57 protein-coding genes, 8 tRNA genes and 2 pseudogenes (2 of these 67 only partly in view) are annotated in these 57,671 nt (G+C 29.1%); 49 read left to right on the forward strand and 18 right to left on the reverse strand.

Annotation, left to right across the window (positions count from 1 at the left end; translation table 11 throughout):
• Window positions 1-806, reverse strand: partial view of a tRNA (N6-isopentenyl adenosine(37)-C2)-methylthiotransferase MiaB gene (miaB, locus tag CMOL_RS01180; RefSeq protein WP_239820422.1) — the 5' portion only. 496 nt of this gene lie to the left of the window's left edge; only the first 806 of its 1,302 coding nucleotides appear in the window; it begins with the start codon at window positions 804-806; the stop codon falls past the left edge of the window.
• The gene (locus tag CMOL_RS01185; RefSeq protein WP_200280001.1) at window positions 803-1,045 is read right to left on the reverse strand and encodes an HP0268 family nuclease; all 243 of its coding nucleotides are present in this window, start codon (window positions 1,043-1,045) and stop codon (window positions 803-805) included. The genes miaB and CMOL_RS01185 overlap by 4 nt, the downstream gene beginning before the upstream one ends.
• 127 nt (window positions 1,046-1,172) lie before the next feature.
• On the opposite strand from CMOL_RS01185, the gene nusA reads away from it, so the two are divergent.
• Window positions 1,173-2,249 carry a transcription termination factor NusA gene (gene nusA / locus CMOL_RS01190; RefSeq protein ID WP_200280004.1) on the forward strand — a complete coding sequence of 359 codons (1,077 nt, stop codon included), beginning with the start codon at window positions 1,173-1,175 and terminating at the stop codon, window positions 2,247-2,249.
• 28 nt (window positions 2,250-2,277) lie between these two features.
• On the opposite strand, the gene CMOL_RS01195 is transcribed toward nusA, so the two are convergent.
• Window positions 2,278-3,465 carry an MFS transporter gene (locus CMOL_RS01195; RefSeq protein WP_239820423.1) on the reverse strand — a complete coding sequence of 396 codons (1,188 nt, stop codon included), beginning with the start codon at window positions 3,463-3,465 and terminating at the stop codon, window positions 2,278-2,280.
• A gap of 76 nt (window positions 3,466-3,541) precedes the next feature.
• Between CMOL_RS01195 and CMOL_RS01200 the strand changes: the two genes are divergently transcribed.
• The 3 genes from CMOL_RS01200 to recG are packed head-to-tail and all read left to right on the forward strand — an operon-like array spanning window position 3,542 to window position 7,624.
• Window positions 3,542-4,588: a dehypoxanthine futalosine cyclase gene (locus CMOL_RS01200; protein WP_239820424.1), complete on the forward strand. Its 1,047-nt coding sequence runs from the start codon at window positions 3,542-3,544 to the stop codon at window positions 4,586-4,588.
• On the forward strand, window positions 4,588-5,808 hold the full coding sequence (locus CMOL_RS01205) for a M16 family metallopeptidase (RefSeq protein WP_239820425.1): 1,221 nt from the start codon (window positions 4,588-4,590) through the stop codon (window positions 5,806-5,808). Before CMOL_RS01200 ends, CMOL_RS01205 begins: the two co-directional genes overlap by 1 nt.
• Window positions 5,798-7,624 (forward strand): ATP-dependent DNA helicase RecG, encoded by a 1,827-nt coding sequence (gene recG / locus CMOL_RS01210; protein ID WP_239820426.1) that lies wholly within the window; start codon window positions 5,798-5,800, stop codon window positions 7,622-7,624. The genes CMOL_RS01205 and recG overlap by 11 nt, the downstream gene beginning before the upstream one ends.
• On the opposite strand, the gene CMOL_RS01215 is transcribed toward recG, so the two are convergent.
• Window positions 7,621-8,007: a group III truncated hemoglobin gene (locus CMOL_RS01215; protein WP_239820427.1), complete on the reverse strand. Its 387-nt coding sequence runs from the start codon at window positions 8,005-8,007 to the stop codon at window positions 7,621-7,623. The genes recG and CMOL_RS01215 overlap by 4 nt on opposite strands.
• A gap of 78 nt (window positions 8,008-8,085) precedes the next feature.
• Here CMOL_RS01215 and CMOL_RS01220 point away from each other — a divergent pair, with 78 nt between their 5' ends.
• The 19 genes from CMOL_RS01220 to rpoC all read left to right on the forward strand — a co-directional run bounded on the left by CMOL_RS01220 (window position 8,086) and on the right by rpoC (window position 24,718).
• Window positions 8,086-8,694: a Crp/Fnr family transcriptional regulator gene (locus tag CMOL_RS01220; protein WP_239820428.1), complete on the forward strand. Its 609-nt coding sequence runs from the start codon at window positions 8,086-8,088 to the stop codon at window positions 8,692-8,694.
• Window positions 8,695-8,707: 13 nt separating this feature from the next.
• Complete coding sequence (locus CMOL_RS01225; protein ID WP_200280026.1) at window positions 8,708-9,409, forward strand: amino acid ABC transporter permease; 702 nt, start codon at window positions 8,708-8,710, stop codon at window positions 9,407-9,409.
• Window positions 9,402-10,058, forward strand: a complete 657-nt coding sequence (locus CMOL_RS01230; protein ID WP_239820429.1) for an amino acid ABC transporter permease — start codon at window positions 9,402-9,404, stop codon at window positions 10,056-10,058. The genes CMOL_RS01225 and CMOL_RS01230 overlap by 8 nt, the downstream gene beginning before the upstream one ends.
• A gap of 1 nt (window position 10,059) precedes the next feature.
• Window positions 10,060-10,797, forward strand: a complete 738-nt coding sequence (locus tag CMOL_RS01235) for an amino acid ABC transporter ATP-binding protein (protein WP_239820430.1) — start codon at window positions 10,060-10,062, stop codon at window positions 10,795-10,797.
• Window positions 10,798-10,928: 131 nt separating this feature from the next.
• Window positions 10,929-11,004: transfer RNA gene (locus CMOL_RS01240), tRNA-Thr, on the forward strand.
• A gap of 48 nt (window positions 11,005-11,052) precedes the next feature.
• Window positions 11,053-11,138: transfer RNA gene (locus tag CMOL_RS01245), tRNA-Tyr, on the forward strand.
• A 6-nt stretch (window positions 11,139-11,144) separates the two neighbouring features.
• Window positions 11,145-11,221, forward strand: a tRNA-Gly gene (locus tag CMOL_RS01250).
• A gap of 88 nt (window positions 11,222-11,309) precedes the next feature.
• A tRNA-Thr gene (locus CMOL_RS01255) sits at window positions 11,310-11,384 on the forward strand.
• A 71-nt stretch (window positions 11,385-11,455) separates the two neighbouring features.
• Entirely contained in the window at window positions 11,456-12,655 is a 1,200-nt protein-coding gene (gene tuf, locus CMOL_RS01260; RefSeq protein ID WP_137622495.1) for an elongation factor Tu, read from the forward strand.
• Window positions 12,656-12,710: 55 nt separating this feature from the next.
• Window positions 12,711-12,869, forward strand: coding sequence for a 50S ribosomal protein L33 (rpmG, locus tag CMOL_RS01265; protein WP_137620925.1), 159 nt, complete (start codon window positions 12,711-12,713; stop codon window positions 12,867-12,869).
• Window positions 12,870-12,875: 6 nt separating this feature from the next.
• Window positions 12,876-12,951 (forward strand) — tRNA-Trp (locus tag CMOL_RS01270).
• Window positions 12,952-12,968: 17 nt separating this feature from the next.
• On the forward strand, window positions 12,969-13,148 hold the full coding sequence (gene secE, locus CMOL_RS01275) for a preprotein translocase subunit SecE (RefSeq protein WP_200280049.1): 180 nt from the start codon (window positions 12,969-12,971) through the stop codon (window positions 13,146-13,148).
• 12 nt (window positions 13,149-13,160) lie between these two features.
• Entirely contained in the window at window positions 13,161-13,694 is a 534-nt protein-coding gene (gene nusG / locus CMOL_RS01280; RefSeq protein WP_200280052.1) for a transcription termination/antitermination protein NusG, read from the forward strand.
• 21 nt (window positions 13,695-13,715) lie between these two features.
• On the forward strand, window positions 13,716-14,141 hold the full coding sequence (gene rplK, locus CMOL_RS01285; RefSeq protein ID WP_066777288.1) for a 50S ribosomal protein L11: 426 nt from the start codon (window positions 13,716-13,718) through the stop codon (window positions 14,139-14,141).
• Window positions 14,142-14,199: 58 nt separating this feature from the next.
• The gene (rplA, locus tag CMOL_RS01290) at window positions 14,200-14,901 is read left to right on the forward strand and encodes a 50S ribosomal protein L1 (RefSeq protein WP_239820431.1); all 702 of its coding nucleotides are present in this window, start codon (window positions 14,200-14,202) and stop codon (window positions 14,899-14,901) included.
• Window positions 14,902-15,053: 152 nt separating this feature from the next.
• Window positions 15,054-15,533, forward strand: a complete 480-nt coding sequence (gene rplJ / locus CMOL_RS01295) for a 50S ribosomal protein L10 (RefSeq protein ID WP_239820432.1) — start codon at window positions 15,054-15,056, stop codon at window positions 15,531-15,533.
• A gap of 12 nt (window positions 15,534-15,545) precedes the next feature.
• A complete protein-coding gene (gene rplL / locus CMOL_RS01300; protein ID WP_239820433.1) occupies window positions 15,546-15,923 on the forward strand; it encodes a 50S ribosomal protein L7/L12 in 378 nt (125 codons plus the stop codon).
• A gap of 121 nt (window positions 15,924-16,044) precedes the next feature.
• Window positions 16,045-20,172, forward strand: coding sequence for a DNA-directed RNA polymerase subunit beta (gene rpoB / locus CMOL_RS01305; RefSeq protein WP_239820434.1), 4,128 nt, complete (start codon window positions 16,045-16,047; stop codon window positions 20,170-20,172).
• Entirely contained in the window at window positions 20,165-24,718 is a 4,554-nt protein-coding gene (gene rpoC, locus CMOL_RS01310) for a DNA-directed RNA polymerase subunit beta' (protein WP_239820435.1), read from the forward strand. Before rpoB ends, rpoC begins: the two co-directional genes overlap by 8 nt.
• A gap of 20 nt (window positions 24,719-24,738) precedes the next feature.
• Here rpoC and CMOL_RS01315 read toward each other — a convergent pair whose 3' ends face one another.
• Window positions 24,739-25,506 carry an IclR family transcriptional regulator gene (locus tag CMOL_RS01315; RefSeq protein WP_239820436.1) on the reverse strand — a complete coding sequence of 256 codons (768 nt, stop codon included), beginning with the start codon at window positions 25,504-25,506 and terminating at the stop codon, window positions 24,739-24,741.
• A gap of 226 nt (window positions 25,507-25,732) precedes the next feature.
• Between CMOL_RS01315 and CMOL_RS01320 the strand changes: the two genes are divergently transcribed.
• The 7 genes and pseudogenes from CMOL_RS01320 to CMOL_RS01350 all read left to right on the forward strand — a co-directional run bounded on the left by CMOL_RS01320 (window position 25,733) and on the right by CMOL_RS01350 (window position 31,031).
• Window positions 25,733-26,641 (forward strand): dihydrodipicolinate synthase family protein, encoded by a 909-nt coding sequence (locus CMOL_RS01320; protein WP_239820437.1) that lies wholly within the window; start codon window positions 25,733-25,735, stop codon window positions 26,639-26,641.
• A gap of 174 nt (window positions 26,642-26,815) precedes the next feature.
• On the forward strand, window positions 26,816-27,004 hold the full coding sequence (locus CMOL_RS01325) for a hypothetical protein (RefSeq protein WP_239820438.1): 189 nt from the start codon (window positions 26,816-26,818) through the stop codon (window positions 27,002-27,004).
• A 61-nt stretch (window positions 27,005-27,065) separates the two neighbouring features.
• Window positions 27,066-27,698 (forward strand): annotated as a pseudogene (locus CMOL_RS01330) (aldehyde dehydrogenase family protein); the annotation flags it as partial.
• 207 nt (window positions 27,699-27,905) lie between these two features.
• Window positions 27,906-28,292, forward strand: a complete 387-nt coding sequence (rpsL, locus tag CMOL_RS01335; RefSeq protein ID WP_002782934.1) for a 30S ribosomal protein S12 — start codon at window positions 27,906-27,908, stop codon at window positions 28,290-28,292.
• Between the two features lie 69 nt (window positions 28,293-28,361).
• Window positions 28,362-28,832: a 30S ribosomal protein S7 gene (gene rpsG / locus CMOL_RS01340; RefSeq protein WP_137623925.1), complete on the forward strand. Its 471-nt coding sequence runs from the start codon at window positions 28,362-28,364 to the stop codon at window positions 28,830-28,832.
• Between the two features lie 15 nt (window positions 28,833-28,847).
• On the forward strand, window positions 28,848-30,923 hold the full coding sequence (gene fusA / locus CMOL_RS01345; protein ID WP_239820439.1) for an elongation factor G: 2,076 nt from the start codon (window positions 28,848-28,850) through the stop codon (window positions 30,921-30,923).
• Window positions 30,924-30,954: 31 nt separating this feature from the next.
• Window positions 30,955-31,031 (forward strand) — tRNA-Arg (locus CMOL_RS01350).
• Between the two features lie 70 nt (window positions 31,032-31,101).
• Here CMOL_RS01350 and CMOL_RS01355 read toward each other — a convergent pair.
• Together CMOL_RS01355 and CMOL_RS01360 are read right to left on the reverse strand one after the other, a co-directional pair.
• Window positions 31,102-31,177: transfer RNA gene (locus CMOL_RS01355), tRNA-Met, on the reverse strand.
• Window positions 31,178-31,189: 12 nt separating this feature from the next.
• Window positions 31,190-31,264, reverse strand: a tRNA-Gln gene (locus CMOL_RS01360).
• Between the two features lie 121 nt (window positions 31,265-31,385).
• Between CMOL_RS01360 and CMOL_RS01365 the strand changes: the two genes are divergently transcribed.
• The 3 genes from CMOL_RS01365 (at window position 31,386) to lpxD (ending at window position 34,026) form a co-directional block, all read left to right on the forward strand.
• Complete coding sequence (locus CMOL_RS01365) at window positions 31,386-32,405, forward strand: bifunctional 3,4-dihydroxy-2-butanone 4-phosphate synthase/GTP cyclohydrolase II (RefSeq protein WP_239820440.1); 1,020 nt, start codon at window positions 31,386-31,388, stop codon at window positions 32,403-32,405.
• A 10-nt stretch (window positions 32,406-32,415) separates the two neighbouring features.
• On the forward strand, window positions 32,416-32,859 hold the full coding sequence (locus tag CMOL_RS01370; protein ID WP_200280082.1) for a GatB/YqeY domain-containing protein: 444 nt from the start codon (window positions 32,416-32,418) through the stop codon (window positions 32,857-32,859).
• A gap of 213 nt (window positions 32,860-33,072) precedes the next feature.
• Window positions 33,073-34,026: a UDP-3-O-(3-hydroxymyristoyl)glucosamine N-acyltransferase gene (gene lpxD, locus CMOL_RS01375; RefSeq protein WP_200280085.1), complete on the forward strand. Its 954-nt coding sequence runs from the start codon at window positions 33,073-33,075 to the stop codon at window positions 34,024-34,026.
• Here the strand turns inward: lpxD and queA are convergent, their stop codons facing one another.
• From queA to hemW, 4 genes are all read right to left on the reverse strand, one after another.
• Complete coding sequence (queA, locus tag CMOL_RS01380) at window positions 34,027-35,055, reverse strand: tRNA preQ1(34) S-adenosylmethionine ribosyltransferase-isomerase QueA (RefSeq protein ID WP_200280295.1); 1,029 nt, start codon at window positions 35,053-35,055, stop codon at window positions 34,027-34,029.
• A complete protein-coding gene (tatC, locus tag CMOL_RS01385; RefSeq protein ID WP_200280088.1) occupies window positions 35,055-35,786 on the reverse strand; it encodes a twin-arginine translocase subunit TatC in 732 nt (243 codons plus the stop codon). Before tatC ends, queA begins: the two co-directional genes overlap by 1 nt.
• Before the next feature lies 1 nt (window position 35,787).
• Window positions 35,788-36,189 (reverse strand): Sec-independent protein translocase protein TatB, encoded by a 402-nt coding sequence (tatB, locus tag CMOL_RS01390; RefSeq protein WP_239820441.1) that lies wholly within the window; start codon window positions 36,187-36,189, stop codon window positions 35,788-35,790.
• Window positions 36,190-36,400: 211 nt separating this feature from the next.
• Window positions 36,401-37,462, reverse strand: a complete 1,062-nt coding sequence (hemW, locus tag CMOL_RS01395) for a radical SAM family heme chaperone HemW (protein WP_239820442.1) — start codon at window positions 37,460-37,462, stop codon at window positions 36,401-36,403.
• 103 nt (window positions 37,463-37,565) lie between these two features.
• Between hemW and CMOL_RS01400 the strand changes: the two genes are divergently transcribed.
• Genes CMOL_RS01400 through cmoA form a run of 10 tightly spaced genes read left to right on the forward strand, consistent with a single transcriptional unit; the run spans window position 37,566 to window position 46,695 of the window.
• Entirely contained in the window at window positions 37,566-38,036 is a 471-nt protein-coding gene (locus tag CMOL_RS01400) for an RNA pyrophosphohydrolase (protein WP_200280096.1), read from the forward strand.
• Window positions 38,036-39,238 carry an aspartate kinase gene (locus CMOL_RS01405; RefSeq protein ID WP_200280099.1) on the forward strand — a complete coding sequence of 401 codons (1,203 nt, stop codon included), beginning with the start codon at window positions 38,036-38,038 and terminating at the stop codon, window positions 39,236-39,238. Before CMOL_RS01400 ends, CMOL_RS01405 begins: the two co-directional genes overlap by 1 nt.
• Entirely contained in the window at window positions 39,235-39,771 is a 537-nt protein-coding gene (locus CMOL_RS01410; RefSeq protein ID WP_239820443.1) for a HobA family DNA replication regulator, read from the forward strand. The genes CMOL_RS01405 and CMOL_RS01410 overlap by 4 nt, the downstream gene beginning before the upstream one ends.
• Window positions 39,772-39,774: 3 nt before the next feature.
• The gene (locus tag CMOL_RS01415) at window positions 39,775-40,380 is read left to right on the forward strand and encodes a DNA polymerase III subunit delta' (RefSeq protein WP_239820444.1); all 606 of its coding nucleotides are present in this window, start codon (window positions 39,775-39,777) and stop codon (window positions 40,378-40,380) included.
• 1 nt (window position 40,381) lies between these two features.
• Entirely contained in the window at window positions 40,382-41,524 is a 1,143-nt protein-coding gene (folP, locus tag CMOL_RS01420; RefSeq protein ID WP_200280108.1) for a dihydropteroate synthase, read from the forward strand.
• 1 nt (window position 41,525) lies between these two features.
• Window positions 41,526-43,466: an NAD-dependent DNA ligase LigA gene (gene ligA / locus CMOL_RS01425; protein ID WP_200280112.1), complete on the forward strand. Its 1,941-nt coding sequence runs from the start codon at window positions 41,526-41,528 to the stop codon at window positions 43,464-43,466.
• Window positions 43,463-44,437 carry a hypothetical protein gene (locus CMOL_RS01430; protein ID WP_239820445.1) on the forward strand — a complete coding sequence of 325 codons (975 nt, stop codon included), beginning with the start codon at window positions 43,463-43,465 and terminating at the stop codon, window positions 44,435-44,437. The genes ligA and CMOL_RS01430 overlap by 4 nt, the downstream gene beginning before the upstream one ends.
• Entirely contained in the window at window positions 44,434-45,180 is a 747-nt protein-coding gene (gene tlyA, locus CMOL_RS01435) for a 23S rRNA (cytidine-2'-O)-methyltransferase TlyA (RefSeq protein ID WP_200280118.1), read from the forward strand. Before CMOL_RS01430 ends, tlyA begins: the two co-directional genes overlap by 4 nt.
• Window positions 45,149-45,994, forward strand: a complete 846-nt coding sequence (locus CMOL_RS01440) for a bifunctional riboflavin kinase/FAD synthetase (RefSeq protein WP_239820446.1) — start codon at window positions 45,149-45,151, stop codon at window positions 45,992-45,994. Before tlyA ends, CMOL_RS01440 begins: the two co-directional genes overlap by 32 nt.
• The gene (cmoA, locus tag CMOL_RS01445; protein ID WP_200280124.1) at window positions 45,991-46,695 is read left to right on the forward strand and encodes a carboxy-S-adenosyl-L-methionine synthase CmoA; all 705 of its coding nucleotides are present in this window, start codon (window positions 45,991-45,993) and stop codon (window positions 46,693-46,695) included. Before CMOL_RS01440 ends, cmoA begins: the two co-directional genes overlap by 4 nt.
• Before the next feature lie 2 nt (window positions 46,696-46,697).
• On the opposite strand, the gene CMOL_RS01450 is transcribed toward cmoA, so the two are convergent.
• From CMOL_RS01450 to nth, 4 genes are all read right to left on the reverse strand, one after another.
• Complete coding sequence (locus tag CMOL_RS01450) at window positions 46,698-46,904, reverse strand: EexN family lipoprotein (RefSeq protein ID WP_200280298.1); 207 nt, start codon at window positions 46,902-46,904, stop codon at window positions 46,698-46,700.
• 66 nt (window positions 46,905-46,970) lie between these two features.
• Complete coding sequence (locus CMOL_RS01455) at window positions 46,971-47,612, reverse strand: trimeric intracellular cation channel family protein (protein WP_200280127.1); 642 nt, start codon at window positions 47,610-47,612, stop codon at window positions 46,971-46,973.
• A gap of 9 nt (window positions 47,613-47,621) precedes the next feature.
• Window positions 47,622-48,272, reverse strand: coding sequence for a DNA/RNA non-specific endonuclease (locus tag CMOL_RS01460; RefSeq protein WP_200280130.1), 651 nt, complete (start codon window positions 48,270-48,272; stop codon window positions 47,622-47,624).
• Window positions 48,272-48,895, reverse strand: coding sequence for an endonuclease III (gene nth / locus CMOL_RS01465; protein ID WP_200280133.1), 624 nt, complete (start codon window positions 48,893-48,895; stop codon window positions 48,272-48,274). The genes CMOL_RS01460 and nth overlap by 1 nt, the downstream gene beginning before the upstream one ends.
• 81 nt (window positions 48,896-48,976) lie before the next feature.
• On the opposite strand from nth, the gene CMOL_RS01470 reads away from it, so the two are divergent.
• The 5 genes from CMOL_RS01470 (at window position 48,977) to CMOL_RS01490 (ending at window position 54,191) form a co-directional block, all read left to right on the forward strand.
• Window positions 48,977-49,798 (forward strand): peptidylprolyl isomerase, encoded by an 822-nt coding sequence (locus CMOL_RS01470; RefSeq protein ID WP_200280136.1) that lies wholly within the window; start codon window positions 48,977-48,979, stop codon window positions 49,796-49,798.
• 1 nt (window position 49,799) lies between these two features.
• Window positions 49,800-50,864 (forward strand): class II fructose-bisphosphate aldolase, encoded by a 1,065-nt coding sequence (fbaA, locus tag CMOL_RS01475; RefSeq protein WP_239820741.1) that lies wholly within the window; start codon window positions 49,800-49,802, stop codon window positions 50,862-50,864.
• Between the two features lie 89 nt (window positions 50,865-50,953).
• Complete coding sequence (locus CMOL_RS01480; RefSeq protein ID WP_239820447.1) at window positions 50,954-52,372, forward strand: MotA/TolQ/ExbB proton channel family protein; 1,419 nt, start codon at window positions 50,954-50,956, stop codon at window positions 52,370-52,372.
• Window positions 52,369-53,322 carry an OmpA family protein gene (locus tag CMOL_RS01485; RefSeq protein WP_200280142.1) on the forward strand — a complete coding sequence of 318 codons (954 nt, stop codon included), beginning with the start codon at window positions 52,369-52,371 and terminating at the stop codon, window positions 53,320-53,322. The genes CMOL_RS01480 and CMOL_RS01485 overlap by 4 nt, the downstream gene beginning before the upstream one ends.
• Window positions 53,323-53,333: 11 nt before the next feature.
• On the forward strand, window positions 53,334-54,191 hold the full coding sequence (locus CMOL_RS01490) for a 1-aminocyclopropane-1-carboxylate deaminase/D-cysteine desulfhydrase (protein ID WP_239820448.1): 858 nt from the start codon (window positions 53,334-53,336) through the stop codon (window positions 54,189-54,191).
• 1 nt (window position 54,192) lies between these two features.
• On the opposite strand, the pseudogene CMOL_RS01495 reads toward CMOL_RS01490, so the two are convergent.
• A pseudogene (locus CMOL_RS01495) lies at window positions 54,193-54,647 on the reverse strand (low molecular weight protein-tyrosine-phosphatase).
• Window positions 54,648-54,701: 54 nt separating this feature from the next.
• Here CMOL_RS01495 and CMOL_RS01500 point away from each other — a divergent pair.
• Entirely contained in the window at window positions 54,702-55,865 is a 1,164-nt protein-coding gene (locus tag CMOL_RS01500; RefSeq protein ID WP_239820449.1) for an MFS transporter, read from the forward strand.
• Here CMOL_RS01500 and CMOL_RS01505 read toward each other — a convergent pair.
• Entirely contained in the window at window positions 55,862-56,347 is a 486-nt protein-coding gene (locus CMOL_RS01505; RefSeq protein WP_200280154.1) for a DNA-deoxyinosine glycosylase, read from the reverse strand. The genes CMOL_RS01500 and CMOL_RS01505 overlap by 4 nt on opposite strands.
• Window positions 56,344-57,671 carry the 3' portion of a polyribonucleotide nucleotidyltransferase gene (locus CMOL_RS01510; RefSeq protein ID WP_239820450.1) on the reverse strand. Its footprint extends 790 nt past the window's final position, so the window shows 1,328 of its 2,118 coding nt (coding positions 791-2,118); the start codon falls outside the window, past its right edge; it ends in the stop codon at window positions 56,344-56,346. The genes CMOL_RS01505 and CMOL_RS01510 overlap by 4 nt, the downstream gene beginning before the upstream one ends.

Here is a 57,671-nt window from a genome sequence, read left to right on the forward strand (position 1 = left end):
AGAATTTCAGTAGAACCGCTTTGTAAAGGCATATGCATAGATTTGCAAATTTTAGGATTTTTTGAAAAAACTTCTAAAAATTTATCGTCCATATGCAATGGATGAGGACTAGTAAAACGAATTCGTTCCAAACCTTCTATAGTGCTAAGTTCTTCTAATAGATCTGAAAAATCCATTTTTTTATGATTATTTCGAAATCTTTTACCGTAATTATTTACATTTTGTCCAAGCAAAAAAATTTCTTTCGCTCCTTTTTTGACAGCTTTAATTGCCTCATTATATATAATTTCAAAAGGTATGGAAATTTCATCACCTCTAGTGTGAGGAACTATGCAATAAGTGCAATGTTTATCACATCCTATGGAGATATTAATATAAGATTTGTAAATACTATTTCTAAAATCAGCAAAAGCAAATTCACTTTCATCATAGTCAATATCAACGCTAATAAACTTTGGAGTATTAATAGCTTGAGTAATTTTAGAAATATTTCTTGCACCTAAAACAAAATCAACATAAGGAGCACGACGAAAAATTTCATTACCTAAATGAGAAGCGGTACAGCCACATACTCCTATTTTAGCATTTTTCTTTTTTATTTTTTCAAATCCTCCTACCTCAGAAAAAAGCTTATGTACCGGCTTTTCTCGAACAGAGCAAGTGTTAATAAGTATTAAATCTGCTTCTTTTATATCTTGCGTTAGAGAGTAATTTTCTTTTTGTGTAAGTTCTGCGATCATATGTTCAGAATCTCTGACATTCATCGCACAACCTAAAGTTTGAATAAAAAGTTTTTTAGCGCTCAAAGAATATGCACCTCATACATAAAATCATTATCATCTAAACCATATTTAATAGTTCTATGATAAACACTTAAACCTTTTTTTTCAAAATACTCTACTAGGGCAATAAGATCTTTGTGAGAATTCTCCTTGTCAAAATAGAAAAACTTTTGTCCATCTTTTATTACAGCCTCTTCAATTTTGCCAAGGCTTATATTTTTTGGTTTTTCATCAATTAAATTTCTTGCTAATTTTAAATCCATGTTATATCCTTAAAGCATCTTTTAAATTTATAATTTTATCAAATTTTACTTTTAATTAAACTTATTAAAGGTATACTTTTAATCTACTTTTTAAATTTAAAATCCCAAAATTAAGGTATTAATAATAATGGAAAAAATCGCAGATATTATAGAAAGCATTGCGAATGAAAAAAACTTAGAATTAGAAAGTGTTAAGGAAAAGGTTATTTTAGCCTTGACAAATACTGCTAAAAGAATCTATGGTCAACAATATGATTTTTTTGTAGATAGAAAAAAATTAAATCTTTATCAAAAAATTACTGTTGTGGCAGATAATGATCCAAGATTGGAGGAAAGTAAAGAGAGTTTTATTGCTCTTAGCAAAGCAAAAGCTGAAGCTCCTGATGTTGAAATTGGAGATGAGCTTACTTATGAATGTTCTTTAGAAAATTTAGGGAGAACAGCGGTTAATATATTACATAAAGAATTAGAATATCATATCCAAAAATTATTAGAACAAACTATTTTTGAAAAATATAAAAACAAAATTGGAAAAATAGTATTTGGTAATGTTGTTCGTATTGATAATGATGAAAATACTTTTATAGAAATTGATGAATTAAGAGCTTTTTTGCCAAGAAAAAATCGTATTAAGGGTGAAAAATTTAAGATAGGAGATGTTGTTAAAGCAGTTATAAAGCGTGTTTATACTGATAAAGGTATTAAGATGGAATTAAGTCGAACAAGTCCTAAATTTTTAGAATGTTTGTTAGAGGCTGAAGTTCCAGAAATTAAAGATGGATATGTTCATATTGTTGGATGTGCGAGAATTCCAGGAGAAAGGGCGAAGATTATACTTAAATCTAATGGTATAAATATAGATCCGGTTGGAGCTACAGTTGGAGTTAAAGGAGTTAGAATTAATGCAGTAAGTAAGGAATTGCACAATGAAAATATTGATTGTATTGAATTTAGCAACGAACCTGAGATTTTAATCGCAAGAACTTTAGCGCCTGCTATAGTAAATTCTGTCAAGATTGAAGATAAAAAAGCTATTGTAAGTTTAAATAGTGAGCAAAAAAGTAAAGCTATAGGAAAAAGTGGCATTAATATACGCCTTGCAAGTATGTTAAGTGGTTATGAAATTGAGCTTTGTGAATTAAAAAATCATTCTTTAAGCAATGAAGAAGCTTTAAAGAATTTGCAAGATTTATTTAAAATTTAAAGCAAATTAATCTGTAAATTTTTTAAATTTACAGATATTTTTTTTCAAACCATTTCCAATAAAAAGCTGCAAAAATAAATAAAGTTCCAAGAAGAAAAGTAATCACTTTTAAACTTAAACTTAATTCAAATAAAAATCCCATAAGTTGAGAAATAATGGCGCTAAAACTAAGATAGACCATATCAGTATAAGCGATCACTCTTCCATAATAAGATTTATCACAGTTTTTTTGTATCATGGTATAAGTATAAGCCCAAAGTGAAGAAGTAAAGAAACCTGCAGCAATTAGTCCTAAAAAAGAGATATAAAAATTAAATTGAGTTAAAGCCCATAGTATAATTCCACATCCTTGGCCTAAGTATAAAAAAAATAAAGTTTTATTATTTACTAATTTACTTAAAATAATAGGCCCTAATGTTAAAGAGCAAGCACGCACAGCATTTAAAAAACCAATTACCAAAGCAGTAGATAAAACTTCTTTATATTCATGTTGAGCAAGCAAGGTTACTAAAGTTTCATAAGCTGTAAAACCTATAAAAGAGTGAAATAATATCAGATGGATAATTATTTTATTTTTTAAAATATAATTAAATCCTTCTTTAATCATCAAATAAAAATTACTTTGAATTTTTTGTTTAATATTTGGAATCTTTAAGTGAGTTAAAAATGAAAAGCCAATTATGATAAGAAAACAATCAAATAAAAAAGCTGTTTTAATTCCAAAAATATCAATAAAAATACCAGAAGTAGCCATTCCTGCTGTATAAGAAACTGCCCAAATAATACTATGCATTTCATTGGCAAGTTTTAATTCTTGAGTATTTAAAATTTTTGCAAGAAGACTCATTTCGGTTTGAAAGTAAATAGAAGCAACGCATAATCTAATAAAAATTAGAATAAATAAAAGCCAAAGCATGCTAAGATTTGTTATGAAGCTGAGGCAAAAAATAGAAATAAATTCAATACTTATCATGCTTAATAAAAGTTTTTTAGGTTTATTTCTTTCAATTATAACTCCGCTAATAGGAGCGAGTAAAACCCCAGGTAGAAAGGCAAGCATAGCGCTTGTTGAGGTTGCCCAAGTGGGAGCATTAAGATTCACTAGCAGCGTAAAAACACCTGTTTGTGCAAACCAAGCACCAAAATAAACTATAAACTGAACCGAAGCCAGAATTCTAATCGTCTTATTGTTTTTTAATAAATCAAAGTAATTCATAAATGAAATTATAGCACAATTTATATTTTAAATGCTATAATATTTTCAAAAAATAATGTATGCAAGGATAAATAATTTGAAAAGACTAAATAAAATAGAAGCTTTAGATATATTAAAAAATGCTAGTTTGGTTGAGATTGGAGAAATGGCTTATCAAAAAAAAATAGAACTTCATCCTGAAAAAATTACTACTTTTGTTGTTGATAGAAATATAAATTATACTAATGTTTGCTGTATTGATTGTTCTTTTTGTGCATTTTATCGTCATCATAAAGAAGATGATGCTTATATTTTAAGTTTTGAAGAAATTGGTAAAAAAATAGAAGAATTAGAGGCTATAGGTGGAACTCAAATTCTTTTTCAAGGTGGAGTGCATCCAAAACTTAAAATTGAATGGTATGAGGAACTTGTTTCTTGGATTAAAGAGCATTATCCTAATATAACAATTCATGGCTTTTCTGCGGTTGAAATTGCTTATATTGCTAAAGCATCTAAAATTTCTATAGCAGAGGTTTTGCAAAGATTACAGCAAAAGGGTTTGTTTTCCATACCTGGTGCAGGTGCTGAGGTTTTAAGCGATAGGGTGCGTGATATTATAGCGCCAAATAAATGCGATACTAAAACTTGGCTAGAGGTGCATCGCCAAGCTCATAAAATTGGCATGAAAAGCACAGCTACTATGATGTTTGGAACAGTTGAAAATGATGAGGAAATTATAGATCATTTAGATCACTTAAGAACGCTTCAAGATAAAACGGATGGATTTCGAGCTTTTATTTTATGGAGTTTTCAAAGTGAAAATACACTTTTAATTCAAAAACATCCTGAAATTATGAAGCAAAGTTCTAATAAATATCTTAGACTTCTAGCTCTTTCAAGACTTTATTTAGATAATTTTAAAAATTTGCAAAGTTCTTGGGTGACGCAAGGTTCTTTAATAGGACAACTTGCCTTAAAATTTGGTGCTAATGATTTGGGATCAACTATGATGGAAGAAAATGTAGTAAGTGCTGCGGGTGCAAGCTATAGGATGAATCAAGATGAAATGATACGATTGATTAGAAGTTTAGGTGAAAACCCTGCAAAACGTAATACAGCTTATGAAATTTTGGAGAAATTTTAATGCAATATTTAGAGAATCAAGGAATAAAAATTCCTTTTATTTTTGAAAAAAATCAAGATTTACCTATCGTTGTTTTAAAACTTGTTTTTCAAAATTGTGGACGAAGTTATGATGAAATTGCTGGACTTGCAAAAATGTTTTCTCGTATTTTAAACGAGGGAGTTGATGATCAATTTTTTAAAGAATTAGAATTTAGAGCCATTAGTTTAGAGGCAAGTAGTGGTTTTGAAAGTTTAGAAATTAATCTTTCTTGTTTAAATGAACATTTTAAATTTGCCATGCATCAAATTGAGCGATTATTGTTAAAACCTAGGATAGAAGAGAAAATTTTAAAAAAAATAAAAATTAATACTTTAGGTGAATTGGCAAGTAAAAAAAGTGACTTTGATTATTTAGCAAAAAATTTACTCAATTCTGAAGTTTTTGAATATTTAGAATTTCAAAGTCCTAACGATGGAGATGAAAAAAGCATAGAAAGTATTACTTTAGAATCATTACATCATTACTATAAAAAAAATATTCATTTAAATAATTTAGTGTGTGTTATAGGTGGAAATATTGAAGAAAAAGAAGCGAAAGATTTTTTAAATAGTCTACTTGAAAAGCTTCATAAAGGAGAAGTAAATAAAAATAAGAAATATGAGTTTTGTAAAAAAAATAAAGATAAAGTTTTAGTTCGAAAAGAAAGTGAACAAGCTTATATTTATTTTGCTACTCCGTTGCATTTGAGTTTTAATGATAAAGATATTCATCTAGCTAAAATCGCTTTATTTGTTTTGGGGCAAGGTGGATTTGGATCAAGAATTATGGAGGAAATTCGCGTAAAAAGAGGATTGGCTTATTCAGCTTATGCTATGCTAGATATAAGATTATCTTTTTCGAGAATTTTTGGATATTTGCAAACTAAGAATGAAAGCGCTACCGAGGCAAAAAAAATTATTAAAAAGCTCTTTGATAATTTTTTGCAATATGGCATTAATGAAAATGAACTTATTCAAGCTAAAAATTTTCTTATAGGTTCCTCTCCTTTGCGTTATGAAAGTCTTTCTAAACGCTTAGCTATAGCCTTTAATGAGTATTATCAAGGATTAGAGCAAGGGTATTATAAAAAAGAATTAAATTTGATACAAGAAGTAAAACTTGATGAAATTAATGCTTATATTAAGAAGCATAAAGAGATATTAAATATCAGTTTTGCTAGTATTCAAAATGAAAATTAAAGAAAATGATTTTGAACTTTTTAAAAAGTTAAGAATAAAAAGTGCTATTGATTTAGCACTTATTTTGCCCAAAAAGATTGAAAATTTAAATCCAAGTAAATTTCCTAGAGAAAATGAAATTTGTACTCAAAAAATTGTTTTAAAAAGTATAAATTATAATAAAAATCAACTTTTTGGCACAGGATTTTGCAAAGAATGGAATAAAAACATTTCTTTTGTTTTTTTTCATCCAAGACCTTGGCATCATAAAGTTTTAAAAATAGGTAAAGAAATTATTTTTAATGCTAAACTGACCTTTTTTAATCATTTTTGGCAATTTAATAATCCTAAAATTTTAAATTCTTTTGAAAATTTTGTTCCAAAATATCAAATTCAAGGTATTAGAGATTCAAAAATTCAAGAATTTATGAAAAAATATCTTACTTTTGAAAATTTAAAAGAAAGTGGAATAGATGATAAATATATAAATTTTATTTTAAATTTACACGCTTATGATGAAAGAAGTTTTGCTATGTTTCAAAATTTAAATCTTTTTTTAAATGATTTAAAATATATTGAAATTTTTAATTTTCTAAGACGATTAAAGGCAAAAAAAACCCATTATAAATCTTATAAAATTGATATTTTCAATATCAATAATTGGCTCAATCAGCTCCCTTTTTTACCTACTCAAGATCAACTTAAAGCTTTAAAGGATATAGAGCAAGACTTAAATTCAAGCGAAGCTAAAAGACGGGTTATCATGGGTGATGTTGGATGCGGAAAAACCTTGATTTTATTAGGGGCTGCTCTAATGGTTTATCCAAAACAAGCAATTTTGATGGCGCCAACTAGTATACTTGCAAATCAGCTTTATGAAGAGGCAAAGAAACTTTTGCCCGATTTTGTTAATATTTTATTTATTAAAGGGGGTAAAAAGGAAAAAGATTTAGCTCAAAAATTACAAAGAGCTAATTTGATTATAGGCACTCACGCTTTAATACATTTGGAAAATCATGAAGCTGTTTTAGTGATGATTGATGAGCAACATCGTTTCGGTTCAGCCCAAAGGCAAAAAATTTATACTTTAAATAAAAAAGATTTTGCACCACACTTTATACAATTTTCAGCAACACCTATTCCAAGAACTTTAAGCATGATACAATCAGAATTTTTACAATTTAGTTTTGTTAAGCAAATGCCTTTTAAAAAAGATATTTCTACTTTTTGCATACAAAATGAAGATTTTTCACGATTAAATGAAAAGATAAAAGAAGAGATTGCGCAAAATCATCAAATTATCATCATTTATCCTTTGGTTAATCCAAGTGATAAAATTCCTTATCTTTCCTTGGAGCAAGCTAGTGAATATTGGCAAAGCCATTATGAAAAAGTTTTTATAACTCATGGAAAAGATAAACAAAAGGATGAAATTTTAAAGCGTTTTCGAGATGAAGGAAATATTTTACTAAGTACTACTGTTGTAGAGGTTGGAATTTCTTTGCCAAGATTAAGTACTATTATAATAGTTGGAGCGGAACGCTTAGGACTAGCTACTTTGCATCAGCTTCGAGGAAGAGTTGGAAGAATTGGAATTAAAAGTACGTGTTATCTTTATACAAAACTTAAAGAAATTCCTATGCGCTTGAAAGAATTTGCAAATACTTTAGATGGTTTTAAAATCGCAGAACTTGATCTTAAAAATCGCTTAAGCGGAGATTTGCTAGATGGTTTGTTTCAGCATGGAAATGAGTTTATTTTTTTTGATTTTTCAAAAGATGAAGAGATTTTAAAACAGGCAAAAGAGGATTTAAAAAATAAGAATATCATTGATTAACAAGATTCCTTATTTCGATAAAGTATGTTTTTAAAATGAGAAGCTATCATTTGCGCACGTTGTAAAATTATACTTTTTATTTCTTCATTATAGATTTTGCTTAAACTTTCCTCAAAAAGTTTTAACCAAATTTCGAAAAATTCTTCAGGAAAATGAGGTAAATCAAGATGTTTTTTTAAAGGTTGTCCATTATAACTGCCTTGACCTAAAAGAATGCCTGACCAAAAATTTCCTATTTTTATTTTATGCTCTTCCCATTGTTGATTGCTTGTTCCTATGGCATTATTAAAAATAGACCCTAATTTTTCATCCCTTCTTATTTTTTCATAAAATATTTCCATAAGCATTTTTATATTTTCTTGAGTGATGGTGTTTGATTTCATAAATAATCTTCTCCGATATTAATCTTATAAGGTTAATATAACAAAAAATAGCAAAATTTTATTTAACATAGGTTAAAAATGAAGGATGAAAATTTTTTAAAATATTTATATAAAATAGGAAGAATAAGAAAAATAACAAAAAATAATATTTTATTTTACGAGGGAGAGGAGGCAAAACATTTTTTTATTTTATTACAAGGAAAAATACGAGTTTATAAGCATGCCAAGATGAATAAAGAAATTACTTTGCATTATTTTAAACCCTTTGATTTTATTGCAGAAATGCCAGCTTTTAAAAAAATCAATTACCCAGCAAGTGCTATTTGTGAAGAAGAGGGTAAAGTATTAGAAATTAATTTTATTGAGTTTGAAAATTTATGCAATAAAAACAATGAATTTAACTTAATATTAATTAGCTCTCTATTAAATAAAATAAAAATTTTAGAGAAAAAAATATTGCAAAATTCTTTAGATTTGAAAACAAAATTACTAAAATATATTTTGGAAAATGAAAAAAAATTAGATACAATTCTCCAAAAACAAATTGCAATAGATTTAAATGTAAAAGTACAATCTTTATCTAGGGTATTAAAAGAGTTAAAGTTGGCTAAATTAATTGACATAAAAAAAGGTAAAATTGAAATTATAAATAAAAAAATACTCTTAGATGAAGTTTGGCAAAATTAAGGATAATAAGGATATGGATTTAAATTTTATAATTAATCATTTAAATGTATTTATAGCAGCTGCTTGGCTTACCTTAAAATTAAGTTTTTTTGGTATTGTGTTTTCTATAATCATAGGATTATTTTGCATCTTAATGAGTTATTTTAGGATCAAATTTATAGAACAAATTTGTAAAATTTATATAGAATTATCTCGCAATACACCTTTATTGATACAACTTTTTTTTCTTTACTATGCTTTACCTAAATTTGATATTCATTTAGAACAAATTCCTCCTTTAAATTTAATTTGTTTAAGTGTTGATGAAACTTTGCGTCCAGCTTTTGCTTGTGCAATTTTTGGTCTTAGTTTTTTAGGAGGATCTTATATGGCTGAGAGTTTTAGATCCGGATTTGAAGCTATTAGAAAGCAGCAATTTGAAGCAGGACTTTCTTTAGGTTTTACAAAATTAGGAAATTTCCGTTATGTTATTTTGCCTCAAATACTTGCTATTTCCATATCGAGTATTAGTGCAAATATTATTTTTCTTATCAAAGAAACCTCAGTGGTAAGCATTATAGCCTTGCCTGATTTGGTTACAGCTATGAAAGACCTAAATTCTTTAACCTATAAAACAGATGAGCTTTTGTTTCTTTTGTTTATGGGGTATTTATGCATTATCCTGCCAATCTCTTTGATATTATTTTTTGTAGAAAAAAGGCTTTCAAATGCTTAGTTTATTAAATTTAGATACTTTAAGTCGTCTTTGGCAAGGCTTATTTATTACACTTGAAATTTCTATTATTAGCATTATAATTACCTCTTTTTTTGGGCTTATTCTAGGCATTTTGATGAGTTTTAAAAATCGTTATATCTATATTTTGTGCCGCTTTATTTTAGAATTTGTGAGAATTATGCCCCTTTTAGTTTGGCTTTTTATTGTATATTTTGGTTTTTCAAGATGGCTAGGAGTTAATTTAAGTAGTACGGTTTCAGCTATTATTGTATTTAGTATTTGGGGAAGTTTTGAAATGATGGATTTGGTTAGATCTTCATTGCAAAGTATTCCCAAGCACCAATATGAAAGTGCTAAAAGTTTAGGTTTAAATAAATTTCAAGCGTATTTTTATATCATTATTCCACAAGCTTTTCGTCGCCTTACTCCTGTGAGTATGAATTTGCTTACACGTATGATTAAAAGCACAACTTTTGCTTATTTAATCGGTAGTGTAGAACTTGTAAAGGTAGGACAGCAAATTATTGAATTTAACAATAAAAATGATTTGGCTCCTTTTATTATTTATGGTTTTATTTTTTTTATTTTTTTTATAATTTGTTACCCTATCACTTTATATTCTAGAAAATTAGAAAAAAAATGGAGTTAAAATGAGTATTTTAAAAGTAAAAAATTTGCAAAAATATTATGGAACCCATCATGTTTTAAAAAATATTAATTTAGAGGTAAAACAAAAAGAAGTTGTTGTGATTTTAGGTCCGAGTGGGTGCGGAAAATCAACTTTTTTAAGATGTATCAATGGTTTAGAAGAGATTGCAGATGGAGTAATACAAATTGGTCATGATGTTATTGACAAAAATTTTAAAGATTGGACAAGGGTACGTCAAAAAGTAGGTATGGTATTTCAATCCTATGAACTATTTGAACATTTAAGCGTTAAAGATAATATACTTTTAGGACCTTTAAAGGTGCAAAAAAGATCTAAAGAAGAAGTTTTAAAAGAAGCTAAGATATGGCTTGAAAAAGTAGGACTAATTCATAAGATAGATGCTTTTCCCAGAGAATTAAGTGGAGGGCAAAAACAAAGAATTGCTATTGTAAGAAGTCTTTGCATGAATCCAGAACTTATGCTTTTTGACGAAGTGACAGCAGCGCTTGATCCTGAAATTGTTCGCGAAGTATTAGAGGTTATGTTAAATTTAGCTAAAGATGGTATGACAATGTTGATTGTTACACATGAGATGGGTTTTGCTAAAGCTGTTGCCGATAAGATAGTTTTTATGGATAATGGTGAAATAATTGAGGAAAATAATCCACATAATTTTTTTGAAAACCCTAAAAGTGAAAGGGCAAAAAAATTTTTAAATTTGTTTGATTATCATAAATAATTTTATGATAAAATTTTCTACTAATAAATATTTGGTTAAATTATAAATATTTTCTTGACAAAATATTTTTTTTAATATATAATTTCGTTTTTTTAAAAATTTGATTTTGAGAATTTTTAAAACCGAAACTTGCTGGTTTAGCTCAGTTGGTAGAGCAGCTGCCTTGTAAGCAGCAGGTCGGGGGTTCAAGTCCCTTAACCAGCTCCATTTTATTTTTGTGACAGTGTTTGACCAGATATTTTATATGGTGATAATGGTGAGTTACTCAAGTGGCCAACGAGGGCAGACTGTAAATCTGCTGGCTTTCGCCTTCCGTGGTTCGAATCCACGACTCACCACCATGCTTTGCGGGAGTAGCTCAGTTGGCTAGAGCATCAGCCTTCCAAGCTGAGGGTCGCGGGTTCGAGTCCCGTTTCCCGCTCCAATGTTTAACTGGGAGCTGTATTTTAACTATAACTACAGTATATTCCCATATTTTTTTCAGTTGTCTGTATTATATTGGTTTTCTGAGCGCTCGTATGGCTCAGAGGTAGAGCACTCCCTTGGTAAGGGAGAGGTCGCGGGTTCAATTCCCGCTATGAGCTCCATTATTTTATTGAAAAGATTATAAATATAGACTCGGTTTTGCTTACATTTATTTTTATATTGGAGGAAAAAAATGGCTAAAGAAAAATTTTCACGTAATAAGCCACACGTAAATATAGGTACTATTGGTCACGTTGACCATGGTAAAACTACTTTGACAGCCGCTATTTCTGCTGTTCTTTCAAGAAGAGGTTTGGCAGAGCTTAAAGATTATGATAATATTGATAATGCTCCTGAAGAAAAAGAACGTGGTATTACTATTGCTACTTCTCATATTGAATATGAAACAGAAAATCGACATTATGCACACGTTGATTGCCCAGGACACGCTGACTATGTTAAAAATATGATTACAGGTGCTGCGCAAATGGATGGTGCAATTCTTGTTGTTTCTGCAGCAGATGGCCCAATGCCTCAAACTAGAGAGCATATTCTACTTTCTCGTCAAGTAGGTGTTCCATACATAGTTGTTTTTATGAATAAAGCAGATATGGTTGATGATGCTGAACTTTTAGAATTAGTCGAAATGGAAATTAGAGAATTATTAAGCTCTTATGATTTCCCAGGAGATGATACTCCAATTATTTCTGGTTCTGCATTAAAAGCCCTTGAAGAAGCTAAAGCTGGTCAAGATGGTGAGTGGTCTAAAAAAGTGCTAGATCTAATGGCAGCAGTTGATAGCTATATTCCAACTCCAACTCGTGATACTGAAAAAGATTTCTTGATGCCAATTGAAGATGTTTTCTCAATTTCTGGCCGTGGTACAGTTGTTACTGGAAGAATTGAAAAAGGTGTAGTTAAAGTAGGTGATACTATTGAAATTGTTGGTATTAAAGATACACAAACTACGACTGTTACTGGTGTTGAAATGTTTAGAAAAGAAATGGATCAAGGTGAAGCTGGAGATAACGTAGGTGTTCTTCTTCGTGGTACTAAAAAAGAAGAAGTTATTCGTGGAATGGTTCTTGCAAAACCAAAATCAATTACTCCTCATACTGATTTTGAAGCTGAAGTTTATATTTTAAATAAAGACGAAGGTGGTAGACATACTCCATTCTTTAATAATTATAGACCTCAATTTTATGTAAGAACAACGGATGTTACAGGTTCTATTAAATTAGCAGATGGCGTTGAAATGGTTATGCCAGGTGAAAACGTAAGAATTACAGTAAGCCTAATAGCTCCAGTAGCTCTTGAAGAAGGAACACGCTTTGCTATCCGTGAAGGCGGTAAAACAGTTGGTTCTGGTGTTGTTTCTAAAATAATTAAATAAAATATTCTAAAAAGTCAAGTTTTGATACTTGACTTTTGTTTTTTAAGGGAAAAAAATGAGAATTAAAATTGGTTTAAAATGTGAAGAATGTGGTGATATTAATTACAGCACTTATAAAAATAGTAAAAATACAACTGAAAAGTTAGAATTAAAAAAATATTGTCCAAGATTGAAAAAACATACACTTCACAAAGAAGTAAAATTAAAAAGTTAAGCTCTTAGGGCAATAGCTCTAAAGGTAGAGCGTCGGATTCCAAATCCGCAGGTTGGGGGTTCGAATCCCTCTTGCCCTGCCATATTAAGGTTTATATAAATGGAAAAATTAATAACTTATTTTAAATTATCAAAGGCTGAACTAAGGAAAGTAATTTTTCCTTTAAAAGAACAAGTTCGAAATGCTTATATTACTGTTTTTATAGTAGTTGCGGTTATTTCAGTATTTTTGGCATTAGTAGATTGGATTATGTCATCTATTGTTTCTTTGGTTATATAATAGGAGATAGTGATGAATACTTATAAATGGTATGCAATTCAAACTTATGCTGGTAGTGAAATGGCTGTAAAAAGAGCTATTGAAAATTTGGTTAAAGATAATGGCATTGAAGATAGATTAAAAGAAATAGTTGTTCCAACAGAGGATGTTATCGAATTTAAAAATGGAAAAGAAAAGATTAGTGAAAGAAGTTTGTATTCAGGATATGTATTTGCACATCTTGATCTTAATACGGAACTTTGGCATAAAATTCAGTCTCTTCCTAAAGTTGGACGTTTTATTGGGGAGTCTAAGAAACCAACCCCTTTGACAGAAAAAGATATTAATTTAATTTTAGAAAAAGTTCATAATCGTGCAGCTCCTAAACCAAAAATTTCTTTTGAAGAAGGAGAAAATGTAAGAATTACCGAAGGCCCGTTTGCGAATTTTACTGCTATTGTAGAAGAATATGATATGGTTAGAGGTTTGCTGAAATTAAATGTTTCTATTTTTGGACGTTCAACTCCAGTAGAGATCTTGTATTCTCAAGTTGAAAAAATAATTTAAATTTATTTAAGGAGAATTGTTATGGCTAAAAAAGTTGTAGGCGAAATTAAATTACAAATTGCTGCCACTAAAGCAAATCCGTCGCCACCAGTCGGTCCCGCTTTAGGTCAGCAAGGCGTTAATATTATGGAATTTTGTAAAGCTTTTAATGAAAGAACAAAGGATATGGCAGGTTTTAACATTCCTGTTGTTATCACAGTTTATGCAGATAAAAGTTTTACTTTTATTACAAAGCAACCACCAGCTACAGATTTAATCAAAAAAGCAGCTGGTATTTCTAAGGGCACAGATAATCCTTTAAAAAATAAAGTTGGAAAATTAACTCGTGCTCAAGTTTTGGAAATTGTTGATAAAAAAATTGCAGATTTGAATACTAAAGATAGAGAGCAAGCAGCAAAAATTATTGCCGGTTCAGCTCGTTCTATGGGTGTTGAAATCGTTGATTAATTCTTTTGACCGCTTAAAGTAAGAAGCGGTAGCACTTTAAAATGCGGAGAGTATAAAAATGGCTAAAATGGTAAAAAGATTAAAAAATTTATTAGAAAAAATTGATTCAAATAAAATTTACAGTCTTAAGGAAGCAATAGAAACAGTTAAGGAATTAAAATCAGCAAAATTTGATGAAACTGTTGAAATCGCTTTAAAATTAAATGTTGATCCAAGACATGCTGATCAAATGATAAGAGGATCTGTTGTACTTCCTGCTGGTACAGGTAAAAAAGTTCGTGTAGCTGTCATTGCAAAAGATGCCAAGGCAGATGAAGCTAAAAATGCTGGAGCAGATATTGTTGGAAGTGATGATTTGGTTGAAGAAATTCAAAAAGGAAATATGAATTTTGACGTATTAATTGCAACTCCAAATTTAATGGGCTTAGTGGGTAAAGTAGGTAGAATTTTAGGCCCTAAAGGTTTGATGCCAAATCCAAAAACTGGAACAGTAACTATGGATGTTGCACAAGCTGTAAATAATGCTAAAAGTGGACAAGTAAATTTTAGAGTTGATAAGCAGGGAAATATCCACGCAGGACTTGGAAAAGTAAGTTTTTCTAAAGAGCAATTATGGGATAATATCTCAACTTTTATAAAAGCTATTAATAAGCATAAACCAGCTGCAGCAAAAGGTAGATATATTAAAAATGCCACTTTATCTTTAACTATGAGTCCATCGGTAAAACTTGAAATTCAAGAATTACTTGATATGAAATAAAGAGTTAAAAAACTCTTTATTCTTAAGAAATAAACATTTGAGAAAATTTAATATTTTTTGAAATGTTTATTTTAGATTGAAGATAGTCGAGGCGTAAGCTTAATTGGAAAAATTTCCTCTCTACTTGAAATCTCAATCGGAAAGGAGAAAATGTGACTAGAAGTGAAAAAGTTGAAGTTATTGCTAAGCTTGAAGAAAATTTCAAAGTTAGTGAAGCCATTATAGTTTGTGATTATAAGGGTTTATCTACTAAGAAATTGGAAGAACTTAGAAATAATGCAAGAGAAAATAATGTAAAAGTTCAAATTATTAAAAATACTTTGGCTAACATTGCTCTTAATAATTCCGGAAAAACAGGTCTAGTTCTTAAAGATACAAATATTTATCTTTGGGGAGAAGATCAACTTAGTGTTTCAAAAGTAGCTGCTAAATTTGAAGAAAATAATGATAAATTTCAAATTAAAACTGCTTTTGTTGATGGCGAAGTTGCAGATGTTGCTAAAGTTAAAGCTTTAGCTAAAATGCCTTCGCGTAATGAGTTGCTTGCTATGCTTTTGCAAGTTTGGAAAGCGCCAATTGCCAACTTTACTATTGGTTTAAATGCGCTAAAAAATAAAAAAGAAACTGAATAAAAAGGATTTAAAATGGCAATTTCAAAAGAAGATGTATTAGAATATATTTCAAATTTAAGTGTTCTTGAGCTTTCTGAGCTTGTGAAAGAATTTGAAGAAAAATTTGGTGTATCAGCTGCTCCGGTAATGGTAGCTGGAGGAGCGGTAGCAGGTGGTAGTACTTCAGCCGCTGAGGAAAAAACAGAATTTGATATCGTTTTAACTGATGGTGGTGCTAAAAAGATTGAAGTAATTAAAATTGTTAGAGCTTTAACAGGTCTTGGGCTTAAAGAAGCTAAGGATGCTGTAGAGCAAACTCCTTCAACTTTGAAAGAAGGTGTAGCTAAAGCTGAAGCAGAAGAAGCCAAAAAACAACTTGAAGAAGCTGGTGCTAAAGTAGAGCTTAAATAATTATTTTTTAATTGGATTTAGTTTAAGAAGATTTGTTTTTAACAAGTCTTCTTTTTTTGTTTTTACCTAGTTTTAGGTCTTCTTTTTTAAATTTACAAAATTTACCATGAGGTATATGCAAATGTTAGATAATAAATTAAGAAATCGTTTAAGAGTAGATTTCTCCAATATTTTAAAACAAATAGAAATTCCAAATCTTTTACAATTGCAAAAAGCAAGTTTTGATTATTTTTTAAATTTTAATAACGGTGAAAGTGGTATAGAAAAAGTTTTTAAATCAATTTTTCCAATACATGATCCGCAAAATAGATTAAGTTTAGAATATGTAAATAGCGAAATAGGTAAACCAAAATATACTATTCGTGAATGTATGGAAAGAGGTTTAACTTACTCTGTAAATTTAAAAATGAAAATCCGTCTTACTTTACATGAGAGAGATGAAAAAACAGGTGAGAAAGTCGGTATAAAAGACATTAAAGAGCAAGAAATTTATATCAGAGAAATTCCATTAATGACAGATCGTGTATCTTTTATCATTAATGGGGTGGAAAGAGTCGTTGTTAATCAACTTCATAGAAGTCCTGGTGTTATTTTTAAAGAGGAAGAAAGTTCAACAGTAGCTAATAAACTTGTTTATACAGCGCAAATTATTCCAGATCGTGGTTCTTGGTTATATTTTGAATATGATGCTAAAGATGTACTTTACGTAAGAATTAATAAAAGAAGAAAAGTACCTATAACTATGCTTTTTAGAGCCCTAGGATATAAAAAACAAGATATTATAAAACTATTTTATCCTATTCAAACAATTCATGTTAAAAAAGATAGATTTTTGACAGAATTTAATCCTAATGATTTTATGGATAGAATAGAATATGATATCAAGGATGAAAAAGGTAAAATTGTTCATCAAGCAGGAAAAAGATTAACAAAGAAGAAAGCTGAACAATTGATTAAAGATGGATTAAAATGGATAGAATATCCAATAGAAGTTTTATTAAATCGTTATTTAGCGAATCCTATTTTTGACAAAAATAGTGGCGAAATGCTTTTTGATTCTTTAACGCTTATTGATGAAAGTAAGCTTACAAAAATAAAAGAACAAAAAATTTTTGAAATCGCAAATGATTTAGCAAATGGAGTAGATACTGCTATTATTAATTCATTTATACAAGATAATGAAACTTTAAAATTATTAAAACAAACTGAAAATATTGAAGATGAAAATGATCTAGCTGCAATAAGAATTTATAAGGTTATGAGACCAGGTGAACCAGTAGTTAAAGATGCAGCAAAAACTTTTGTCAATGATTTATTTTTTAATCCAGAAAGATATGATTTAACTAAAGTTGGTCGTATGAAAATGAATCATAAATTAGGTCTTGATGTTCCTGAGTATGTGACTGTTTTAACTAATGAAGATATTATTAAAACTGCAAAATATTTGATTAAAGTTAAAAATGGCAAAGGTCATATTGATGATAGAGATCATTTAGGAAATCGCCGTATTAGATCTATAGGTGAGCTTTTAGCTAATGAACTTCATTTAGGATTGGCAAAAATGCAAAAAGCTATCCGAGATAAATTTACTTCTTTAAATTCTGATATAGATAAAGTTATGCCTTATGATTTAATTAATCCTAAGATGATTACTACAACGATTATCGAGTTTTTTACAGGTGGACAACTTTCTCAATTTATGGATCAAACAAATCCACTGAGCGAAATCACTCATAAACGTCGTTTATCTGCACTTGGAGAAGGAGGACTTGTAAAAGAAAGAGCGGGTTTTGAAGTTCGCGATGTCCATGCAACTCATTATGGTAGAATTTGTCCCGTAGAAACTCCGGAAGGACAAAATATTGGTCTGATCAATACTCTTTCAACTTATGCTAAAGTGAATGAGCTTGGTTTTGTTGAAGCTCCTTATAAAAAAGTTGTTAATGGAAAAGTTACAGATGAAATTGTTTATTTAACTGCTACACAAGAAGAAGGTTTGTTTATTGCACCTGCATCAACTAAAGTGGATGCTAAGGGTAATATTATCGAGGAATTTGTTGAGGCGAGACAAGATGGAGAAACTATACTTGCCAAAAGAGAAGAAGTTCAACTTATCGATCTTTGCTCAGGTATGGTTGTTGGTGTTGCAGCTTCTTTAATTCCTTTCTTAGAGCATGATGATGCCAATAGAGCCTTAATGGGTTCTAATATGCAACGTCAAGCAGTTCCTCTCTTAACTTCAAATGCTCCTATTGTAGGTACGGGAATGGAGAGTACGATTGCGCGTGATGCTTGGGAAGCTGTTAAAGCTAAACGAGGGGGTATAGTAGAAAAGGTAGATAATAAAAGTATTTTTATCTTGGGCGAAGATGAAAAAGGTCCTTTTATTGATCACTATATTATGGAGAAAAATTTACGTACCAACCAAAATACAAATTATATTCAGCATCCTATTGTTAAAAAAGGAGAAGCGGTTAAAGCAGGACAAATTATTGCCGATGGCCCTTCAATGGATCAAGGAGAATTAGCTATTGGAAAAAATGCACTAATTGCTTTTATGCCTTGGAATGGTTACAACTATGAAGATGCTATTGTAGTTAGTGAAAGAATCATTCGTGAAGATACATTTACAAGTGTCCATATCTATGAAAAAGAAATCGAGGCTAGAGAGTTAAAAGATGGTATAGAAGAAATTACCAAAGATATACCAAATGTTAAAGAAGAAGATGTTGCACATTTGGATGAAAGTGGAATTGCAAAAATAGGAACCCATATTAAACCTGGTATGATTTTAGTTGGAAAAGTTTCTCCAAAAGGTGAAGTTAAACCAACTCCAGAAGAGAGACTTTTAAGAGCTATTTTTGGTGAAAAAGCAGGTCATGTTGTCAATAAATCTTTATATGCTACCGCTTCTTTAGAAGGTGTGGTTGTAGATGTGAAAATATTTACAAAAAAAGGCTATGAAAAAGATGAAAGAGCTCTGAAAGCATATGATAAAGAAAAAATGTCTTTGGAAAAAGAACATCATGATAGACTTTTGATGATGGACAGAGAAGAAATGCTTAGAGTTTGCGCTTTGTTATCTAAATCAACTTTGACTAGCAGTCAAAAAATTGGTGATAAAAATTATAAAAAAGGCGAAAAAGCTGACCTAAGTGATTTAGAAAAAATTAATCGTTTTACTCTTACTACTATTATTAAAGCTTATTCGAAGGAAGTTCAAAAACAATATGAAGATTTGAAAAATCATTTCCAAAATGAAAAGAAAAAACTAAAAGCTGAACATGATGAAAAGCTTGAAATTTTAGAAAAAGATGATATTTTACCAAGCGGGGTGGTTAAGCTCGTAAAAGTTTATATTGCTACAAAACGAAAGTTAAAAGTAGGTGATAAAATGGCAGGACGCCACGGAAATAAGGGTATTGTTTCTACTATAATTCCAGAGGTTGATATGCCTTATCTTGCAAATGGAAAAAGTGTAGATATTGCGCTCAATCCTTTAGGGGTTCCAAGTCGTATGAATATAGGTCAAATTTTAGAAAGCCATTTGGGACTTGTTGGCTTAAGACTTGGAGAGCAAATTCAAGAAATTTTTGATAGAAAACAAAAAGATTTTATTAAAGAGTTAAGAGCAAAAATGCTTGAAATTTGTTCTATTCCAAGACTCGCAAATGAAAAAGAATTTATTAAAAAATTAAGCGATGAAGAGCTTTTAAATTACGCTAGAGATTGGAGTAAAGGGATTAAATTTGCAACCCCAGTTTTTGAAGGTGTTAGCATAGAGGAATTTAAAAAATTATTTGAATTAGCAAAAATTGATATGGATGGAAAGACAGAGCTTTATGATGGAAGAACTGGTGAAAAGATTGCAGAGCGTGTCCATGTAGGATGTATGTATATGCTAAAACTTCACCATTTAGTTGATGAAAAAGTTCATGCAAGAAGCACAGGTCCTTATAGTCTTGTAACCCAGCAGCCAGTTGGTGGTAAAGCGCTTTTTGGGGGTCAAAGATTTGGAGAAATGGAAGTTTGGGCACTTGAAGCTTATGGAGCAGCACATACTTTAAGAGAAATGCTAACTATTAAGTCAGATGATGTAGAAGGTAGATTTAATGCTTATAAAGCAATAACTAAAGGAGAAAATGTTCCAGCAACAGGAATACCTGAAACATTTTTTGTTTTAACTAATGAACTTAAATCACTTGCATTAGATGTTGAGATTTTTGATAAGGATGAGGACAATGAGTAAATTTAAAGTCATAGAAGTAAAAGAAGATACTAGACCTAAAGATTTTGAAGCTTTTCAACTAAGGCTTGCTAGTCCTGAAAAAATAAAATCTTGGTCTTATGGAGAAGTAAAAAAGCCAGAAACGATTAATTATAGAACTTTAAAACCTGAAAGAGATGGTCTTTTTTGCGCTAAAATTTTTGGTCCTATCCGTGACTATGAGTGTCTTTGTGGCAAATATAAAAAAATGCGCTTTAAAGGTGTAAAATGCGAAAAATGTGGAGTTGAGGTAGCTAATTCCAAAGTTCGTCGTTCAAGAATGGGACATATTGAACTTGTAACTCCAGTAGCGCATATTTGGTATGTAAATTCTTTACCAAGTCGTATAGGTACACTTTTAGGTGTAAAAATGAAAGATCTTGAGCGTGTGCTTTATTATGAAGCTTACATTGTTGAAAATGCTGGTGATGCATATTATGATAATGAAAATACTAAAAAAGTTGAATATTGTGATGTTTTAAATGAAGAGCAATATCAAAATTTAATGCAACGTTATGAAAGTAGTGGTTTTAAAGCGAGAATGGGCGGAGAAGTTGTTCGAGACCTATTGGCTAATTTAGATCTTGTAGCTCTTTTAAATCAATTAAAAGAAGAGATGGCTGCAACCAATTCAGAAGCAAAGAAAAAAACTATTATTAAACGTTTAAAAGTGGTTGAAAATTTTCTAAATTCGAATTCTAATACCGATGTTGATAGCGAAAATGCAGTTCCAAATCGTCCAGAATGGATGATGATAACTAATTTACCAGTATTACCACCGGATTTACGTCCTTTGGTTGCTTTAGATGGGGGAAAATTTGCAGTTTCTGATGTAAATGATTTATATCGTCGTGTTATCAATAGAAATACTCGCCTTAAAAAGCTTATGGAACTTGATGCGCCAGAAATAATCATAAGAAATGAAAAAAGAATGCTTCAAGAAGCTGTGGATGCCTTATTTGATAACGGTCGTCGTGCTAATGCAGTGAAAGGAGCTAATAAGCGTCCTTTGAAATCTTTAAGTGAAATTATTAAAGGTAAACAAGGGCGTTTTAGACAAAATTTACTTGGAAAAAGAGTTGATTTTTCAGGGCGTAGTGTTATTGTTGTTGGTCCAAAATTAAGAATGGATCAATGTGGTTTACCTAAGAAAATGGCTTTAGAACTTTTTAAACCACATTTGTTGGCTAAACTTGAAGAAAAAGGTTATGCAACAACGGTTAAACAAGCAAAAAAAATGATAGAAAACAAAACCAATGAAGTTTGGGAATGTTTAGAAGAAGTTGTAAAAGGTCATCCTGTTATGTTAAACCGTGCACCTACTTTACATAAACTTTCTATTCAAGCTTTTCACCCTGTTTTGGTTGAAGGTAAAGCAATACAATTGCATCCTTTAGTGTGCGCTGCTTTTAATGCAGACTTTGATGGGGATCAAATGGCAGTTCATGTTCCACTTTCTCAAGAAGCAATTGCAGAATGTAAAGTACTTATGCTTTCTTCAATGAATATTCTTTTGCCAGCAAGTGGTAAATCAGTAACTGTTCCTTCGCAGGATATGGTTTTGGGAATATACTATCTTTCTTTAGAAAAAGCAGAGGCAAAAGGTTCTCATAAAATTTGTACAGGTATCGATGAAGTGATGATGGCGCTTGAAAGCAAATGTTTGGATATTCATGCAAGCATACAAACTGTTGTTGATGGTAGAAAAATTACAACAACGGCTGGAAGACTTATTATAAAATCTATTTTGCCTGATTTTGTCCCTGAAGCTAATTGGAATAAAGTTTTAAAGAAAAAAGATATAGCTGCACTTGTTGATTATGTATATAAACAAGGAGGATTGGAAATCACGGCTAACTTTTTAGATAGACTTAAAAATTTAGGTTTTGAATATGCCACAAAAGCCGGTGTTTCTATTTCTATAGCAGATATTATTGTTCCTGATGATAAACAAAAAGCTATTGATTTAGCTAAAAAGCAAGTTAGAGAAATTCAAAATTCTTACAATCTTGGTTTAATAACTTCTGGAGAAAGGTATAATAAAATTATTGATATTTGGAAAAGTACAAATAATCTCCTTTCAAAAGAAATGATGAAGTTAGTTGAAAAAGATAAGGATGGTTTCAATTCTATTTATATGATGGCTGATTCTGGTGCTAGAGGTAGTGCAGCACAAATTTCTCAACTTGCTGCAATGAGAGGACTTATGACTAAGCCAGATGGCTCTATTATTGAAACTCCTATTATTTCAAATTTCCGCGAAGGTTTAAACGTACTTGAGTATTTTATATCTACCCATGGTGCTAGAAAAGGTCTTGCAGATACAGCCCTTAAAACAGCAAATGCTGGTTATTTAACAAGAAAACTAATTGATGTAGCACAAAATGTGAAAATTACCATGGAGGATTGTGGTACGCACGAAGGAGTTGAAATCAATGAAATTACTGCAGATAGTTCTATAATAGAAACATTGGAAGAAAGAGTTTTAGGAAGAGTTTTAGCAGAAGATGTAATTGATCCTATTACAAATTCTGTACTTTTTACAGAAGGCACTTTAATCGATGAAGAAAAAGCAAAAATATTTAGTGAAAATGGTATTAAAAGTGTAAATATTCGAACTCCAATTACTTGTAAGGCTAAAAAAGGAATTTGTGCTAAATGTTACGGTGTAAATCTTGGTGAAGGAAAGCTTGTTAAACCAGGTGAAGCTGTTGGTATTATCTCGGCTCAATCTATTGGAGAGCCTGGGACTCAGCTTACGTTAAGAACTTTCCATAGTGGTGGAACTGCAAGTACAGATTTACAAGATAGACAAGTAAGTGCTCAAAAAGAAGGTTTTATAAGATTTTATAATTTAAAAACTTATAAAAATAAAGAAGGAAAAATGATAGTTGCAAATCGTAGAAATGCAGCTATTTTACTAGTAGAGCCAAGAATAAAAGCTCCATTTAAAGGTGTAATCAGTATAGAAAACATCCATGAAGATGTAATTGTTTCTATTAAAGATAAAAAGCAAGAAATTAAGTATACGCTTAGAAAATATGATCTTGCAAAAGCAAATGAATTAGCAGGAGTTAGTGGAAATATAGATGGTAAATTATACCTTCCTTATCAAAATGGTGCTGAAGTCGATGAAAATGAAAGCATTGTTGAGGTTATTAAAGAAGGATGGAATATTCCTAATCGTATTCCGTTTGCAAGTGAAATTTTAGTCAAAGATGGTGATCCAGTTGTACAAAATATAAAAGCAGGCGAGAAAGGCACTTTAAAATTTTATATTCTTAAGGGTGATGGTCTTGATAGGGTTAAAAATGTTAAAAAAGGCGATATAGTCAAAGAAAAAGGCTTCTTTGTTGTAATTGCTGATGAAAATGGAAGAGAGGCAAAAAGACACTATATCCCAAGAGAATCAAAAATTGAATTCAATGATGGTGCCCTTATTGAAGACTCTAACATTATTATAGCAAGTGCTCCAAAAAAAGAAAGTCTTGTTGTTGCAGAATGGGATGCTTATAATAATACTGTTATTGCTGAAATTGATGGAACTATAAGTTTTGAAGATATTGAAGCAGGTTATAGTGCTGATGAACAAATTGATGAGGCGACCGGCAAACGTTCTTTAGTGATTAATGAATATCTACCAAGTGGTGTCAGACCAACTTTAGTGATTGCTGGAAAAGGTAATAAGGCAGTGCGCTATCAATTAGAACCAAAAACAGTTATTTTTGTGCATGATGGTGATAAAGTTTCTCAAGCTGATATTTTAGCTAAAATTCCAAAGGCTGCCGCAAAATCTAAAGATATTACTGGCGGTCTTCCAAGAGTTTCTGAGTTATTTGAAGCAAGAAAGCCAAAAAATGCTGCCGTTATTGCTGAAATTGATGGTGTAGTTCGTTTTGATAAGCCATTGCGATCAAAAGAAAGAATAGTAATTCAAGCAGAAGATGGCACAAGTGTTGAATATTTAATTGACAAATCAAAACATATACAAGTGAGAGATGGTGAATTTATACATGCTGGAGAAAAATTAACCGATGGCGTGGTTTCAAGTCATGATATACTTAAAATTTTAGGTGAAAAGGCTTTACATTATTATTTAATTTCTGAAATTCAGCAAGTTTATAGAGGACAAGGGGTTGTGATTTCAGATAAACATATTGAAGTTATTGTTTCTCAAATGTTAAGACAAGTAAAGGTTGTTGATAGTGGACATACTAAATTTATAGAAGGTGATTTGATATCTAGACGTAAATTTAGAGAAGAAAATGAAAGAATTATGAGAATGGGTGGAGAGCCAGCTATTGCTGAACCTGTTCTTTTAGGTGTTACAAGAGCTGCAATTGGAAGTGATAGTGTGATTTCTGCAGCATCTTTCCAAGAAACAACTAAAGTCTTAACTGAGGCTAGTATAGCAGGTAAATTTGATTATTTAGAAGATTTAAAAGAAAATGTTATTTTAGGTAGAATGATTCCTGTAGGAACTGGTCTTTACAGCGAGGAAAAATTTAAGTTAAAAGAAAATAATTAAAATAGCCTTTTTTGGCTATTTTAATAGATATTTTCTAAATCTGCAAAAAATAAATTAATTGCTTTTTCTATTTTACCTTTTTCTTCGATTAATATTTTTTTATTTTTTTCTCTAAATTCTTTATTTGAATAAAAAATAGGATAAGATATACTTATTGCAGCAATTATTTTCTGATTATGTTCTATATTTATAGCCATACATTCAATTTGAGAATTCATTTCTCCGCTTTCTAAAGCTATTTTTTCTTTTTTAATTTCTTTTATTTGTTCGTATAATTCATCTATATTTTTTAAGGTATTTTGAGTTATTTTTTCAAAGTTTTTAGGATAAAGCATTATTAATTCATTTTTTGTTTTATTTGATAATAAAGCTTTGCCTAAAGAAGTTGCATAGGCTGGATATGAAGTACCTATAAAAGATTTTAGTTGTATATGGTCATTAGCATCTAATTTTTCTAAATAAAGGACATTATTTTCTTTTAAAATACCCATTTGACAAGTTAAATTTGTTAAATCTCTAATATTTTTCATATGTTTTTTAATGAGTTCAAAGATGCTATTTTTATATTTCATATTATAGCTTAACTCTAAAATTTTAAAATCTAGAGAATAACTTTTATTAATAGGATTGCATTTTATATATTTTTGTTTTTGCAAAGTTTGCAAAATAGGCGAGAGTGTTCCTACTGGAATATTTATTTTTTTAGCTATTAGACTTAATGTGAGTTGTTCTTTTGAGTTGGCAATTAATTCTAAAGTTTTTATAACTCTAAGGGTAGGTTGATGCATAAAATTATCCTTTTAATGATTGCATTTTATTTATAAAATTTTATCATATTTTTTACTTTTGGTAACACGAAACATTTTTTTATACTCGAATTTTATGAAAAAAGCTTATTTGAAAAAGTTGGCATAAAAAATTATATTTTTTAATTCTTGATTTTTTAAAGATAATTTGTTATATTTTTTGTATATAAATAAATTTTTGTATATACAAAAAATATAAGGAGATAAAATGGGAATTTTAAAGGGAACATTGCCAGCTTTACTTACACCTTATTCCAACGACGGAATGATTAATGAAAGAGAATTTATTCGTTATTGCGAATTTGGAATTGATAAAGGTTTAGATGGATTATTTTGTAATGGTAGCGCAGGAGATTCTCAAGCTTTAAATATTAAAGATCAGATTAGACTAATGAAACTTAGTAAGGATGCGTCTAAGGGTAGGGTGCCTATTATCACAGGCATTACTTCAAATATTTATCAAGATACAATGATTTTAGCAGATGAGGCTTATAAAATAGGTCTTGATACGCTTTTAGTTGCTATGCCTTATTATTATAAATTTGATGAAGAAACACTTTTAGAATATGTGAAAAATTTAGCTTTAAAAGTTAAACTTCCTTTGTATATTTATAATATACCGCTTTTTGCTCCTGCTTTAAATTTAAATTTTATAGAAAAAATTTCAAAATTCAAGAATATAGCAGGTATTAAAGACAGTAGCGGAGATGCCTTGCTTTTAAATCATATTTTAGATATAGCACCTCGAAATTTTGATGTTTTTGTAGGAAGAGAAGAAATTTATACAGAAGCTTTATTTTTAGGAGCTAAGGGTTCTATGACAAGTATAGGAGGTATTTTTCCAGAACTTATGAGTGAAATTTATCATGCAATGAATGAAAAAAAATATGAAAGAGCGTTATTAATACAAAAAAGTCTTTTAAAGGCTATAAGATTTGGAATGAGTATCTCTTTTCCTATGGGTTTTGCCTTATTATTAAAAGCTAGAGGTTTTGAATTTTCGAATACAACTATACATCCCTTATCGTCTCTTACTAAAGAGAAATTAGATAAATGCTTTGATAAGGCAAAAGAATTAATTAAAACCATAGAGCACGAAGTAAATGTAAAATTATAAAAAGAGATAGAATGAATATAAAAAGTTTTTTTGAAGGCATATTAGATGAAATAATGCTTACTGATATTAACTTGACAAGATATAAAAAAGAATACTTGTTTGTGAGTTTTAGTATTTTGGTTATTGTGGCAACTGTAATAAATACAGAGTTATTTAAGTAACATGAATGAGTTTATGACTATTTTTTCTAATTTTTCTTCGAGAAATGCTATCAATTTTCATTCTATTTATGAGTTTAGAATTATTTTAGCTTTTTTTATTGTTATTTTTACAGAATTTTTTTCTGAACTTATCAGATATATTTTTTTAAGAGAAATAAAATTGTCGCATAATAATTATTCTTATATTAATGATGCAATTTAAAAAGCAAATAAAATGATCTAAAACACATATAAGGAGATAAATTTATGAAAAGTTTTATTATAAAGCAAGTAGAATTTGCAACAATGGTCAAGTTTGCAATTGTGCTGAAAGAGCTTATGTTTATAAAGATATATATGATGAATTTGTAGATAAATTTGTAAAGGCTATGAGTAAAGTAAGTGTAGGAAATACATTAAAGGGGAATTTTGATATGGGGCCACTTGTTAATCAGGCCGGAGTTGATCATGCATTAGGAATGCTTGAGCGTGCAAAAGCCAAAGGTGCTACTGTAGAATGTGGAGGAGAAATAGTTGATACTAGTGGATATTATTTTCCAGCTACTGTGCTTACAAATGTTAAACATGAAGATGAGATTATGCAAAAAGAAATTTTTGCCCCTATTTTGCCTATTGCAAAATTTAATTCACTAGATGAAGCTATTGATATGGCTAATGATTGTGAATATGGACTTACAAGTTCTATTTATACTCAAAATTTGGATATAGCAATGAGAGCAAGTAGGGAAATTAAATTCGGAGAAACTTATATTAATCGTGAAAATTTTGAAGCAATGCAAGGTTTTCATGCAGGATTTAGAAAAAGTGGAATAGGTGGAGCTGATGGGAAACATGGGCTTGAAGAATATTTGGCTACTCATGTGGTTTATTTACAATATAACTCAAAAAAACAATAATTTATTTGCCTTAATCTAAAATTCATGTATTTTTTAGATTAAGGTTTTTTTAGACTTAAAAATTTTTGATTTTAGTGTAATTTTAAATTTTTTATTTTGGATTTTTTAAAATAAATAAAAATAGTAAAAAAATATTTTAATAAAAACTAAGCAAATTTTAGATAACATTCAAGGTTTTATTACATTATTTAAAGAAAGGAATTAATTGTGCCAACCATAAATCAATTGGTTAGAAAAGAGCGTAAAAAAGTTTTAGAAAAATCTAAATCTCCAGCTCTTAAAAATTGTCCACAAAGAAGGGGAGTTTGCACTAGAGTTTATACAACAACTCCTAAAAAGCCAAACTCAGCGTTAAGAAAAGTTGCCAAAGTAAGACTTACTAGTGGTTTTGAAGTGATTAGCTATATCGGTGGTGAAGGTCATAACCTTCAAGAACATAGCATTGTTTTAGTACGTGGTGGTAGAGTTAAAGACTTACCAGGTGTGAAATATCATATTGTACGTGGTGCGCTTGATACCGCAGGTGTTGCAAAAAGAACAGTTTCTCGTTCTAAATATGGTGCTAAGCGTCCTAAAGCAGGTGCTGCTAAGTAAAATTAAAGACAGACAAATCCGTTTGATTTGATTTTGTTTGAGTAAAATTAAAAATTTGAAGGAATAATAATGAGAAGAAGAAAAGCTCCGGTAAGAGAAGTTTTACCTGATCCGATTTATGGTAATAAAGTAATCACAAAATTTATTAATTCTTTAATGTATGATGGAAAAAAAAGTGTTGCAACAACTATTATGTATGGTGCTTTAGAAGCTATTGATAAAAAAGGTGGTGAAAAGAAAGGGATCGATATTTTCAATGAAGCTATTGAAAATATTAAACCTCTTTTAGAAGTAAAATCTCGTCGTGTAGGTGGTGCTACTTATCAGGTTCCAGTTGAAGTAAGACCTGCCAGACAACAAGCTTTGGCTATTCGCTGGATTATTTCTTTTGCAAGAAAAAGAAGTGAAAGAACAATGATAGAAAAACTTGCAGGAGAACTTTTAGATGCTGCTAATAGCAAAGGTGCCTCCTTTAAGAAAAAAGAAGATACTTATAAAATGGCTGAAGCAAATAAAGCATTTGCTCATTATCGTTGGTAAGAGAGGGATGATAAGATGTCAAGAACTACTCCTTTAAAAAAAGTTAGAAATATAGGAATTGCAGCGCATATTGATGCTGGAAAAACAACAACAAGTGAAAGAATTCTTTTCTTCACTGGAATGAGTCATAAAATCGGCGAAGTGCATGATGGTGCTGCAACTATGGACTGGATGGAGCAAGAAAAAGAAAGAGGTATTACAATTACTTCTGCTGCAACAACTTGTTTTTGGAAAGATCATCAAATCAATCTTATCGACACTCCAGGCCACGTGGATTTTACAATTGAAGTTGAAAGATCAATGCGTGTTTTAGATGGTGCTGTAGCTGTTTTTTGTTCAGTTGGTGGGGTTCAACCTCAATCAGAAACTGTTTGGAGACAAGCAAATAAGTATGGAGTTCCAAGAATAGTTTTTGTTAATAAAATGGATAGAATTGGTGCTAATTTCTATAATGTAGAAGATCAAATTCGCAATCGTTTAAAAGCAAATCCAGTGCCACTTCAAATTCCAATTGGTGCTGAAGATAATTTTAAAGGTGTTATAGACCTTGTAACAATGAAAGCTTTGGTTTGGGAAGATGATACAAAGCCAACAGATTATGTTGAAAAAGAAATTCCAGCAGAATTAAAAGAAAAAGCTGAAGAATATCGCACTAAAATGATAGAAGCAGTTTCTGAAACTTCTGATGAATTGATGGAAAAATACCTTAGCGGAGAAGAATTAACTCTTGAGGAAATCAAAACAGGAATTAAAGCTGGATGCCTAAGTCTTGCCATTGTTCCTATGCTTTGTGGAACAGCTTTTAAAAATAAAGGTGTTCAACCTTTATTGGATGCTGTTGTAGCTTATTTACCAGCTCCTGATGAGGTAGCAAATATTAGAGGTGAATATGAAGATGGTACAGAAGTTTCTGTAAAATCAACTGATGATGGTGAATTTGCTGGACTTGCCTTTAAAATTATGACCGATCCATTTGTTGGACAACTTACTTTCGTTCGTGTTTATCGTGGTAGCTTAGAAAGCGGTTCTTATGCTTATAACTCTACAAAAGATAAGAAAGAAAGAATTGGTCGTTTATTAAAGATGCATTCAAATAAAAGAGAAGAAATTAAAGTTCTTTATGCAGGAGAAATTGGTGCTGTTGTGGGGCTTAAAGATACCTTAACGGGTGATACTTTAGCTAGTGAAAAAGATAAAGTTATTTTAGAAAGAATGGATTTTCCAGATCCAGTTATTTCTGTTGCAGTTGAACCAAAAACTAAAGCAGATCAAGAAAAAATGTCTATAGCTTTAAATAAACTTGCACAAGAAGATCCAAGTTTTAGAGTTTCTACTGATGAAGAAAGTGGTCAAACTATTATTTCAGGTATGGGTGAACTTCACTTAGAAATTATTGTTGATCGTATGCTTCGTGAATTTAAGGTTGAAGCTGAAGTAGGTCAACCTCAAGTTGCCTATCGAGAAACAATTAGAAAAACAGTAGAACAAGAATATAAATATGCTAAACAATCAGGTGGGCGCGGTCAATATGGACACGTGTTTTTACGTCTTGAACCACTTGAGCCAGGAAGTGGATATGAGTTTGTTAATGATATTAAAGGTGGGGTAATTCCTAAAGAATATATTCCAGCTGTAGATAAGGGCATCCAAGAAGCTTTGCAAAATGGTGTTTTAGCAGGATATCCTGTAGAGGATGTAAAAGTAACTGTTTATGATGGAAGCTATCACGAAGTAGATTCATCTGAAATGGCATTTAAATTAGCTGCTTCTATGGGTTTTAAAGAAGGAGCTAGAAAAGCAGGAGCTGTAATTTTAGAACCTATGATGAAGGTTGAAGTTGAAACTCCAGAAGAATATATGGGAGATGTAATAGGCGATTTAAATAAACGTCGTGGTCAAGTGAATTCTATGGATGAAAGAGGTGGAAATAAAATTATTACAGCATTTTGTCCTTTAGCTGAAATGTTTGGCTATTCAACAGATCTTAGAAGTCAAACTCAAGGCCGTGCGACTTATTCTATGGAATTTGATCATTACGATGAAGTTCCAAAAAATGTTTCTGAAGAAATTATTAAAAAGAGAAATGGTTAAAAATTAAAAGCGGAATTTTATTCCGCTTTTTGTCCTCGTAGCTCAGCTGGATAGAGCGCAAAATTCCTAATTTTGAGGTCGTGAGTTCGAATCTCGCCGTGGACACCATTTATATAAATATATTTTTTTCTTTCTTTAATTGAATCAAAGTATTAGTATAAATTCTGATGGATATAATTGGTTGCGAAGGGGAGATTTGAACTCCCGACCTTCGGGTTATGAGCCCGACGAGCTAACCACTGCTCTACTTCGCGATAAGTTATTTTTGGATGGGGTAAAGGGATTCGAACCCCTGAATGACAGGACCAAAACCTGTTGCCTTACCGCTTGGCGATACCCCAATTTAAATAAGTTTGTTTTTTATATTTTTTAAGAGAGGAAATTATATTAAAATTTAATTTATTTGTCAAGCAAATAAAGCTATAATTTTTACTAAAATTAATAAAAATTGAGGAATAACAAATGAAATTTGTAAGCATTGAGCAAGCTATTGAAGATTTAAAACAAGGCAAAATGCTTGTAATGGTTGATGCAGAAGATAGAGAAAATGAAGGAGATCTAATTTTTCCTGCTCAATTTAGCACAAAAGAAAAAGTTAATTTTATGATAAAAGAGGCTAGAGGTGTTGTTTGTGTGGCACTTGCGGATAAAATTGCTAAAAAATTTAATCTTGATTTGATGGTGCCGCAAAATACTTCCAATCATGAAACCGCTTTTACAATCACAGTAGATGCTAAAAAAGCTAAAACTGGTGTAAGTGCTTATGAGCGAGATATGACTATAAAAATTTTTGCAGATGATGAAGCAAAAGTAGAAGATTTTGTTCGACCTGGTCATATTAATCCTTTAATTGCTAAAAGCGGAGGAGTATTAGAAAGAACAGGACATACAGAAGGGACTGTAGATCTTTGTCGTTTAGCGGGATTAAAAGAAGCTTGTGTGATTTGTGAAATTGTTAAAGATGATGGAGATATGGCACGCAGAGAGGATTTGGAAAAATTTTGCGAGAAACATAATCTTAATATGATTGCAGTTTCTGATATCATAGAATATAGATTAAAACATGAAAGCCTTATTACCTTAAAAGAACAAAGTGATACTTTTTTAGCAGGTTTTAAAGCTAAAAAATTTGTTTTTACTGATCATAATCATATACAACACATTGTGTTTTCTTTTGGAGAAATTCAAAAATGTACCAATGTTAAATTTCATATTAGCGGAAGTGATTTTGAGCTTTTAACGTCGGATAAATTTTCAAAACTTTTAGAACAAATTAAATTTTTATATGAAAACAGTGGTGTGATTGTTTTTATGCAAGGGGAAAAATCAAGTGTAACTCAATTTAAAAATTATGGTATAGGAGCTCAAATTTTAAGATATTTTAAAATAGAAGAGATTAAGCTTTTATCTCAAAGTTGCGATAAAGATTATATAGGTTTAGAAGGTTTTGGACTAAATCTTAAAGTTTGTAATTTTAATTAGAAAGGGCAAAATGACACTTAAAGAGCAAATTTTAAATGATATTAAAGAGGCAATGAAACAAAAAAATGATTTTAAGCGAGATGTTTTAAGAACCTTAAATGCAGCTTTAAAACAAGTAGAAATTGATCAAAGAATAATTCTTGATGATGAAAAAATATTTAAGATTATTATTGGTGAAATAAAAAAGAGAAAAGATGCAGCAGATATTTATATTAAAGGCAAAAGAGAGGATTTAGCTCAAAAAGAAAATGATGAAATTGCTATTCTTGAAATTTATTTACCAAAGCAATTAAGCGATGAAGAATTAAAATCATCATTAAAAAAAATAATTGAAAAATTAGGGGTAAATTCTTTGAAAGAACAAGGACTTGTTATGAAAGAAGCCAAGGAGGAATTTGGAGCAAGGGTTGATGGAAAAAGATTAAATGAAGCATTAAGGGCAATTTTAAGCTAAAATATTTTAAATAATTTTAAAAATACAATTTACTTTAATATAGATAATTTTGTATTATAAAGAGTTAAGAGAATTAAAGTTGATAATTATTTCTTTAATTTGATGCTATTTATAAAGCTTACAATGGTATTATTTTGTTAAAATAAGCACTAGGGTAAATTAAAAATATATATCGATAAACAAATTGAAATATTTATTTTAATGGAGTTAAAGATGAGATTAAAAGAAATAGCAGAATTTTTAAGCTTGGAATATTATGATGAAGATATTGAAATTACTGCTTTAAATTCTTTATTAAGAGCAAATTTTACAGAACTAACGTATTGCGATGGGGAAAAAAATGCTAAAGATATTCCTAATACTGGAGCTGCTGCAATATTAGTAAGCAAAGAACATGAAAATTTGGTTCCTAAGGATACAAAAGTATTAATCACTCAAAATCCACATTTGAGTTTTGCTTTTTTAAGTAAACTTTTTGCAAAACCTTTGTTTGAGCAAGTTAAAGAAAAAAAACAAAATATTGCCAAGAGTGTTAAAATTATGCCGAATGTTTATATAGGCAACAATGTTAATATTGGGGAAAATGTAGTTATTATGGCTGGTGCTTATATCGGCGATAATGTCAGTATAGGGGATGAAAGTATAATTCATCCTAATGTAGTGATTTATAATGATACTAAAATTGGAAAAAAATGCCATCTTTTAGCAAATTGTGTTATAGGAAGTGATGGTTTTGGTTATGCACATAATAAAAATGGAGAACATTATAAAATTTATCACAATGGTAATGTTATTTTGGAAGATTTTGTAGAAATTGGAGCTTGCACAACAATTGATAGAGCTGTTTTTGATAGTACGATTATTAAAGCAGGAACTAAAGTAGATAATCTCGTTCAAATAGGACATAATTGCGATATAGGACAAAATTGTATTATTGTGGCTCAAACTGGAATTTCGGGTTCAAGCCAATTAGGAAGAAATGTTGTTATGGGTGGTCAAAGTGCTACAAGTGGCCATTTAAAAATAGGAGATTTTAGCACAATAGCAGCACGAGGTGGAGTAAGCAAAAATCTTGAAGGGGGTAGAGTTTATGGAGGTTTTCCTATTATGCTTCAAAAAGATTGGCTTAAGCTCCAAGCTAAGATAGCTATAAAATTTAAAGAATAATTATAAAATAAGCATAGCATCGCCATAAGAGTAAAATCTATATTTTTCTTTTATGGCCAACTCATAAAGTTTTAAACATTGTTCCCTACCTATAAAAGATGAGACTAACATAATAAGAGTCGATTTAGGTAAATGAAAATTAGTTAAAAGATAATTTTGTCTTATAGGTGGATTATTAGGATGTAAAAATAGATCACAAAATCCATTTTCTTTATGTGTTCTTGCATAATATTCTATACTTCTTGTTACAGTGGTTCCAATACCTAAAATAGGCTTTTTTGAATTAATAATCTCACAAGCTTTTTTTGGGATATTGAAAAATTCACTATGCATTTTATGTTCTTGTATATTTTCACATTCCACATTTTTAAAAGTACCTGCACCTACATGTAAAGTTAGATGATAAATTTCATGTTTTTTCTTTAAATCGCAAATCATATCTTCGCTAAAATGTAAACTTGCTGTAGGAGCAGCCACTGCGCCTAAATTTTTAGCAAATATACTTTGATAATCTTTAATATCATCAGTGTTATCTGCTCTTTTGATATAAGGAGGTAAGGGAATATGTCCTATTTTATCAAGAAGTTCATAAAGTTCATTTGTGTTTAATATTTTATCATTTTGATAAAAACAAACTTGACGCATTCCATCTTCTAAAATTTGAATAACTTCTGCTATTAAGTTTTTTTCAAAATGTAAAATTTCATTAATTTTTACGCGCCCTTTAATTTGAACTATAAAACTTGGTTTTTTTGAATTTAGCAAGGGTTGGTGTAAAAAAAGTTCTATTTTTCCTCCACTTAATTTTTTTCCATAAATTCTTGCTTTAATAACTTTTGTGTCGTTAAAAAAAATAGCACAATCTGGTAAAATTTCTTTTAAATTAGCAAAGTTGGTATGAAAAATCTTTTGATTTTTTCTTTCATAAACTAAAAGTTTAGCATTTTCTTTAGGGATTATCGGATAATTTGCTATAAGCTCTTGAGGTAAATGATAATCATAAGATGAGAGAATCAAATCTTGCTTGATCACTCTGTTTCTTCTTTAGAGGCTGGATTGATTTTTTGAACAATTAAAATAGAGAGTCCATAAAGTCCGCAAAGAGGTCCGGCCATTAAAAATTGAGATAAAAAATCAGGTGGTGTCATAAAGGCAGAAAAAATAAAAATAACCAAAACAGCAATGCGAAAATGACGTTTTAAAAAAGAATCATCAATTAAACCTATTTTTGCAAAGAAAAATGCAATAACAGGCATTTCAAAAGCTAAGCCAAAGGCTATAATAACTTTAATAAAAAAATCAACATAAGTTCCTAAAGTAATAACAGGATTAAAACCTTCATTAACGCTAAAATTGATTAAAAATTTAAAGGCTAAGGGTACGACAACAAAATAACAAAAACAAGCTCCTAAAGCAAACATAATGCTTGCAAAACTTACAAAAGGAATTACAAGACGCTTTTCATTATCATAAAGTCCAGGTGAAACAAATTTCCAAAACTGCCAAAAAATAATAGGGATGCCAAAAACAAAAGCTGCAAAAAAACTTACTTTAATAGTAGTAAATAATCCCTCTTGCATTTCAATAACATTAATGTGTTTTGAAAATTCAGGTAAAACTTCTACAAGAGGAGCTTTTAAAACTTCTAAAATATAATTACGAAAGCTAAAGCATATTAAAAACAATACAATAATAGCAACAACACTGATAAAAAGACGTTTTCTAAGTTCAATTAAATGAGGTCGTAATTCTTCAAACATCTTATTTTTCCATTTTTTCTTCTAGTGAAGTAAGTTTGGGCTTTTCATCAGAGTTTAAATTTTGTCCACTAAGATTTTGTGATATATTATTTTTACTACTATCAAAAGTTAAATCCACTTTGGTTTTTTCTAAAATGTCTTTTTTAAGATCATCAAATTCTTCAAAGCTAAGTTTTTTTCTTATGTTTTGATTGCTTGAAGAAAATTCATCTTTATATTTTTTGGCTTCTTCTTTGAGTTCATTAATGCGAATTTCTTTTTCTATGCTTGATTTTGCATCATCAATATTTTTCTTTAAAGCCTTTAAAATTTTAGCTACTTGCACAATGGCTTCTGGAAGCTTATCAGGCCCTAAAACTAAAATTGCTACCACTAAAATAATTATAATCTCACCAAAACTCATCTATGACTTCTTTAATTTTTTAAGGAATAAAGGATAATTTTACATTAATTTTAATTACTTTAAAATTAATTGTATTGAAATATTGCTTAGAAATTAAAATAAGACTTAAGTATTGTAGGTTATTTTTAAATTTCTAAAATTTAAATAGAATTTTTTAGAATATATCAATTTAATTTTTACAAGCGAAGGATAAAATTACAAAAAACATTATTTAAAAATATAAAGCAAGTTCGTCACTAATTAAAAAATTAGGATTGTAATAAATTCCTTGTTTAAAATTTAATTTTTTTTCTTTTGCGAGTAAATTAGCTTTTTCTCTTTGTTTAAAATTTAATTTTTTTTCTTGGATACCTATTATGCTTCTAAGTCCTAAAAATAGATGCTCTAAATTTAAATCTTGCGGATTTAGTTTTTCTATATTTCTAAAAGTAGGATTTTCTATATAAGATTTTAAATTTTTAGCTGTATAAAAACGTTGATTCTTATGAAATCCTACTGCACTTAAACCACACCCTATATAATCTTTGCCTTTCCAATATCCCAAATTGTGTTTACATATTGAATTTTTATTTTTAGAAAAATTGCTGATTTCATATTGAAAAAAGCCAAGTTTTATTATCTCCTGAATAAAAAATTTCATTAGATTGGGAGCATTTTTTTTAAAATTTTCTTTTTTAGCAAAAGCAGTTTTTGGCTCTATAGTTAGATTATATGCACTTAAATGAGTAATTAGGGGTTTGATTTTTTCTAAATTTGAAAGTTCAAATTCGAGCATTTTTTTATTATCCATTTTAGTGTCATAGATTAGATCTAAATTAATATTAGAAAATCCTGCTTTATGTGAGTTTTCTAAAGCTTTAAAAATCATATCTTGACTATGAATTCTTCCAAGAAATTTTAATTTTTCAGAGTGAAAACTTTGTGCTCCAAAAGATATGCGATTAACTCCTATGTTTTTCATAGCTTTAAGCCAATTTAATGATGCTGAGTTAGGATTAGCTTCACATGAAATTTCAGCATTTTTGGCTAGATAAGGATATAAAATTTTAAAGATATGTTCGTAGCTACTTGCCTGAATGCAACTTGGTGTCCCACCACCTATAAAGAGCGTTTTTATTTGATTGTAATGGATTTTAAATTTTTTAAGATGAAAATTTATGTCATGACCTAGGGCCTTAAAATAAGATTTTTCATAATTTTCTTTTTTTAAGCTTGTAAAAGCACAATAATGACATTTGCTTTCGCAAAAAGGAATATGAATATAAAAATGCATAAATAATCCAAGCAATAATTTTAATTAAATTTTACTAATTTTAATCAAATTTTGATTTGATTTAAGTTAAAATAATTACTTAAGATGGTTAAGGAAGAAAAAAGTGGAAAAAGAAAAAAAATATAGACCAAATGTTGCGGCTATTGTTTTGTCAAGTCACTATCCTTTGGAATGTAAAATTTTTATAGCAAAAAGAAGCGATATGGATAATGTTTGGCAATTTCCACAGGGTGGTATTGATGAAGGTGAAAAAACTAAAAATGCTTTATTAAGGGAGCTTAAAGAGGAAATCGGCACTGATGAGGTTGAAATCATTGCTGAATATCCAGAATGGTTAAGCTATGATTTTCCTGAAAGAGTTGCTCAAAAAATGTATCCTTATGATGGACAAATTCAAAAATATTTTTTAGTACGTCTAAAGGATAATTCTAAAATCAATATACAAACAAAACATCCCGAATTTAGCGCTTATCAATTTGTTGAGGTGAAACAAGTTTTTGAAATGATCCATCATTTTAAAAAAAATATTTATATTAAGGTGTTGAAGTATTTTGAAGAGAAAGGTTATATCTGATGCTTATAGTTCAAAAATATGGTGGAACGAGTGTTGGTAGCTTAGAACGCATTGATGCGGTTGCAAATCGTGTTATAGAGAGTGTAAAACAAGGACATCAATTAGTCGTTGTAGTTTCTGCTATGAGTGGAGTTACTAATACTCTCATAGAACAAGCACAATATTTTAGCTCAAATCCTAATGGTAAAGATATGGATATGCTCTTAAGTAGTGGAGAGCGTGTTACAAGCGCTTTGCTTTCTATTGCCTTAAATGAAAAAGGATTTAATGCTATTTCATTTTCTGGAAGAAAAGCAGGTATTATTACAGATAGTGTTTTTACTAAAGCTAGAATTTCTTATATTGATTCCGATGCTATAAAAAAAGCTTTAAATGAAGGAAAAATAGTTGTTATTGCTGGATTTCAAGGTGTTGATAAAGAGGGTAATGTAACTACTTTAGGGCGCGGTGGGAGTGATTTGAGTGCTGTTGCTATAGCTGGAGCTTTAAATGCTGATTTGTGTGAAATTTATACTGATGTTGATGGAGTATACACAACCGATCCGCGTATAGAACCTAAAGCTAAAAAGCTTGATAAAATTTCTTATGAAGAAATGCTCGAGCTTGCAAGTTTAGGTGCTAAAGTTTTGCAAAATCGTTCGGTTGAGCTTGCTAAAAAGTTAAATGTAAATTTAGTTACTAGAAGTAGTTTTAATAATAATCAAGGAACAAATATAACAAAAGAGGATGGAATGGAACAAGCTTTAGTTAGTGGTATTGCTTTAGATAAAAATCAAGCAAGAGTAACTTTAAGAAATGTAGAAGATAAACCAGGAATTGCAGCTGAAATTTTTTCTATTTTAGCGGATGAAAATATTAATGTAGATATGATTATTCAAAATGTCGGAGTGGATGGAGCAACCAATTTAGGTTTTACTGTACCTCAAAACGAATTAGAATTAGCTAAAAATGCTATAAAGAAAATTTTACACTCAGATACTATAGTAGAAAGCGATAGTGCTGTAGTAAAAGTATCTATAGTTGGTGTTGGAATGAAATCTCACTCTGGGGTAGCAAGTAAAGCTTTTAAGGCTTTAGCAGATGAAAATATCAATATAGGTATGATTTCTACTAGTGAAATTAAAATTTCCATGATAGTGCATGAAAAATATGGAGAACTTGCTGTAAGGGCGCTGCATGAATGTTATGAGCTTGATAAATGAGTGATTTTTTAAGCTTTACACTTGAAAATATACGCAGTGGCGGAACTTTTATGGCGTGGATGGAATCTCGTCGTTTAGAGTGGGCACCTTTAATGCAGGTCAAGCTTAAATATTTACTTGAAGGACGTACGTTTGTATTAATGTGTGATGAGCAAAGATCTTGGTATGAAGAATATTTTTTAAAAAATATTAATACAAAAACAAATCGTCCTATGTTGCCTTTTGTATCTTTAAATTCTTTATGCAAAAAAAAGATACAAAAAGCTGAAGAAATTGCTTTACTTAATGATTTACTTGATATTACTTTTCCTAATGGTTATGTATATTTTTATATAGGATCTACTATGGATGAAAAATCCTTGATAGCTAAATCTAAAAATGATAGTTTATTATGGCTTTTTGATGAGCAATTGCAAAATAGCTTTTTTCTTAATTCTAAAGACAAAGATCTTGATATTAAACTTATTAGCCTTTATAAGCTTTTAGATTTAAGTTTAGATGCAATTTTATTTTCTAAGGTTGGTTTGGGATAATTTGTGTTTACAAGTAAGATTTTAATCAGTGAAGATTTTGAGCGTATTAAAGAGGAAATGATTGAAAAATACGGATATAAGCATTTAAGATTTATTCCTAAAATTCCAGCAAGCGATTTTTTACTTGATGATGCAAGATTGGTTGAAAAAGAAAGTTATATAGCAGAAGTTGATGAAAAAATTATTATTTTAATGGCACACAATTTTAGAATAGAAGCGCAAAATTTTTTATTAAAGCTTCTTGAGGAACCTCCTAAAAATATTAAATTCCTTATAGTTGTACCTTCTAAAAATTTACTTTTACCTACGATTAAATCGCGTCTTATATGTGAAAAGCGTAATACAAAAAAAACAAAAAACCATTTAAATTTAGATTTGAATAAAATGGATTTGAAAATATTGTTTGAATTTTTACAAGAAAATGAAAATCTAGATAAAAATGAACTCATGGAAAAAATTATTCTTTTAACTGAGCAAATGGTTAAAATAAAAGATTTTAATGAGAAAGAACTTGAATTTTTTTATGAAAGTTATGAGTTGGCAAAGCTTAATTCTAAAAGTTCTTTAATCTTGGCTACGCTTTTGCTTAATTTTTATACAAAGAAATAAAATGAAATTTTATAAAATCAACCCTGATACTGATTTTAATATAATTTGTTCTTTTATAAACCCTCATCAATTCGGGCGAAAAATTATGAGTCAAAAGACGCAAATTCATTTTGTCTTGATTAAAAATTTAAGTATAGCAGCTGCAAATATTTTAAAGCAAGATGCTTTGAGGGTTGGGGCTGAATTAGTAACTCACAAGGAAGTTATTACAGCCAAAATAACTCATTCTAATGCTCTTTTAATGGCAACAAAAGAACAAATTCAAAAATTAATATCAAAGGAAAAACTTCAAGATTTTGGGCTTAAAAAATTAGCTCTCTTTTTAGAAAAAGACTTTTTTAAACCTGAAAAAGTTGAGCTCATGGTAGTTATGAATATTAATGAAGATAGTTTTTATGCTAATAGTCGTGCCAGTAAAGATAATTTTGAAAAAAAATTAAATGAAATTTTAGCTTTAAATCCTGATTATATAGACATTGGTGCGGTAAGCTCAAGACCTGGGAGTCATTATTGTGGAAGAGAGGAAGAATTTAAAAGGCTTAAAAACATCCTTGATTTAATTTATTCAAAAAAATATTATGAAAAAAGTATTTTTAGCTTAGATAGTTTTGATGAGTTTTGTTTGAAATATGCTTTAGATAGAGGTTTTAAGCTGATTAATGATATTACTGGTTTAAAAAATGAAAATTTAGCTAGGCTTGCAAGTGAATATAAAACGAAGTATTGTTTAATGCATATACAAAAGGAACCAAGTATTATGCAAAATAATCCTTATTATGAAGATGTGCTTGATGAAATTAGTTTATTTTTTAAAGAAAAACTTGAAATTTTAGATAAATATGGAGTAAAAGAAAGTATTTTAGATGTTGGAATTGGTTTTGGAAAAAGTGCAGAACATAATATGATTTTAATCAAACATTTAGAACATTTTTTGCAATTTAAAAAGCCCTTACTTATAGGCGCAAGTCGAAAAAGCGTGATAAATGCTTATTTTCCGAGTGAAATTAAAGATCGTTTAGCAGGAACTTTGTATTTGCATTTAAAAGCTTTTGAAAATGGGGCAAGTATTATAAGAGTACATGATTTGTATGAACATCAACAACTTTTTGCTTTAGCAAGTGCTATGAAAAATATAGGAGTATAGGATGACTAAAGAAGATTATTTAAGAAAAGTAGCTTTAGCCAATGAATGGATGAAGGCTTATTATGAAAAAGATGAGCCTTTGGCAAGCGATGAGGAATATGATGCTTTAATTAGAGAATTAAAAACTTTTGAAAGTCAAAATGAAAATGATATTTCACCTAACTCACCAACACAAAAAATAGCTCCTACTATACAGAGTGAATTTAAAAAAATCACTCATCTAAGTCGTATGTGGTCCATGGAAGATGTTTTTAATGAAGAAGAATTAAGAGCTTGGGCAAAGCGTGCAAAATGTGAAAATAATTTTTTTATAGAGCCAAAATTTGATGGAGCGAGCTTAAATTTACTTTATGAAAATGGTAAATTAATTAGCGGTGCTACAAGAGGAGATGGAGAGCTAGGGGAAGATATTACATTAAATGTTTTTGAGATTGATAATATTCCTAAAACAATTTCTTATAAAGAAAAAATCGAGATTCGCGGTGAAGTTGTGATTTTAAAAGATGATTTTGAAAAAATCAACGAAAAAAGAGCCCAATTAAACCAAAGTTTATTTGCAAATCCAAGAAATGCAGCAAGTGGAAGTTTAAGACAACTTGATACGAGAATTACTAAAGAAAGAAATTTAAAATTTTATCCTTGGGGGGTTGGTGAAAATTCTTTAAATTTTAAAAAACATAGCGAAATTATGAATTTTATCAGAGAACTAGGTTTTTTAAAAGATGATTTTGTTAGGCTTTGTAAAGATTTGGATGAGGTTTTGTTTTCCTATAAAGAACTTTTATCTTTAAGAGATCAAAAACCTATGATGATGGATGGTATGGTAGTTAGAGTTGATGATTTGATACTTTGTAAAGAGCTTGGTTATACGGTTAAATTTCCAAAATTTATGGCAGCTTTTAAATTTCCAGCTCTTGAAAAAACGACACGTTTAATCGGGATTAATTTACAAGTAGGAAGAAGCGGCGTGATCACTCCTGTTGCTGTTTTAGAGCCTGTAAATTTAGATGGGGTTGTGGTAAAATCTGCCACTTTACATAATTTTGATGAAATTGAAAGATTGGATGTAAAAATCAATGATTTTGTTAGTGTTATAAGAAGTGGAGATGTTATACCTAAAATCACTAAGGTTTTCAAAGAAAGACGAGATGGTCTGGAGCTTAATGTTTCACGTCCTAAGTTTTGCCCTACTTGTCAAAGTGAGCTTTTGGATGAAGGAACACTTATAAAGTGTCAAAATATAGATTGTACCGATAGACTTTTAAATTCAATCATACATTTTGTTTCTAAAAAGTGCTTAAATATAGATGGGCTTGGTGAAAATATAATCGAACTTTTGTATAAAAATAAAAAAATTAAAACCATTGAGAGTATTTTTTCTTTGAAATATAAAGATTTTGAAGATTTAGAAGGTTTTAAACAGAAAAAAATTAATAATATTTTAAATGCTATAGACAATGCAAGAGAGTGTGAATTATTTCGTTTCATCACAGCTTTGGGAATTGAACATATAGGAGAAGTGGCGGCTAAAAAATTAAGTTCAAATTTCGGTTTAGATTGGTATAAGCAAAATTTTGAATCTTATTTAAATTTAGAGGGTTTTGGAGAGCAAATGGCGACTAGTTTATGTGAATTTACTCGTGTTAATCAAACTAGAATTTGCGAGTTTTATCACATTTTAAAATTAAAAGTAGAGCAATTAGAGATTAAAGATGACAGTATTATTTTAGGAAAAACTTTTGTAATAACTGGAACGCTTTCTAAATCAAGAGATCATTTTAAAAATTTAATAGAAAAATTAGGTGGAAAGGTTAGTAGCTCTGTATCTAAAAAAACAGATTTTGTGCTTTTTGGAGAAGAGGCTGGTTCTAAATTACATAAAGCAAAAGAGCTTGGCATCAAGTGTATCAATGAAAGTGATTTTCAAGAATTAATAAAATGATTAGTTTATTAGCTTTATTTGCTTTTATTTTAACATGGCAATTTTTTGATTATGCTTTTGTTTTTTTAATTTTTATTTTTTATGCCTTTTTTAAGGAATTTTTTAGTTTTTTGAATTTTAGAAAAAGTATTATAAAAGAGGCGGTGTTAGTTAAAAATAGTTTAGCGTATAAAATCACTTCTGGGAATTTATATATTTATATTGCAAGTTTTTTTGTAGCTTTATTTGCTATTTTTTCTTTATCTTTAATTTTATTAACATCTCAAAAACAAGATTATATTTTTTTATTTATTATTTTACCTTTACTATTGGTTTTTTTCAAAAAAAAACTTTATTTTCAATTGGTTGATAATGCTTATACTGATTTTATTATTATCCTGATATCAAGTTTTTTTACAGCGCTTTTTTATAGTATTTTTGGTCTTTTTTTTATCACTAAGGCAATATTTACTTTACATGATTTTTATCAAAATATAATTTATTACAAAAATTCAAATTTTTTAATCTTTGATTTAATTTCTCAGTTTTTAGCTATTGTCAATGTTTTAAAAGAATATTTTTTATCTTATTTTGGAATTTTTTGGTTTAGAATTTTTAATTTTATTTTTGATTTTTTTAATTTTTTTATATTTTGTTTTTTTATTTCCTATCTTTATAATTTTGCTTTTAAAAGAAATAAAATTTATATATTTATATGTTCTTTTGTAATTTTAATAGCCTTATTTTTTTCCAAAGAAAGTAAAAATCAAAACATAAAATCTTATCATAAAGAAATTTTAACAATGATAGATAATTTTTCTTTATTAAAGGAGCAAAATCTAAGTGCTTTAAAAGAAGATAAAATTAAATGGGATAATAATTTAAAACAAATAAGAGAAATTTTAAATAAAAATACTTTTGAAATTGGTATATGGTGGTTTTCTAAAGAAAAAGAAGATTTGCAAAAATCTCTTAATGAGAGTTTAAAATGAGATATGATATTTTTATAGCAAAGCGATTAAATATCAGTAGAAATAAAGCTTTAGAGCTTATAGAAAATGAAGAAATTTTACTCAATTTAAAAAGATTTAAACCTTCTTTTGATATTAAAAATTTACTTAATCAAGAATTATCTCAAGAAGAGATTTTATCTTCCAAAGAATTAGTTTTAGAACTTTTAAGTAAAACTTATGTTTCAAGAGCTGCTTTTAAGTTAAAAAGTTTTTTAGAAGATAAAGATATAAATATATCAAATAAAATTTGTTTAGATGTGGGTTCTAGTACAGGTGGGTTTGTGCAAATTTTACTTGAAAAACAAGCTTTAAGAATTGTTGCTTTGGATGTAGGAGATAATCAACTTCATCCTAGTTTGCGAGATAATACCAAAATTAAAATCGTTGAAAATACAGATTTAAGGGTATTTAAAAGTGAGGAAAAATTTGAAATTATTACTTGTGATGTGAGTTTTATTTCTTTGCATCATCTAATATTTTATATTGATGAGTTGGCTTTAAAAGACATAATCTTACTTTTTAAGCCTCAATTTGAAGTTGGAAAAAATGCAAAAAGAAGTAAAAAAGGCGTTGTTAAAGATGAAAAAGAAATTCAAAAAGCAAAAAAAGAATTTGAAAAAGCCTGTATCCGTTTAGGATGGGTTTTAAAAACTTGCGAAGAGTCTAAGATAAAAGGAAAGGAGGGCAATATTGAATATTTTTACCACTACAGCAAAAAATAAGATAAAATCTTTAGCTATTGGTTCTTTTGATGGTCTGCATTTAGGACATCAAAAGCTTATAGATTTGTTGGATGAATTTGGTGCGATGTTAATCATAGATAAATTTCTAGGTAGAAAGCTTTGCACCCATAAAGAAAAGCAAATTTTATCAAAAAAGCAAATTATAAATCTTGATTTTGAAAGTATTAAAAATTTAGATGGTAAAGAATTTTTATATTTTTTAAAAAAAGAATTTGTTTCTTTAGAATGCATTATTGTTGGTTATGATTTTTGTTTTGGTAAAAATAAAGCTTATAAAGCCAAAGATATAGAAAAATTAAGCGGAATAAAAACAATCATAGTGGATGAATTTTGTATTGATGGATTAAGTGTGCATACAAGTTTAATTAAAGAATTTCTAGCTAAAGGTAAAATTGAAAAAGCAAATCTTCTTTTAGGAAGAAATTATTCTATAAAAGGCAAACATGTTAAAGGACAGGGGCTTGGTTCAAAAGAACTTTATGCAACTTTAAATTTAAAATGTGATAATTATGTTTTACCTAAAGAGGGTGTTTATGCTACCTTAACTCAAATAAAAGATAAAATTTATAAAAGCGTGAGTTTTTTAGGATTACGCTCTAGTGATGGAAAATTTGCTATAGAAAGTCATATTTTAGAAGAATTTAATCAAAAAGTTGCTTTGGGGGAAATAATAGAAATTCAATTTATATTTTTTTTAAGGGAAAATTGTAAATTTCAAGATTTAATACAATTAAAAAAACAAATTTCCAAAGATATACAAATGGCTAAAAATTATTTGAAGGATTCTAAATGAAAGATGAAATTTTTAAAAAAAATCAAAAAAAACAGTTTGAATTTGATAAAAATGTGGCTAGTGTTTTTGATGATATGATTAGTCGTTCTGTGCCATTTTATAAAGAAAATTTAGAACTTTGCGCCAAATTAATTGCAAAGATCGCGAACTATGGTGTTAAAGTTTGCGATCTAGGTTGCTCTAGTGCTAATTTTTTAATTTTTTTAGCTAGTTTAAGGAAAGATTTTCGCTTTTTTGGAATAGATAATTCTCTACCTATGCTTGAAATAGCAAAATCAAAAGCAAGTGCATATGGCTTAAATATAGAATTTATTGAAGGTAATTTGTGCGAATTTAACTTTTTTAATAGTGATATTTTTATTTCAAATTATACTTTACAATTTATAAGGCCTCCAAAAAGACAAGAGCTCGTAAATCAAATTTATAAAAATTTAAATAAAAATGGTATTTTTTTAATGAGTGAAAAAATACTTTTTGAAGATGCATTTTTATCTAAAAATATGATTGAAATTTACGCTGATTATAAACAGAGTCAAGGATATTCCAAATTTGAGATTGCTGCAAAAAGGGAAGCTTTAGAAAATATTTTAATTCCTTATAGTGAGAAGGAAAATATTTCTATGCTTGAAAACGCAGGATTTAAAAAAATAGAAAGTATCTTTAAATGGGCAAATTTTGAAAGTTTTATAGCTTTTAAATAGAATTAATTTCTTAAACTTTCATTATCATCCCAATCTTCTTTAGGTATAGCTACGCTAAAAGCATTGACACAATCTTGACTAATAATAGATTTAAGTCTGCATTCGTCGCTTTTTTTCTTGGCTTCTTGTGGATGAGTTTTATAGTATTCTACGCTTTTTGTTTGCTCGCAAGCGTTAAACATAATACTTGTAATCAATAAAAACAACATTTGAATAAAAAAAATCATTATATTATCCTTTTTAGTTATTATAGCAATAAAATTTTTTAATTATATTTAATGATTAATTTCTTTTTCATTGTAAGAAAATACAGGCAAAGCCCATTGATATTTAATAGCTAAAAGTCTTAAGATAACTCCTATAAATAAAGTAACCAAAGTGCAAAGAAGGGTATGAATTTGTAACCACATTATTAAAAGATAATAAAGTGCGCCTGTTATGATAGCAATGCCTGCATAAATTTCTTTTTGAAATACAAGTGGAATTCTCATACAAAAAATATCTCTTAAAATGCCACCAAAGACACCTGTAATCACAGCTGCTACAATAGCAATAATAAAACCATAATTTAATTTCATAGCAATTTGTGCGCCAAGTATGCTAAAAACAACAAGTCCTATAGCATCTAGTGTTAAAAATAAAGATTCTAATTTTGTTACTATACTAGGAATTCTAGTTGCTGCAAGAGCAAAAAAACAAACTAAAAGTATATACTCTGGATGTTTCACCCAAGTAAGCGGATAATGTCCTAAAAGAACATCGCGTATACTCCCACCACCTATAGCAGTAACTAAGGCTATAAACATAACCCCAAAAAGATCCATTTTATGTCTTCCTGCCGCTAAAGCACCTGTCATTCCTTCTGCTGAAATTCCTATAATATAAAGTGCAGTTATTGTTAATTCATTTAAATCCATTCTTTTTCCTTAAAACTGCTCACAAGAAATTTTATAATGATTAATTTTTTCATCAACAACTTCGTGATTTGGAACCTGATAACATTCTTTAAATTTTGGAGTTTGGATGATTTTAACATAAAAACTAGGTATTGCAATGTTATTTTTTATTCGTTTTGGATTTTTATCATAAAGAACAAGATTTAAAACTTCTACACTTTGAAATTTTAAAGCCAATTCTCTTTCTCTTTGTTCAATTTCATTCCAAATTTTAGCATTAATTTGCTCATTTTGTGGAGTCATATTACTCATTAAAAAAACTGAATTTTGAGCAGCTTTACTAAAACGAAATGAAGCATTTGAAGCCGTATGTCCACGAGTATATCCACTGTGTTTATAATCGCTCCAAGTGGTGCGGTATTTTTTAGGAATATTGGTATCATCTTCAAAACGTGGTCGTTTTTTAATTTGTTTCATTTTTAAATTAGAGGATTCAACTTTGTAAGCAACTGCCTTTGTGCCCTTTAAAGAATAATCATAACAATTGATATAAAAAAATTTATTTAAAACTTGAGAACAGTTAAAAGAATTAAAATAGGATGAAAAATCTTTATTAGGTATGTAAGATTGAAGAGCAAATGCATTAAAAAAGCACAAAAATATCAAAGTGAGTAATTTCATTAAATTTCCTTATCTTTACTAGTGCAAAGATGACTTAAAAAGCATTCTTTACATAGAGGTTTTTTTGCTTTGCAGGTATATCTTCCAAAAAGTACCATAGCTTGATGAAGATAATTAAGATTATCTTTGAAAATGCGTGTTAAATCTTCTTCTGTAGCTTCTGGGGTTTTTGCTTTACTGAGATTTAGACGATGAGAAACTCTAAAAACATGAGTATCTACAGCCATAAAATTAGCTCCACACCATTCAATTAAAACAACATGAGCGGTTTTTTGTCCTACTCCTGCTAAAGATTTCAAATCTTTTTCATTTAAGGGAATTTCTCCATTAAAATTTTCACAAACAGCTTTTGCCATCTTGATAAGATTTTGTGCTTTGTTGTTAAAAAAAGAACAACTTTGAATATAGCTTTTTAAACTTGATAAATTAGCATTTGCTAAGCTTTTAATATCCGGATAAGCCTTGAAAAGATTTGGAGTGATTAAATTCACTCTTTTATCAGTGCATTGAGCTGAAAGCATCACACAAACTATAAGCTCGTAAAGATTTTTAAATTTCAATTCTGTTACAGGCTTATCAAAATTTTTTAAAAAAAGTTCTTTAATTTGTAAATTTCTTTTCATTTTTTTATTTTAGTTAATTTGCTTTAAACCAAGTTGAGATATAATAGAATTATCTTATATTTTAATTAAAAAGGAAACTCGATGAAAAAAATTTCTCTAGTCGCGGCAACTTTGTTTTTTGGTGTAGCTTTAAGTGCAAATGCAGCTACAATAGCTACCGTAAATGGTAAAAATATTAGCGATACTGAGGTAAATGATTTTTTTGCTCCTATGCTTAGAGGTCAAGATTTTAAAACTTTACCTGATAATCAAAAAAAGATTCTTTTACAACAATATATCATTCAAGATTTAGTTTTACAAGATGCCAAAAAACAAAATTTAGAAAAAGATCCACTCTATATGAAAGAGCTTGATCGTGCAAAAGAAAGCATCTTGGTTAATGTATATCAAGAAAAAATTTTAAATTCTATTAAGATAGATCCAGCTAAAGTTAAAGCTTTTTATGAGCAAAATAAAGATAAATATGTAAAACCTGCTTCAGTTCAAGCAAGACATATTTTAGTTTCTAGTGAAAAAGAAGCTAAAGAAATTATTAATGAGCTTAAAAAATTAAAAGGCAAGGCCTTAGAAGATAAATTTAGTCAAATTGCTAAAGAAAAATCTATAGATCCAGGTTCAAAAAATCAAGGTGGGGAGCTTGGTTGGTTTGACCAATCAACTATGGTGAAACCTTTTACAGATGCAGCTTTTGCACTTAAAAATGGTACCATTACAACAACTCCAGTAAAAACAAATTTTGGATATCATATTATCTTAAAAGAAAATTCACATCCAAGAGAGCAAATTAAATTTGAAGATGTAAAACAAGGTATTGAAAATGGACTTAAATTTGAAGAATTTAAGAAGGTAATGAATCAAAAAGGTCAAGAACTTTTAAATAGTGCTAAAGTTGAGTATAAATAAAATGGGTGTTTTAGATATAGTTAAACCAGGAGTTATAAGCGGTAGCGAGCTTAATAAAGTTTATGAGTATGCCAAAGCAGAGGGATTTGCAATCCCTGCTGTTAATGTTGTTGGAACAAATTCTATTAACGCAGTTTTAGAGGTTGCTAAAAAAGTAAATTCTCCCGTAATTATTCAGTTTTCTAATGGGGGTGCTAAATTTTATGCCGGAAAAAATTGTTCTAACGGAGATGTTTTAGGTGCTGTTAGTGGTGCTCAACATGTTCATTTGCTTTCTAAAGCTTATGGAGTTCCAGTTATTTTGCATACTGACCATGCTGCGAGAAAGCTTTTACCTTGGATAGATGGCTTGATTATGGCAAATGAAGAATTTAAGAAAAATCACGGACAAGCTTTATTTAGTTCCCATATGCTTGATCTTAGTGAAGAAAGCTTGGAGGACAATTTAAGAACTTGTGAAGAGTATTTAAAAAAACTTGACACTTTAGGGATTTGTCTTGAGTTAGAACTTGGTTGCACGGGTGGAGAAGAAGATGGAGTTGATAATACAGGTATTGATAATGCTAAACTTTATACTCAGCCTGAAGATGTAGCTCTTGCTTATGAAAGACTTGGAAAAATTAGCGATAAATTTTCAATTGCAGCAAGTTTTGGTAATGTACATGGGGTCTATAAGCCTGGAAATGTAAGCTTGCAACCTGAAATTTTGAAAAATTCTCAAAAATTTATAAAAGATAAATTTGGACTAAATAATGATAAGCCGATTAATTTTGTTTTTCATGGTGGAAGTGGAAGTGAATTAAAAGATATTAAAGATGCAGTAAGCTATGGCGTGATTAAAATGAATATTGATACAGATACTCAATGGGCTTTTTGGGATGGAGTTCGTGAGTATGAAGCTAAAAATCATGCTTATTTGCAAGGTCAAATTGGAAATCCAGAAGGCGATGATAAACCAAATAAAAAATACTATGATCCACGTATATGGCTAAGATCGGGTGAAGAAAATATGATTAAGCGTTTAGAAATTGCTTTTGAGAATTTAAATTGTATCAATAAAAACTAAGTTTTATACTTAGTTTTTATTTTAGTTTAAAGATTATTTTTTAAATAATTTTTAAAGTAAAATTTTATTTTTATTAGGGATTGTTTATTATGGAAGTAAAATCGGATGAAATTGCAGAACTTATTTTGCCTGAGAGCAAAGAAAGAAAAGGATATTTTGTTTATTTAAAGATTATTTTTATTCCTGCTTTGCTTTATTTTTTGATTTTGCTAGGTTATTTTCACGTTATTAATTTTGAAGTCGAATTACATACGGTTATTATGACAGGAATTATTTTTTTTGTAGCCCTTATTTTTGCACGCCATAATTCTGAATACGCCTATAGTATTTTTGAGCAGCAGAAAGATGAATTTAAGCAAGCTTTAAAAAGATATATTATGAAACATTTTCTTGCTATAGGCAAAGATACTAAATCAAATGCAAATTTCGATGATTTTGCTTATAGTTATATTAAAGAAACTAGAAATGAAAATTTTGCAAGTATAGGTTCGGCTATATTTCCTATGATGGGAATTTTGGGAACTTTTATTAGCATTGCAATTTCTATGCCAGATTTTAGTTCTAGTAATACAGCGGCTTTAGAGCAAGAAATTGCAAACTTATTAAGTGGAGTAGGGACTGCTTTTTATGTTTCAATTTACGGTATTTTTTTAGCTCTTTGGTGGATTTTTTTTGAGAAATTTGGCAAAAGTAAGATTGAACGTTTATTAAATCGTCAAAAAAATTCTACGAGTGGATTTTTTTGGACAAAAGAAGAACTTGATCAAAGATATTTGAGTGAAAGCTTACAACATTTTGAAAAAATTGGTGCTATTTTTAAACAAGTAAGCAATCAGGATTTTTTTGCAGAACTTGATCATGCAATCGATAGAAAATTTAAAATTTTCCAAGATATGATTAATGTTGAAGAAAAAGCTATAAGGTTAAGCGGGGAGCATATTAAACAAACTATGGGAGAGTTAAGCAGAGCACAAAGAGATCAAAGAGATCTTGGTAAATTGTATAGCGAAATGCTTAATGGTATTGGTATGCTTAATCAAAATCTTAAAGAAGTTAATATGCGTATGTCAGAACAATACAATCGTTTATTGGATATTAGTAATGAAAAAATTCAACATTTTGATAAAACTTTAGGTATTTTTACAGACGAAGTGGAACGTTTTAGTCATAATTTTAAACTTTATGAACAAGAAATGCTTCAAAGTCAAGAAAAGATTTTTGAAGGTTTTAAAACAAGTCTTTTTGAGGGAATGCACAAATTTAAAGAAATATATGAAGAAGAAAAAAATATCGATGAAAAAATTAAAATGATGGGAGAATTTAAAAAAGAAATTCAAGATCTAAATGAAGAAACTAATGAAATGATCAAAAAAATTGGTAAAGAAGTAGAAGAACAAGAAGCCAATGTTAACAAAAATAAAAATATAGAAGAGTCAGATTTTACTCAAGAAAATGAGCAAGAAAAAGAAGTAGATTTGGAAAAAACAAGCAAAGAAAATCAATCATGAAAAATGATTTTAAAGAAGATAATAATTTTTGGATAGCTTATGCTGATTTAATGGCTGGTTTGCTTTTTGTTTTTATTTTACTCATAGGTGCTATTGTGGTTAAATATGTTTTAACCCAGAGTGATTTAAAAGAAATTAAAGATAGCTTAACCAAACAAGAAGCGCGCTTAGAAGAAAGCAAACAAGAATTAAAAAATAAAGAAGCAATAGTTTTTAAGCTAAGTTCTGATTTAAACAATGCCTCAAGTGCCTTAGATCTTGCAAATTTGCAAAAAGCAGAACTTGAAGCAAATATAACTAATTATAAACAATTAAGTCAGGATTTAAATTCAACCCTTGATAATAAAGATAAGCAAATTCTTATTTTGCTTGGACAGCTTGAAAAAAAAGATGAAGAATTGGCTAGTTTAAAAGAAGAATTTAATCAAGCTAAAGAAAAAATTCAAAATTTAGGTCTTATGCGTGAGAATTTAAGCAAGGAACTACAAAAAAAACTTGATAATAATATTACAATTAATGATAAAACAGGGGCAATTTCTTTGCCTGCTGAGGTTTTATTTGATAAAGATTCTTATGTTTTAAAAAATGAAGCAAAAGCAAAATTAAGAAAAATTTTAAGCGAATATTTTGATGCGATTATGAATGATCCAAAGATTTTATCTAACATTGAAAATATCATTATTGAGGGACATACAGACAGTGATGGATCTTATATTTATAATTTAGATTTATCTCAAAAACGAGCTTATGAAGTGATGAATTTTATTTATAGTTTCTATAAAGATCCAAGACTTCAAAAACTTTTGATGGCAAGCGGTCGATCTTTTTCTGATCCCATTATGAGTAATGGTGTAGAAGACAAAGATAAAAGTCGTCGCATAGAAATAAAATTTAGTATTAAAAATGATAATGCTTTAAAAGACGTAGAAAATTTTTTTGAATTTCATTAAAATCTTATGAAATGTTAAAATCTACTATTGATAAAATTTATTTTAAAGGGTTTGAATTTTATATAAAGCGTGATGATTTACTAGGAGAAATTAATGGTAATAAAGCTAGAAAGCTTGCCTTTTATTTTGCTCAAACTTATGCTAAACATCAGCGTTTTATTAGCTATGGCGGTATTCAAAGCAATGCAATGGCTGCGCTTAGTCTCTTTTGTTTTAAAAGAAATATAAAATTTATTTTTATTTGTAAAAAAATTCCATCCTATTTAAAAGAAAATCCGTGTAGTAATTATGCTCTAGCTTTAAAAAATAGGGTTGAAATTATAGAAACTAATAATAACTTAAAAGAATATGCATTATCTTTATGCAATAAAGATGATATTTTTATTGAACAAGGTATAGCCAATTTAAACGCAGAACAAGGTTATAAGGAATTAGCAAATGAAATTAAAAAACAAAGCTTGGAATTGAATTTGCAATTTGATATTTTTTTACCATCTGGAACAGGAACTTCTGCTGCTTTTTTAGCTAAACATTCTCAATTTAAAGTTTTTACTTGTGCGTGTGTTGGCGATGAAGATTATTTAAAAAAACAGATTTTAGAATTAATACAAGATTATAATTTTAAGAATTTACAAATTTTAAAGAAAAATAAAAAATATCATTTTGGAAAACCCTATAAAGAAATTTACCAACTCTATCAAGAAATCAAACAAGAATGTTCTATAGAATTTGATTTACTTTATGATATGATAGGTTTAAGTGTTGTATTGCAAAGAAAGTGGAAAAAACCCTTACTTTATATACATCAAGGAGGAATTTTAGGAAACTCTTCTATGTTGCAAAGATATGTTTTTAAGGGTTTTAATTAATTTATTTTTTCAAAAAATTTAAAAGATTTTCACAAGCTAAGGAAATAATTTTATATGTTTCATCAAAATTTTTACTATACCAAGGATCTGGAACTTCATTATAACCTAAATCAGGAGCAAAATCAGTCATTTTTAAAAGTTTATTTTCAACGTTATTAAATTTTTTTAAAACATTATTAAAGTTAGAATTATCCATAGTGATTAAAAAATCACTTTCATTGCAGAGTTTTTGTGTGAGTTTTTTACTCTTAAAATTTTGATGCTTAATATTAAGGCTTTCAAGTTTGGTTTTTGTTCCAAAATGCATTCCTTCGCCATCGTGCTCTCCTGAAGTACCCGCACTGGTAACGAAAAAAATTCTTCTAATTTATTTTTTTTAATTAAATCCTTCATGACAAATTCAGCCATAGGAGAACGACATATATTGCCTAAGCATATAAAGGTTATTTTTTTCACATTTTTTCCTTATGTTTTAATTAAAAATTATAAAAACTATCATACAATAAAATTATGGAAAAATTCAATAAAACTTTGTGGATATGTTGGTTTGGAGTTTTTACTACAAGCATGGGCCTAAGCCAAATTGCTCCTATTTTACCTTTATATATAAAAGAATTAGGACATATTAATCCCAATGATATTGCATTTTATTCAGGACTTGCTTTTGGTATAACTCCACTTGGAATGGCTATTTTTTCACCTCTTTGGGCTTTTTTAGGTGCAAAATATGGTTATAAAAATATGTTACTTCGAGCAAGTTTAGGAATGTCAATTTTAACTTTATGGCTTAGCTTTGCTCACAATGCAACAGAAGTAGTTTTAATTCGAGCTTTAACAGGAATTGTTTCGGGTTTTACATCTGCATGTGTTGTTTTTATAGCAGTAATTGCCCCTAAAGAAAAAGTCGCTTATGCTTTAGGCACTCTTTCTACTGCTTCAGTTAGTGGCAGTCTAATAGGACCTTTATTTGGTGGGTTTGTTGCTGAATTTTTAAGCATTAGTACTGTCTTTGATCTTATAGCATTTTTAATAGCTTGTTCTTTTATTACAATTTATTTTTTTATTCATGAGGATAAGAAAAATAAAGAAATTCGTCAATATACCCAAAGAAAAAAAGAAAATAAAGTTCTTATAATTATTCTTTTTATTACAACTTTTATAATTCAATTTGGAACCTTTGGAGTTATGCCTATCTTAAGTATTTTTGTAGAAAAAATTCATCAAGGAGGTAATTTGGCTCTTTGGGCTGGAATTGTTGTGGCTTCAAGTGGGGTAAGTAATTTGTTTTTTGCGCCAAGAATTGGCAGTTTTGCGGATAAAATCGGTCCAAGTAAAATTATTTTTTATTCTTTAATATTTTGTGGAATTTGTTTTTATTTACAATCTTTGGCCACAAATGTTTATATGTTAATTTTTATTAGATTATTAATAGGAGTAGCACTTGGCGGTCTCTTACCTTGTGTAAATGCCTTGCTTAAAAAAAGTGTGAGTGTAAAAAACTTAAGTGTTATTTTTGGTCTTAATCAAACATTTCAATTTTTAGGCAATTTTTGTGGAGCCTTTGGAGGAGGAATTATAACAGCTTATTTTAAAATAGAAATGGTTTTTATTCTTATATGCTTTATTTTTATATTTAATGCTTTAATTTTTTTGTTGTTTAAAAAATATATTTAATTTTTTAAAATTTGCTTGATTTTTTTATATTCATATGTAAGCTGTTCAAGGGAAAAATTTAAATTTGCAGGGGATGTAGATGGTAGGGCAATAGCTTCTAGATTAGGATAGAATTTTTTAAAAAAATGATAAGCACTTTTTCCTGTGGTAAAGATGTATTCTATTTTGGCATGATTTAAGATGATATTTAAATCATTGGCTTTAGCATAACTTATAGTTTTATCATCAGAATTTTTTATTTTGCAACTTTTGAGTATATCCCAAAGAGCTATTTTTTGATTTTTTAAAAATATTTTTTGTTCTTTTATACTTGTTAATTTTACAGAGAATAAAATTTCAAAAATAGGCCAAAATCTATTTCTTGGGTGTTGATAATAAAAACCATCTTTTCTGGATTGGATCGAGGGAAAAGACCCTAAGATTAAAATTTTAGAATTTCTGTTAAAAAAAGGTTTTAAAGGATGAGTGAGAAAATCACTCATTCGCATAAATCCACAGAAATTTTACCATTTTTAATTTCGCTAACTTTTACTCTTAAAATATCTTGTTCTTTAATATCTAAATGTTTTATTTTAGAATGATGAATCAAGCCATCTATATCATCTTTGAGTTCTACAAAGGCTCCAAATTGAGTAATTTTCTTAACCACTCCTTCAAATTCTTGGCCAATTTCAAATTCTGCTATTTTCTTTTCTTTCAAGGATTTTTTATGGGTTTTATGAGAAGTTGTGATATTTATAATATAATTTTTAGCAGCTATAATTTGTTCATTATTGCAGCCTGAAATTTTTACTTCTCCCTTATCTCGATCAAGATCAATAGATACATTAAATTTTTCTATGATTTCTTTAATTGTTTTGCCACCTTGGCCTATAATATCTACAATTTTAGATGGTTCGATATTAAATAGTTCTATTTTTGGTAAAATTTCCTCATTAACAATAATTTCTTTTGCTGCTTTTTCCATAATATTTAAAATATGCAATCTTCCTTCTTTAGCTTGATAAAGGGCAATTTTTAATTTTTCTTGATCTATGCCACCAAGTTTGATATCCATTTGTAAAGCAGTTATACCATTTTTATTTCCAGCAACTTTAAAATCCATATCTCCATCATGATCTTCAAGTCCCATAATATCGGTTAAAACTGCAAATTGGTCATTTTCAAAAATCAATCCCATTGCAACTCCAGCAATCAGATCTAAACTAGGAACTCCTGCAGCACGTAAGGCCAAGGATCCTCCACAAACTGTAGCCATAGAGCTTGATCCGTTACTTTCTAGAATTTCACTAACTAAGCGAATAACATAAGGATAATCTTGCGGTATACTTGGATATAGAGCTCTTTTTCCTAAATTTCCATGCCCTAATTCTCTCCTACTTGGTGCTTTAATAGGACTAGCTTCGCCTACTGAAAAACCTGGAAAATTATAATTTACCATAAAGCGTTCACTTACAGGATTTTTTTCATTGAGTAAATCTATCATTTGAGCGTCACTATCTCCACCTAGAGTTGCTACAACTAAAGCTTGCGTTTGACCTCGTGTAAAAAGACAAGATCCATGAGCATTAGGGAGTATGTTTGTTTCTATGCTAATAGGTCTTACTTCTTTTAAGCCTCTACCATCTGCTCTTTTTCCTTCATTTAGAATTTGAGAGCGTATGATATTGCGTTTGACTTTATTTAAGGTATTAAGTATGCTTTCTTCATCCCATTCTTTAGCAATATCTAATTTTATAATTTTTTCAGCAATTTTATTTAATTCACTAGCTCTTTCACTTTTTGCCATTTGATTAATAGCTTGTT

The organism is Campylobacter sp. RM10537 (assembly GCF_022369435.1).
GTDB lineage: Bacteria > Campylobacterota > Campylobacteria > Campylobacterales > Campylobacteraceae > Campylobacter_D > Campylobacter_D molothri.

Coding starts and splice junctions, on each gene's coding strand:
- CMOL_RS01185 (WP_200280001.1), bottom strand. CDS start 1,045: ATGGATTTAAAATTAGCAAGAAATTTAATTGATGAAAAACCAAAAAAT.
- nusA (WP_200280004.1), top strand. CDS start 1,173: ATGGAAAAAATCGCAGATATTATAGAAAGCATTGCGAATGAAAAAAAC.
- CMOL_RS01195 (WP_239820423.1), bottom strand. CDS start 3,465: ATGAATTACTTTGATTTATTAAAAAACAATAAGACGATTAGAATTCTG.
- CMOL_RS01205 (WP_239820425.1), top strand. CDS start 4,588: ATGCAATATTTAGAGAATCAAGGAATAAAAATTCCTTTTATTTTTGAA.
- recG (WP_239820426.1), top strand. CDS start 5,798: ATGAAAATTAAAGAAAATGATTTTGAACTTTTTAAAAAGTTAAGAATA.
- CMOL_RS01215 (WP_239820427.1), bottom strand. CDS start 8,007: ATGAAATCAAACACCATCACTCAAGAAAATATAAAAATGCTTATGGAA.
- CMOL_RS01220 (WP_239820428.1), top strand. CDS start 8,086: ATGAAGGATGAAAATTTTTTAAAATATTTATATAAAATAGGAAGAATA.
- CMOL_RS01225 (WP_200280026.1), top strand. CDS start 8,708: ATGGATTTAAATTTTATAATTAATCATTTAAATGTATTTATAGCAGCT.
- CMOL_RS01230 (WP_239820429.1), top strand. CDS start 9,402: ATGCTTAGTTTATTAAATTTAGATACTTTAAGTCGTCTTTGGCAAGGC.
- CMOL_RS01235 (WP_239820430.1), top strand. CDS start 10,060: ATGAGTATTTTAAAAGTAAAAAATTTGCAAAAATATTATGGAACCCAT.
- tuf (WP_137622495.1), top strand. CDS start 11,456: ATGGCTAAAGAAAAATTTTCACGTAATAAGCCACACGTAAATATAGGT.
- rpmG (WP_137620925.1), top strand. CDS start 12,711: ATGAGAATTAAAATTGGTTTAAAATGTGAAGAATGTGGTGATATTAAT.
- secE (WP_200280049.1), top strand. CDS start 12,969: ATGGAAAAATTAATAACTTATTTTAAATTATCAAAGGCTGAACTAAGG.
- nusG (WP_200280052.1), top strand. CDS start 13,161: ATGAATACTTATAAATGGTATGCAATTCAAACTTATGCTGGTAGTGAA.
- rplK (WP_066777288.1), top strand. CDS start 13,716: ATGGCTAAAAAAGTTGTAGGCGAAATTAAATTACAAATTGCTGCCACT.
- rplA (WP_239820431.1), top strand. CDS start 14,200: ATGGCTAAAATGGTAAAAAGATTAAAAAATTTATTAGAAAAAATTGAT.
- rplL (WP_239820433.1), top strand. CDS start 15,546: ATGGCAATTTCAAAAGAAGATGTATTAGAATATATTTCAAATTTAAGT.
- rpoB (WP_239820434.1), top strand. CDS start 16,045: ATGTTAGATAATAAATTAAGAAATCGTTTAAGAGTAGATTTCTCCAAT.
- rpoC (WP_239820435.1), top strand. CDS start 20,165: ATGAGTAAATTTAAAGTCATAGAAGTAAAAGAAGATACTAGACCTAAA.
- CMOL_RS01315 (WP_239820436.1), bottom strand. CDS start 25,506: ATGCATCAACCTACCCTTAGAGTTATAAAAACTTTAGAATTAATTGCC.
- CMOL_RS01320 (WP_239820437.1), top strand. CDS start 25,733: ATGGGAATTTTAAAGGGAACATTGCCAGCTTTACTTACACCTTATTCC.
- CMOL_RS01325 (WP_239820438.1), top strand. CDS start 26,816: ATGACTATTTTTTCTAATTTTTCTTCGAGAAATGCTATCAATTTTCAT.
- rpsG (WP_137623925.1), top strand. CDS start 28,362: ATGAGAAGAAGAAAAGCTCCGGTAAGAGAAGTTTTACCTGATCCGATT.
- fusA (WP_239820439.1), top strand. CDS start 28,848: ATGTCAAGAACTACTCCTTTAAAAAAAGTTAGAAATATAGGAATTGCA.
- CMOL_RS01365 (WP_239820440.1), top strand. CDS start 31,386: ATGAAATTTGTAAGCATTGAGCAAGCTATTGAAGATTTAAAACAAGGC.
- CMOL_RS01370 (WP_200280082.1), top strand. CDS start 32,416: ATGACACTTAAAGAGCAAATTTTAAATGATATTAAAGAGGCAATGAAA.
- lpxD (WP_200280085.1), top strand. CDS start 33,073: ATGAGATTAAAAGAAATAGCAGAATTTTTAAGCTTGGAATATTATGAT.
- tatC (WP_200280088.1), bottom strand. CDS start 35,786: ATGTTTGAAGAATTACGACCTCATTTAATTGAACTTAGAAAACGTCTT.
- tatB (WP_239820441.1), bottom strand. CDS start 36,189: ATGAGTTTTGGTGAGATTATAATTATTTTAGTGGTAGCAATTTTAGTT.
- hemW (WP_239820442.1), bottom strand. CDS start 37,462: ATGCATTTTTATATTCATATTCCTTTTTGCGAAAGCAAATGTCATTAT.
- CMOL_RS01405 (WP_200280099.1), top strand. CDS start 38,036: ATGCTTATAGTTCAAAAATATGGTGGAACGAGTGTTGGTAGCTTAGAA.
- CMOL_RS01410 (WP_239820443.1), top strand. CDS start 39,235: ATGAGTGATTTTTTAAGCTTTACACTTGAAAATATACGCAGTGGCGGA.
- folP (WP_200280108.1), top strand. CDS start 40,382: ATGAAATTTTATAAAATCAACCCTGATACTGATTTTAATATAATTTGT.
- ligA (WP_200280112.1), top strand. CDS start 41,526: ATGACTAAAGAAGATTATTTAAGAAAAGTAGCTTTAGCCAATGAATGG.
- CMOL_RS01430 (WP_239820445.1), top strand. CDS start 43,463: ATGATTAGTTTATTAGCTTTATTTGCTTTTATTTTAACATGGCAATTT.
- tlyA (WP_200280118.1), top strand. CDS start 44,434: ATGAGATATGATATTTTTATAGCAAAGCGATTAAATATCAGTAGAAAT.
- cmoA (WP_200280124.1), top strand. CDS start 45,991: ATGAAAGATGAAATTTTTAAAAAAAATCAAAAAAAACAGTTTGAATTT.
- CMOL_RS01450 (WP_200280298.1), bottom strand. CDS start 46,904: ATGTTGTTTTTATTGATTACAAGTATTATGTTTAACGCTTGCGAGCAA.
- CMOL_RS01455 (WP_200280127.1), bottom strand. CDS start 47,612: ATGGATTTAAATGAATTAACAATAACTGCACTTTATATTATAGGAATT.
- CMOL_RS01460 (WP_200280130.1), bottom strand. CDS start 48,272: ATGAAATTACTCACTTTGATATTTTTGTGCTTTTTTAATGCATTTGCT.
- nth (WP_200280133.1), bottom strand. CDS start 48,895: ATGAAAAGAAATTTACAAATTAAAGAACTTTTTTTAAAAAATTTTGAT.
- CMOL_RS01470 (WP_200280136.1), top strand. CDS start 48,977: ATGAAAAAAATTTCTCTAGTCGCGGCAACTTTGTTTTTTGGTGTAGCT.
- fbaA (WP_239820741.1), top strand. CDS start 49,800: ATGGGTGTTTTAGATATAGTTAAACCAGGAGTTATAAGCGGTAGCGAG.
- CMOL_RS01480 (WP_239820447.1), top strand. CDS start 50,954: ATGGAAGTAAAATCGGATGAAATTGCAGAACTTATTTTGCCTGAGAGC.
- CMOL_RS01485 (WP_200280142.1), top strand. CDS start 52,369: ATGAAAAATGATTTTAAAGAAGATAATAATTTTTGGATAGCTTATGCT.
- CMOL_RS01490 (WP_239820448.1), top strand. CDS start 53,334: ATGTTAAAATCTACTATTGATAAAATTTATTTTAAAGGGTTTGAATTT.
- CMOL_RS01500 (WP_239820449.1), top strand. CDS start 54,702: ATGGAAAAATTCAATAAAACTTTGTGGATATGTTGGTTTGGAGTTTTT.
- CMOL_RS01505 (WP_200280154.1), bottom strand. CDS start 56,347: ATGAGTGATTTTCTCACTCATCCTTTAAAACCTTTTTTTAACAGAAAT.